Consider the following 57,671-nt stretch of genomic DNA (forward strand, 5'->3'; position numbering starts at 1 on the left):
AACACACTATCGAGTTCACAAACAACACCCACACGAAGCTGAACCCTCAATGCTTTGGAGGTTCTCGCTAAGGTGTCTTTCCGGATTTTTAACCGGACTTCCTAGTCTAATGTTTCTATCCGGTTTGTCAACTTAGTGACTTCGCCGCCGGAAACTATCTAGGTTGTGTTCCTCCGCTTTCGCGGGGCAACGAATAGAAACTCTACACACGTGGATTTGCAGGGTCAAATCTATTCGCGGTGACTCCCACCACACCCATTTTTCCGCACGGTTACGAGGTATTAACTCCACCCCGCGTGCAGTAGAATAAGAAGGCGGTGATCCCCTAAGCGGCGCACACCAGCCGCACTACGAGAGGTAGTTTATGCACCGGCCAATTGGGTTTGACCGCAAACGATACATCGAACTTCAGTCGAAGCACATTAACGAACGTCGAAACCAGATCGGCGGAAAGCTCTACCTTGAAATGGGTGGAAAGCTCTTCGACGATTTCCACGCCTCTCGAGTACTTCCGGGCTTCACCCCGGACAACAAGATCGCGATGCTTGAGACCTTTAAAGATCGCATCGAGATCCTCGTTACGATCAACGCCAAGAATCTTGAGCACACCAAAGTTCGCGCAGACACCGGGATCCCCTATGAAGAGGACGCGCTTCGCCTCATAGACGTATTTCGCGAGCGTGGCTTTCTAGTTGAGAACGTCGTCCTCACCCAAATGGATGAGGGAAACAAGGAAGCGAAAGCGTTTCGCACCCGCGTAGAAAAGCTCGGATTGAAAGTCGCGCGGCATCGCACCATCAAGGGGTATCCGGCGGACATTGAGCACATCGTGTCGCCCAAGGGATTTGGCCGCAATGACTTTGTCGAAACCTCGAGGGACGTAGTACTTGTAACGGCTCCCGGACCCGGATCAGGCAAGCTTGCCACATGCCTGTCGCAGATTTACCACGAATTCCAGCGGGGTAACCAGGCCGGCTACGCCAAGTTTGAGACCTTCCCCATCTGGGATCTGCCGCTCGACCATCCCGTGAACATGGCATATGAGGCTGCCACTGCCGACCTCGACGACGTAAATATGATCGACCACTTCCACCTCGCCGCATATGGTACGAGGGCGGTCAACTACAACCGCGACCTAGAAGTGTTCCCCCTGCTCTCGGCACTGCTTGAAAAGCTCACCGGGTCATGTCCCTACAAGTCGCCCACCGACATGGGTGTGAATATGGTTGGGAGCTGCATCAGCAACGATGATGTATGTCGTGAGGCCGCTAAGCAGGAAGTGATTCGTCGATACTTCAAGGCGCTCGTTGAAGAAAAGCGTGCTGGCACAGACAGTCACGAATCTGACCACATTGCCATCATCATGGGCAAGCTGGGCATAGACCGCAACTATCGGCCAGTTGTACGCCCCGCCCTCGAAATTGAGCGCAAAACTAAGAATCCAGGTTCAGCCATTGAACTGCAGGACGGAACCATCGTTACCGGTAAAACATCAGCCCTGCTGGGCCCGTCGGCTGCGATGCTCCTAAATGCGCTCAAACTACTCGCTGGGATCCCTCCGAAGATGCATCTGCTTGCGCCCGAATCCATTGAGCCCATTCAGAAGCTCAAAACGGAGCACCTCGGGTCTCGCAACCCGCGGCTGCACACCGATGAAGTACTCATCGCGCTATCGGTTTCAGCAAACACCAACGAGTATGCGCGCCGCGCCCTCGAACAACTGCAAGCGCTCCAAGGTTGCGACGTACACACCACCACGATCCTAGGCTCCGTTGATGAGGGGATCTTCAGAAACCTGGGGATTAATGTGACTTGCGAACCGAAATATTGGCGCAAGGGCGTCTACCAAAAGCGGTGAAAGACCAGAGGCCGGGCGCGCGGCGCCGAAAACTGTGCAGCCACATTAACTGAGGGGGACATGCTTAGGCAGTGTCCCCCTCAACGCTCCCATATTAGATCTCGTACCAGCGGATCTCGTTAGCCTGCATATCGATACCAAATGAGGATCCATCATCCAGGTATATCGTGGTGGATTGGGGTTTGTACGTGTTATTCACTGCGCAATACTTACCATTTTGCGGGTAAGCGTGTACCTCTACATTCACATTGGAAGAGAACCACTTATGCAATTCTGACTCGCTACTCGCCGCCCATAGAATCGCGCGGTACAGCAGGCGGGAGTTCTCAGCCGAATACGGCAAACCAGAAATGTACACAGCTCTGCCGTTGCCGTAACTATTCGTCGCCAGCTGCACTTCCTTATCACGCTGCACTAAAACCTGGGCACCATCCAGTGCGAACACCGACTTCTTGCCTTCCCCAAAGTCAACCTCGCCCTCGACGTCCTCCAAAATGAAGTGATCGCGACACTCATTCCAGTTGTACTTGTCGTAGTTCAGCGTGAAACCGGTTTCTTTCTCAACGCCCAGCGCGGCCGCAAGCTGGAAGAAACGGCCCTGATATTGGTGTGCTGAAGGCTCACCTACGCCAATAAAACCGCCGCCATTCATAATGAACTTGCGGATCGTCGTTGAAATCTGTGGATCCTCCCAGCGGAATCCGCCCGTGTGAGCTGTATCAGCATCGCCCACATTAATAATCACGTCAATGTCGTCAAGCACTGACGCATCCGCCTTCACATCATCAAAAGAAATGAAACGAACATCGAATGGGGCACCCGACAGCGCCTCAATCAAACCTGCGTACGAGTAGTTCTGTTTCTGGTACAGCGCATGGTGAACCATGTGGTTGCCCCAAGCACGCATCTTGCCCCAGGAGTTAAGAACCGCAACCGTCTTGATCGTGAACGGCGTGGTACCCGCAACGTTCGCGTATAGTTCACGGAACTCGTTCGCAACCGACTCCACGTACTCTACGAACTTCGGGAACTGGTATGCGAGCTTCAAGTATCCGCCATAACCAATGCGATCAATCGGTTTACGCAAAATCGCGCGGCGCGCGGTAACCCAGTTTTCCTTAGCCTCGATAACCGGATCCGCGCCCTCGTAGAACGAATCTGGGAAGAAGTACGGCAGGAAGCGACCTTCCGTGTACTTACAGCCCTCAATATCAGAAATGAGGCGCAACGTAGAGCCGTTTCCGACCGAGCCCACAACCGCGTCAACACCAGCATTTTGGAACTCTGGCGTGAATGGCTCCATGCCAATCCAGTGGTCTCCAAGAAACATCATTGCCTCAACGCCGGCCTCGTGACAGATATCTGTCATCTCCCGAGCCAATGCCGTCACTTGGCGGCGCTGGAACGCCTGGAAATCCTGAAACTCTTTAGACGGAATACGGTACTGGTTGTTGTAGTAGCCCTGGTCGATGATGAACTCGGGACGGAACTTATAGCCAACCTCTTCTTCGAACTGCTCCAAAATATAAGGGCTTACCGAGGACGAATAGCCGTACCAATCCACATACTTCTCACGTTTCAACTCATCAAAAACCAGCGTGAACTGGTGGAAGAACGTGGTGAACCGGATCACGTCAACGTGCGGGTTCTGCTTAATAAACGTACGTAGGCGCTCCAACGACCAAGCGTGGGTTTTGGGCTGACGCACATCGAACGTGATCTGGTGTTCGAAATCCTTCCAATCGTTCACCACCGCGTTGTACATGTGTACCGGATCCCAAATCAAGTACGCCAGGAAACTCACCGTGTACTCGTGGTATGCGGTAGGCGCCGCAATGACTACCTCGCCCGACTCCCCATCGTAACGCCACTCGGCAGGATCAAGCGGTTGTCCGGTAGTGCGGTCAACGACCTCCCACCAGCGCTTAATGTCATCGCGCGTGTTCGGCCGCATAAGCTCCGGGCTGATTCCCTCCATCAGCCTGATTCGCAACTCTTGCTCACCAGCCGTATGAAAAGCAGTCATGATGTATGACTGTTGCACCTCGTCAGGGTTCGCTTTTGCCCACTCATTATCTTTACGAGTGGTGTAGTAAGTCTTATAAATCTTCGCGTCAATGTCTCGCAACTGCGCAGGGAACTCGGTCCCGTCCGCGTCGCGCACAGCATCCGCACCCCAACGTTCGATAAGTTCGAGCGTTTCTGGCACAACATCAAGATCGGTGGGAATAGTTAGACGGCCCTTCACGGTAGCTCCTTCACAAGCTTTAGATCAATGGTTTTGCCTTCGGGAGCGCGAACTTGGACACCCGATTCATCTTCTGAAAGTTCAAGTTGGCTAAGCGCCGCACGAATAATCACCCGTGCCTCATTGGCGGCCACACCCGTACCCGAGGGCTCGCCCACAACCGTCACCTGCCATTTTTGACAGTTGTATTCGTACAGCTCACGCTCCACCTCGCGAATCGTCTGATTCCAAGGCTTGCCGTCTTGCGCCGGCGGAATGTCTAGGAAAGTGTGCCGCGTTGCCGCAGCGGCCTCCACACCGCTCGGGTCCACATCATCTCTTAGTTCAAGCTCGGCGCCCTCTTCCATGACGACTCCGAGCATGCACCTACCAGATCTGAGCGACACGAACTTAGAGTCCATCACCCGTTGCATACGGTAATACCCGTCGGGTGTTGGCAGGAAGCGCCACGTCTCACCGATCCCCCTCAACGCGGGTATTTCCCAAACTCTATTCGATAAGAATGCAGGCAGTTCCGGTCGCTCCTGCACAACCACCTGGTCGATTACCTGCAACGCGTCACTCCACTGCGGCCATGGGTAGGTGTGGCTCCAACCGTTTTGCGCCACTAGGGCAAGACCGTGACGCACCTCCTCGATGACTTCATTCTCGGTTTGCATCCAAGCCCGATCTGGCCAGATAGATGCGCGTAGCCCGAGCACATTAGAGTGGTTTATCTGCTCTCCCGTCGCGAAAGAATCAACCGTACGCGTAACGTATTTTTCTTCCGTATCCATGCACATCATTTCAGAACGCGACCAGTACAAATGCTCAGAAACATTCAGTACTTCAAAACCTGCATCGAGTAGCTCGCTAACTCGGTACCCGCGATCTTGCCAGTACTCCACCACGATGTCCCGGGCAAGCGCCACCTTTGTCGGTTTCAAAGAGTCATTCCAAATGCGCAGGCGCTTGCCTCGCTGCGACAGTTGCTGCGCGACCTGGTTAATGAAATGCACGTATAGGTCTCGCGGCTGGGCGTCGGCTCCCAATAGTTCTTGTGCACGCTCACGAATCTGGGGGAAATCGTCGAAAGTCACGTCGGCGTGTTCGAACTCATCGGCCCCCATGTGCCACCACGATGACGTGAACACATCCGCATACTTATCCACCATTGCCATATAAAAATCGAGCGCCTCTGGCCTGGTGAAATCCAAGCGATCCAGATCTGGCTTGCCATCACGGACCAGCGCCATCTCGGGCGCGTGACGCAAATATGTTTCCATATGTGAGGGTGCATTTACCTGCGGAATAACCTCAATATGGTTAGTGCGGGCCTGCTCAACTATCCAACGTACTTCTTCTGCACGCCAGTACGGCCACTGCGATCCTTTCTCGGCAATATTCACTTCGAGCAACAGCTGATTCAACCTCAGCGAGCGCATCAGTTGGAGTAGTTCGGTCAGGAACGGCCTCGAATAAACAAGAGTGGACGCCGAAAGTGTCACTCCCCTCTCCCTATAAAAAGGCGTTGAAATAACACGCCCGCACTCTAGCGAGTTCTCTCCCGCTAGTTTTGTAACCCTTACCAGGTTTTCAAGTGCATCCTGGCCGTAGTCTGCTCCCTCCTGCGAAGCGGCAATAATCACCGCCTCGGAAGCTGAAACTATCAGTTCAAAACCTTCACGGCGCAGATCGTCCCTAGCCGGGTCCACGTGCACGCTACGCGTACCATCGATCGGCCAACGACCTCTGGCGTACTGCACGCCCTCAAAGCTAGGGACGACACTTGGCCACATAGTTTTTCCTTCTACTCCTTCACCGAACCAGCGGCGAGGCCGGCCTGCCAGAAGCGCTGCAAGCTGAGGAACAGGATCATCACGGGGATGATGCCAAAGAATGCAGCCATCATCAGCACGCCATTTTCGTTAAACAGCGCGTAAGAAATCATGCCGTAAAGGCCAAGTGTTACAGGCTTTAAAGAGTCCGATGAGATCATCATCAAAGGCAACAGGAAGTTGTTCCACGTGGCGACGAACATGAACAGGAAGATCGTAACCATTGCGGGCGCGAGTACGCGCAGAACAATCGTGAAGAAGATTCGCGCTTCACTTGCACCGTCGATGCGCGCCGCTTCGAGGAGCTCCTTGGGAACGGAGTTATCAGAGTAAACCCGGCCGAGGAAGAAGCCGAATGGGGAAACACACGCCGGGATGATCATTGACCACATGGTGTTATCCAATCCGACCGACTGGAAGATCGCATACTGCGGAATGGTCATTAGGGCGGCAGGCATCAGCAGCGCCGCCATAACTACACCAATCGTGAAGTTCTTGCCGCGGAACTCAAACTTAGACGTTGCGTAACCAGCCATCACTGACACGATCGTGCCAATCGTCGCCGCAACCGTCGAGTAGAGGATCGAGTTGCCTACCCAGCGCCAGAAGTATCCCCTGGTTAGGCCGATAAGCTTCTCATAGTTACGGGCGATCATCTCCGGTAGGTCCGAGAAGGGAACCGCGAACCACAGGCCATTAGAAGAAACAATCTGGCCCGGCGTCTTCGTCGCTGTGACGATCATCCAGTAGATCGGGAAAACGAAGTAGATGAACGCGAGTACCAAAATAGCGATGGTAAGGATTCTCACCCCTGTCGATGCGCGCATCGACTTGGGGGGCTCATATTTCGGTTCTTTCCTACGCTTGGGCTTAGTGGCCTTCTTAATTCCATTTGCTACTGCCGTGCTCATTTGCTCAACTTCCTTTCAGCCAAGAAGTAGCCCACTGCCAGAACACCAGCAATCAGAGCCATAACAATCGAAATAGCGGATGCAGGACCCGGACCTTGTGGGGTCAAACTGCCCTTCATAGTATTCAACGCCATCATCATCGGCGTGAACGCGTTGCTAATGCCAGGATCTGCCGTCTGCATAATCTGTGGTTCGTTGAACAGCTGGATCGTACCAACGATCGAGAGGAGCATAGCCAAGAGCGCGGCGCCGCGGACATTAGGAATTTTGATCTTCGTGGCGATCTGGAAACCGCTTGCACCATCGAGTCTTGCAGCCTCGTACAAGTCATGCGGGATCGCTTGCAAGGCTGCGAGGAAGATCAGCATGTTGTAGCCCGTGAATGTCCACGTCGTAATGTTCGCCATCGATAGAATGTTCCAACCATCGGCGAAGAAGTCCACGGGAACGCCTACACTGTGCAGGAATTTCACCAGAGGGGAAAGCGTGGGGTTGTAGAGATAAACCCAAATGATCGCGGCCGCTACACCGGGGATTGCGTAAGGCAAGAAGTAGCTGAGACGGAAACCTGAAATGTGCTTGAGGATGAATGAATCAACCAATAGTGCAAGAAGAAGCGCGAAGCCGATCATGAACGGAACCTGCAAGATGGTGTAGAGAATCACCCTGCCGATGCCATTCCAGAAGTCAGTTGAAGTGAGTACGTACGCGTAGTTCGAAAAGCCTGCAAAAACGGTTTCGCGCTCGCCGCCGCCGAATGCTCCCGAGCCAGTCACCCGTTGCGTGGTTAATGATGCGTAGATTGCGTAGAGAATAGGGAAAATGAAAACTAGACCGAAGAGAATCAGAAAAGGAGACATGAATATCCAGCCGGTGCGCGCCTCTTCACGCTCACGCTGACTGCGCTTATGTTCCTTTGGATTTGCGTGCTTTGTCGCCCCGATTGTTGAGGAAACCATCAATTACCCCTAGGCCAGAAGGTTCAAGAAAAGTGCGGGGTACCCCGAAGCAGGGTGCCCCCGAAAGGGAATAAATGCGGCGCCGACAAGTGCGGTGCACCTATCGGCGCCGCGACAGATGAGTATCGTGGAACGACTACTCGGTTAGCGGTAGCCCGAGGTCCTTCAGGGTCGAGATCGCGGTCTTTTGCGTGATATCGATTACCTGCTGGACGGTTCCCGTCCCATTAGCTGCAGCAGCTGCCGGCTCAGAAGTGGCTGCGGCAACTGCCGGCCAGCCCGGGATGTAGACGAGCTTGTCGCTCATGTGCTCGTTAGCCGCTGCGAAGACCTTCATCGGATCCTCACCACCGCCGAAGAAGCCCGCATAGTTCTCCGGAGTAGCCGGGGTAGCGGTAGTAGCAGCAAGAACGAGTCCCTGGGTAGCGAGGTCATCCACCTGCGTGTTGAACCAGTTGTTGAACTCCATCGCCTCAGCCGGGTGCTCACAGCCCTTAATAACGGCAACGCCAGAGCCGCCGTCCGGACCAGTCATACCCTTGTTACCGAACCAGTCCGGCATCTCAACAACAGCCCACTTACCAGCGTTCGGTGAGCCTTCGCCGGCCGGAGCAATGAGGGCGCCTTCCCAAGCAGCACCGATGGTGCCAATAAGGGTGCCGTCAGCAACCTTTGCGGACCACGCGTCATCCCAACGCGGGGTGGTCAGGACGGATCCGTCGTCGAGAAGCTTCTGCCAGGTGTCAACAACCGTCTTGGTGCCTTCACCACCCAGGTCCACCTTCCAGGAACCATCCTCGATCGTAAACCAGGAATCACCCGAAGCAGCGCCAAAAGCGGAGAACATATTGCCGAACTCATCCGGCTGGAAGGACAGGATGTACTTACCCTTCTCAGCAGCAGCCTTAGCCGTGGAGATCAGCTCGTCAGTAGTCTTGGGTACCTCAAGGCCAAGCTCCTCGAACGCGGCCGCATCGTAGTAGTAAACGAGCGGGCCAACATCCTGCGGCAGGCCGAAGGACTTGCCATCAGCGCTCATTAGCGACACCGGACCGTCCGCGAAGTTCGAAGCGTACTTCTCAGCTTCGGAGGTTACGTCCTCCAAAATGCCCTTCACGTACAGCTGGGTGATCTCACCGTAGCCAACCTGAGCAAGGCAAGGAGCATTGTTAGCGTTGACGTCCGTCTCGATCCTCTGGATCAGATCAGATGCCGCACCATCGAACTTGGTTGCAGTAACCTGAATGTCAGGGTGCTCCTCGTTCCACTTAGCTACAATGTCAGCTACCTTGGTCATGCCTTCATCGTCGGGAAGGCGGTGAATGTACTGAATCTCGATCGGCGCGCCGCCGTCGTTTGCCTCCGGGGCTTTGCCAGAGTCACCGCAAGCTGCGAGAGAGCCAGCTGCTAGGGCAAAACCGGCAGCTAGCAGGCTAGCGTTGCGTATTTTTCTCATATCGGACATAAGCTTCCTCCTTTGGAGCTCGTATTGTCACTTATTTCCAACTTGAATGACTTCAATGCCTTCCAAACGAAGCATCTTCAACACGGCTTCGTCAGCGCCTTGATCCGTAATCAACATGCTGACAGCCGACAATGGAGCAATACGTGCGAACGCGCGTTCCCCCACCTTTGTTGAATCCGCCACGACTATTACGCGACTAGCGGCAGCCACGAGAGCAGCATTTACCTTTGCCTCGCCCTCGTGATTGGCGTAGACGCCAGTTAGATCCATACCATCTATACCCAAGAAAAGGGTGTCGATATTGATCTGTTCCAGGACCGCATCTGCGAGCGGACCAATCAGTTCGTAAGAACGCGGCCTAACCGTGCCGCCAGTTGCAACCACGCGAATCCGCGGACGAATAACGAGATCATTAGCTATGTTGATCGCATTAGTGACCACAACGACTCCGCGATTGGCGAATTCGTCATCACCGCTAACCAACACGCCCAGCTCGTAAGCAGCGAGCGTGGTGGTCGTTCCACCGTTGAACCCAACGACGTCTCCTGGACGGATATGCTTCAAAACTTCAGCGGAAATATCCGCCTTCTCTTGAGGCATTGTTACCGCCCGGTAGCGCTTGGGCAATTCTCCAGCAGAGGCATTAATCTCCGCCCCGCCCCTCGTGCGAGAAATAAGTTGCTGTTCAGCGAGTGTCGAGAGGTCGCGCCTAACAGTTGCCGGAGAAACGCCTAGCTCTTCCACTGCGTCTTCTACAGTGATAGACCCACGTTCTAGAACCATATCCGCAAGCGCAGATAAACGTTCTTGACGGCTCATGTTAACCTCCTCGTCAAATTCGCCAAGCACAACTGTGCTGTAAAACCGCATCGTCTGAACAAATGTTACACCTAACAAAAAGCTGACGAAACGATTGAAGATGATTGTTATAGTATGGTTATAATCAGATTAAATCATAAACGTGCGGTTTTACCGTAATTTCCGTCACAAATACGGATATCGTCACGAAGGAGCAAATCTCAATGAGCAAAACTATTGCCGAAATCAACAGCCAACCAGAAGTCTGGGCAAAGGCGGTTGCACTTGCGCGCGAGATAGGTGAACTTATCCAAGATGGCGCGAAACTAGCCGTAGTCGGTTGTGGAACCTCTTGGTTCATCGCTCAGGCATACACGCGAATGCGAGAAACCATGGGCAAGGGTCTGTCGGATTCCTTTACCGCAACCGAGTTCCCCATCGAGCGTGACTACGACCGCGTTGTCTGCTTATCACGCTCGGGCACCACCTCGGAAATCATTGACATCATGAAGCGCCTCCAAGACGCGGGCCGCCCCGCAGTACTCATCACCGCCGTTGGTGAGGGGCCGGCTACCCCGTACGCAGACTTCGAGGTAGTACTAGATTTTGCCGATGAAGAATCCGTTGTGCAGACCCGCTTTGCCACCTCTGCGCTCGCTTTCTTCCGCGCCACGCTCGGCGACGACGTTGAAAGCGCGATCGCGGACGCCAAAACGGCAGTCGAGTTCGAAATCCCGAACTCCTGGGTCGAAGCTACGCAGATTTCGTTCCTCGGCACCGGCTGGACTATCGGACTCGCAAACGAAGCTGGACTGAAATTACGTGAGGCAAGCCAATCTTGGACCGAAGCCTACCCCGCAATGGAATACCGTCACGGTCCGATCTCGATTGCAGAACCCGGCCGCCTCGTCTGGGTATTTGGCAAGGCCCCACACGGCATGCCTGCACAGATCGCTGCAACCGGGGCTGAACTGCACGAAAGCGAACTCGACCCAATGGCCGACCTCATCATCGCACAGCGCGTTGCTGTTGCCAGGGCTGAAGCCAAGGGCCTAAATCCGGACACGCCGCGCCACCTCACTCGTTCCGTGATCCTCGACGAGGACAACTAAGGTAACTGGAGGCCATCGTGAGCGTGTGGACGCTAACCCCTAATCCGGCACTCGACTTTACCTATCGGATTTCGGAGCTGACCGTTGGCGTCCCGCACCGGATCACAAACACCACAGTACGTCCGGGCGGTAAGGGCGTGAACGTGAGTCGCGTCCTTGCCAGCCTCGGCATACCAACCACTGCAACCGGCTTCCTCGGCGGCGCAAACGGAGCTCGGTTTGAATCGCTCCTGCGGGCTGTCGACCGAGCTGACCTCATCAGTACCCAGTTCCAAAGGACCACGTTTGAAACGCGCATTAGCATTGCCGTCGTTGACGACAACTCCGACGCAACCGTGCTCAACGAAGCGGGTGAGACCCCAACCGATAACGATTGGGACGCGCTCCTTGAGCGCCTGCGAGAAGGTCTGAAACCCGGCGACGTCCTCGCCTGTTGCGGCTCATTCCCCGGCTCATCCGACCCAGAATGGATGACCAAAATCGTTGAAACAGCGCACTCTCGCAACGCACTAGTACTAGTTGATGCCACCGGACGGGTACTGAAAAACGCGTGCGAGGCCGGCGTCGACCTCGTCAAGCCCAACGACCTTGAACTGAGAGAAACCACTGGCAAGACCTCAGTGATTGAAGGAGCGCACGAACTCTTACGCCGAGGCGTTGGCATCGTCATCACGTCTGAAGGCGCGAAAGGCATGAGCATTCACGGGCCCGACGGCTCCTACCACGCGGCCCCTGCGCGTCACATCGAAGGCAACCCAACGGGAGCGGGCGACGCGTCCGTCGCCGCCTGGTGCGCATACATCACCGGCGCCCTCGACATTGAAGCTCCTGCAGTGCCGCTACAGGCCAGCGACTTGAAGGCCGGACTGCCCTATGCCGTTGCCCTATCGGGCGCCACCGTAGCGATGCCCGTTGCCGGTGAAGTTGACCTCACCATCTACAATCAAATGAAAACCGAAATCGAAGTGGAGACCCTCTAATGCCACTAGTAGATATCCGCAAGATGGCAGTCAAGGCTGCCGTTGAAAAAACCGGTCTGGGCGCCTTCAACGTGGTACTACTCGAGTTCGCACACGCTGAAGTTGAAGCTGCTGAAAGTTGCGGTCTACCCGTCATTCTTCAGCTGTCCGAAAACGCAATCAAATACCATGGCGGGCACATTGCCCCCATCGGGAAAGCCATGCTCGCAATCGCCGAACAGGCAAGCGTTCCAGTAGCCGTTCATCTAGATCATGCTGAGTCCGTGGACCTTTGCCGCGAGGCCGTGGACCTCGGCTTCAACTCTGTAATGTACGACGGGTCGAAACTCGAAGACCTAGAAAACCGCAAGAGCACCGCAGCAGTAGTTGAGTTCTGCCATGCTGCAGGCGTCGCCGTTGAGGCTGAACTTGGCGAGGTAGGTGGCAAGGACGGTGTGCACAGTCCCACTGCTCGCACCAACCCCGAAGATGCAGCCAAATTCGTAGCCGACACCGGAGTTGACCTCCTGGCGGTTGCTGTTGGCTCATCCCACGCGATGACGGAACGCTCCGCGGTGCTTGACACCGGCCTCATCAGCCGCATCCGCGACGCCGTGCCCGTACCCCTCGTACTGCACGGATCCTCGGGCGTATCCGACGAAGGTATGGTTGCGGCGATAGAAGCAGGCATGACCAAGATCAACGTGTCCACTCACCTCAATGTGGGATTCACGTCTGTTGTGCGCGAAGCGCTCGCCGCCAACGAAAAACTAGTTGACCCGCGCAAATACGTTGGCCCTGGCCGCGAGAATGTGCGAAACGAAGTAGCGCGCCTGCTTAACCTGTACGCTCGCAGGTAAAATAGTGGGGCAAGAGGTGGGTCACTCGATCTGGAGTGGCCCGCCAACCACATAGAAAGCAGATTCGTGAACATCATTACCTCTCACTCAGCACTAAGCATCCCGCTGTTGAAAGAGGTAGCAATCGATCCTACAGCGTTCAAAGAAGCTTCCCAGATCGATCGCCTTGGCAATCTAGCGCCGCGAAACATTACCGTCACTACCCTGTTTTCTTCCGTAGCCAACCACGCGCGTCAATCTGGTTCCAACGATGCAATCAGTATTGTCCTCGAAAATCTGCCGCGCCCCTTGCTTCGTGAAATGGCTGAGACCCTTCGGTCTATGATCGTCGGCCGCCAACAGGTGCTTATTGACCTTGTGCCCGAAAGTAGCCTCACCGCATTGCAGCAACTTCTTGGCGAGGACACGAGTGGCAAAGAGCCTAAACCGCTACTGCACCAGGTTGGGCCCAGCTTCACGTTTGCTGGCAATACGGAACTAACGCAGATGATCGACTCCATTGGATTCGACATAAGTCCCCTCGAAAAAGTTGTCCCCATCGCTGTTAACCCATCTGCGTGGTGTCAAACCTGGTGTGATAGCAAAGGAGCGCGCCTCGACTTTATTCACCGAGCGTTTGACTGGGTTGAGAGCGTTACGATCAGCTCCAAGAATTACCGGGCTCTCAAGGCCTCGGGAGCGAAAATAATTCCGTCCTCGAAGGCCTATCGAATGCTACGCAGCCCAAAGTTCTGGGCCTACGCGGTAGTGTTCATCTACTCTTCTCTTCGTGCCCTGCCCGTAACATTCGTTAAGCATTTCCACGGCAACCTGTGGATCCTGTGGGGTATGGATGTGATCACCGCAATTCCGTATACATGGGGTTTGCTGGCATTTGTTACCGCTCACAAATTGTGGGTTCGATACACCGGTCTGCTGGTCACCCTAGTTACGTTTATTTCTCCCTATGTGTACTTCTGGACGCACGGGCGCGGCTACCCTCCCAGTGTGAACGCAATAGTCATCGGCATGATCGCCTTCGCTTTCCTCTACGAACTGCGCAACTACCTGCGCGACCGCTACGTTGCGGACGGGCTACGCGGCCAGGGTGTGTGAGGGCTCGGAGATGTCCTCGAAAATAAGAGAGTGCGCGAGGACAATCTCGCGCACTCTTTACTAGAAATCTGAATGGAAGGTCTACCCTAAGCGGTAGTGCTTGCCTTGCGGCTGGCGCGATCCGGCCCGGTGAACATGCGGGCGATTCCCGTAAGCAGGAACCAACCTCCCGACACGTAGAACAAGACCAACATCCACACCGGCTGCGCCGGGTAAATAGCCACCAGGACGCCCGTAACACTAATCCACACCGCGATGGAGATCAGGTTCACAACCATGAACTTCTTAACTCGGAACGGGTGTGTCCAATAGCTCGGGACAACTGTAAGCACAATGCAGGCCACAACCGCGATAATGTTCACAACCTCGCTTGTCTGCAAAACATACAAGCAAAGAGCCACAATGTTCCACGCCGCAGGGAAACCGTAGAAATAGAAATCCGACGACTTCCAGTTCTCATTTGCATAACACAGCGTGGAAGTGGCAAGAATCAAAACCGTGAGTACCGCCGCCAAGTATGGTTGGCCCATTTCGATGTGACGATACATGAAAATCGCGGGGATGAACGTCCACGTCAAATAGTCAATGATGATGTCCAGAATGCCACCATCAAACCACGGGAGTACTTCGCGCACGCGGAACTTGCGAGCCATAGTGCCATCCACACCATCCACCACCAGCGCGATGAAAAGCCACAGCCACATCATGCCGATATCCTCATGAATGAGCGACAATGTAGCTAGGGCTGCAAGCGCCACGCCTGACATGGTGAACAGGTGTACCATCCACGCGCTAACTCGCTGCGACAAGGGCGCCAAGTTTTCTGGCGCGATTGTTTTTAGCTTTTTAGGCATTCGTTTGTACTTCGTTTTGAGGTCAAAATCCATGGGTTTGTTTCACATTCGTCAATGAGATTTTCGAGGAATCCTCGGCGATGATTCTACCTTACCCGCACATTATTGCGGCTATCCGAAATCCCGTGTTTCCGCACATTCTGTGCTTTTCCTGGGCAATGACTAAGCATCCCTGGTTCCTCAGAGTGTGCCGGGATACTTCTCCGGCGTGGGAGCGCAACAAGAACAAAAATCTCGGGACACCGTATGAACGATGTCCCGAGACATAACAATCGTGGAGCTAGGGGGATTCGAACCCCCGACCTTCTCATTGCGAACGAGACGCGCTACCAACTGCGCCATAGCCCCAAGTGCGAAAACCAGCCTAGCACCACATCGCCAAAACCGTTAATTCAGCGGCGTCGGGGGGCTCACACGTTGTAACGCACCATTACGCGTAGCCTTCACCGGACATTACTGCGCGCGGCGGAACTCGAGGATGTCCTCCAAATCGAACGCGGTCTCAGCCATCTCAGCGGCCTCTTCGGACGTCATAGCGTCAAGCGAACGCGGCTTCGCAACCACTGGGCGCAGCGGGCTGACAGTTTGGGTCTCGGACCTATTCTCCTCCGAGCTTTCAGCAGAAGCGACTCCCTCACCATTATTTTCGAGGACGCTCGGATCAACCACTACGCGCCTACGCGGGGCCTTAGCGGCGCGAGCGTAAGCAGGGGCGGGAAGCTCGCGAGGAGTCCACTCGGCGGGTTCAGCGGCGGCCACTACCTGCTCCTCATCAACCGATTCCTGGACGGAAGACGCTGAGGGGGCAACGCTCTCGCTGGCTGGCGCGGTAGCCGCAATACGCTGTTCAACGGATGAGCGCAAGCGGTTGTAACGAGATTGCTCGAGCCTGCGTTCCTCACGCAACTGTTTCAAAAGCTCGGTTTCAGCGCGAGCCTTCTCGATGGAACGGCGATATGCCAAACGCCCCTCCGCTAGCACTGCTCCAATAACGGCCGCCGGAATCAATAGGAACCACCAGGAGAACGTCGAAAAAGTAGCCGCAACCACGAACGCTACCAGCAGTGTCAACGCCACTGCGAAAACGGCGAAACGGCGCTTACCCGCAGCGTTCTCCTTCGCAACACGAGCTGCGCGGGACGCGCGAAGCTTCGCCATCTGCCGGGAAGTCGAAGAAACAAACTCACCCGAAATACGCTGCGAATCAGCCATTGAAAATCCCCCTATCGATTCTGCCTCCACGGCCTGAACCCTCCGTTCGGGTCCACAAACCGCCACGTGAGGCAAAATACGCGGCTGGTTCCTACCCACCTCGCCTCGAACAACAAGACCAGGCTGTTCCTTAGCCAAAGGAACAAGTTTGAGGTCCGTCGAAAACCTATCTTCAACAGGCGTTTCGATAACCTCATTGCGGTTCTTTATGAGCGCAGGCGTCCAATACGCGGCCACCAACACGGCCAACGCACCGATAATCCACCCAGAAAAGCTCACGTACCCATAATTACATCATTGTTATTCCATCTCGGGCAGAGCTTCGGCGTGTCTGTTTCGTGACATTCGACGCCCCACAGTTTCACGAGGGAGGACCGGGCGAACGCTTTACTGGCCGGCGCCCGGCGTAGCCGCTTTGGATGACTGGCAAGGCCGGTTGTATTTGGGTGATCCCCGCGGGAATAGGCGCTACTCCCCCAGCAGGTTCACGCCCCAGATTGCTTCCACTAGGCCGCCGTTTGGTAGCGACTCGCGGTCAATTGAAAAAGCCAAATGGTCTGCCCACTGGCCAGCAATGGCCATGTACCGCGGCCTGTAGCCTTCGTGAGTGAGCCCAAGTTTTCGCGCGATACCAAGAGAAGGCTCATTCTCGGGGCGAATGTTGATCTCCACGCGGTGAATTCCCAGCTTCAAAATGAGCAGGTCAATAAACGCCGCCACAGCCAAGCTCGCAATGCCCCGACCCGCATACTCGGACACAATCCAGTAACCAACCGTCGTGGAATACAGCGCGCCCCTCACAGTGTTTGCCGCTGTTACCACCCCGATCACGCGCCCATCCGCCTCAATCATCATGGGAAGAGTGATGCCCGCCTCTACCTCAGCATCGGTTTTATGCTGATACTGCGCGAGTGAAGGCAGACGCTCATCAACGCCCGGCGCGAGCGTGGCCTCCCACGGCTCCAGCCATTCTCGGTCCGCCCAGCGAACGCGCTCAACCTCGCGGTGAGCCTGCCCCAGAACCGGACGAATCGTAAGCTTCTTGATCTGTGGTGGGGTCGCCGTAGGGTAGCGTTGCGGTCCGAACGCGTTTTCCCCAGGGCGCGCAAAGACGTCCTCGTCCACATTGAAACGCGGCGTTGCATGAATGAGGCCTTGGCCGATGGGATCCTCAATAACAATACGAACCTGCGACTCGTTAAGTCCCCACACGCGAGGCGCGGGCAAGAATCGTCTGAAAAAACTCATCAACTAATCGAGCACCATGCAACGCAGAGCATCACCCGCGCGCACATCCGTCACATTCTCCGGCACAACCGCGAGCGCGTTCGACTCTGCAAATGCGGAAAGGAGGAGCGCATCCGTTGGGCCCATCACTGTGGCCGTGTAGCCCGACGACGGCTTACCCAGCAGTTTCACGCGCACAAACTCGCGCCTGCCCATCGGCGAACGCCACCCGCGGTCCACTCGCGCCTGCACGGTTGGGCGGTTCAGCGAACTCCAGCCTTGCATTGCGCGCACAGCGGGACGCACGTAGACCTCGTAACACACCTGGGCCGAGACTGGGTCACCCGGCAAACAGAAAATCGGGGTTCCCGACTCAACGTGTCCAACACCAAGGATGTGGCCTGGGAAAGCCGCCACCGAGTCAAAGCGGATCGTGCCGAGCGAGCCCAGCACCTCGCGAACTGTATCGCCCGAACCATAAGAGATACCTCCGGTCGTGATGATCAAATCCGCACGCACCAGCTGGTCCTCAATAGTTTGTCGCAGTGTTGCCCGCTCATCTGGAACGGCAGCCACGCGGAAAGTCTGCGCACCCGCATCTGTCAAAGCGGTAGCCAGAGCGTGACCATTCGCATCAAACACCGCGCCCGGGCGGGCCTGCTCACCAGGTTCGATCAGCTCATCACCAATCGAAATGATCACCACACGAGGGCGCGGGTGCACCTGAATACGGTTACGACCAACACCCGCGATCAGCGCGATCTGGCGCGACCCCACGCGCGTACCGCGGCTAATCAGCACGTCGCCCGCACGAACATCCTGCGCCTTAGGGCGAATGTTCTCACCGGGCATCGGGCTATGGGACACCTCCACCTGAGCCACCCCGTGATCCGTGTGCTCCAGAGCAACCACCGCATCAGCACCCGTCGGAATCGGCGCGCCAGAAGCAATCCGAACCGCCCCTCCCGCAATATTCGCCATCGGCTCAACATCGCCAGCGCGAAGCTCCGCCGTAACGTTAAGCTTCACCGGATGATCCGCAGAGGCCCCCTCCAAATCCTCCGACCTCACCGCATAACCATCAAGCGCCGCCAAATCCGCAACCGGAAGGTCGAAGGGCGCCATCACGTCCTCCGCAAGCACGCAACCCATCGAATCAGGCAACATCACATCCAACGGAGGCTGCGGGCCAACCGCATCCTGACAATCGCGATAAAAATTCGCAACCGACCTCATCACATCTCCCCTTCAAACGGGCAAAACCAGTGGCCTGCGCGCACCATCACGGCACGCGGCTAAACCCTACAGGTCAAGTCCTTTAACAAGTCCTTTAAGTAGCGTCCGGAACTCGCTACCAAGCTGGGGATCTTCAATCCCCATCTCCACCACGGCCTGCAGGTAACCCAACTTGTCACCCGTATCAAACCTACGCCCGCGAATCACCACGCCCGTCACGCCGCCGCCTCGATCTTCAGGCGTCTCAATCAGAGTCTGGAACGAGTCAGTCAGCTGAATCTCGCCTCCACGACCCGGTGGGAGCGTCTCCAAAATCTCAAACACCTTCGGGTCGAGCACGTAGCGTCCAACCGACGCGTACTCAGACAACACCTCGTCAATCGGAGGCTTCTCCACAATCTTATTGAGACGGAAGACATCCCCGTCATTCAGGCCCTCAATACCGTCCAACCCATTTGAAGCGAGCGGAATGGTAGTCACATCCGCCGAGCCATAAGCCGTTGCCTGCTGCGGCGTCACTTCAAGTAACGCCACCACGGAGCCGCCAATCTGCTCGCGCACTGCGATCATCTTCTCCAGCACCGGGTCCTCGGGATGCATCAAATCATCCGGCAACAGCACCGCAAACGGAGCATCACCCACATGGTGGCGGGCCTGATACACCGCGTGACCAAGCCCGCGCGGATGCCCCTGCCGTACCGAATGAATCCTCGCGAAATCCTGATAGCGCTCGATCGATGCAAGCAGATCCCACTTCTCGCCCTCGCGCAACGCTGTCTCAAGGTCGGGCACAGCATCAAAATGATCCTCGATCATCTGCTTCTGCGTAGCCGCAATCAGCAGCAAATCATCCAGACCCGCCTGAGTTGCCTCCTCAACCACCAGCTCAATCGCCGGACGGTCAACAATCGGCAACATCTCCTTCGGGATTGCCTTCGTCATCGGCAAGAAACGCGTGCCTCGCCCCGCCGCCGGGATCACACCATGACGCACCGAAGCGTTCTTCAACAAACTGCTCATAGTCCAAGCCTAACCGAGGAACCCCGCAAACGCGGGTATGCCACAAGCGGTGCGCGAACCGGCGAACCACTTTAAGCTCCTCCCCTCGGCACCTTGCCCCCTCGTCTTTCCCTTTGCCTTCTCTCACGATTCAGACCCGAGGTGCCGTGGCGCTGGCCCTCTCATCAACGAGTCCGACCCAAACTGGTGAAAAGGCGTCCAAAATGCCACTTCCCTTCTGAATACCGATTGGTCACGCCTGCTCAAACAGCATTCAGACCCAAAGCGGCAGGAAAGGGCCTCCAAAACGGCAGTTCCCGTCTGAATCGTGAATTCGCTCTGCGAGCGTTGGGAGCGCGCGGCCTGCTCGCGCCAGTTTCCGGCACTCGTCCCGAGGTGCGTGTGCGAAAATGGGCACATGGGGTCTGAATCAAGAAAGCGAGTGTCACCGTACCGCAACCAGTCCGCCGCTGCTCAGATTGCGCGCGACGAGATGCTACACGCACTGCGTAGAGTCAGCCACACCGTGCCAGCCCCAACACCCACCCAGGAATTCATTGACGAGGCCATACGCGTAAGTAAGGAATCCTCGCAAATCGAAATCCTGCGAACCCTCCTAGAACCAATCCGGACGGAAAAACACAAAGTAGCCAAGCGCGCCCTTCGAACCAGCCTTAGAGAACAACGCAAGGCGACGCATAAGCGGCTTGACGGATCGCATGCCGCCACCGAAATCTGGAATGCTCTCAATCCGGTGCTACAAAAGCAGGATCTGCCGCGCGGAATTGCGGCATATGAAGCACTCCCCGGGGAACTGTCGATCAGCAAATTCGTTGCATCCTCCAAAGCTTCTGGAACAGAAGTTTGGCTCCCTGTTGTCTCCAGCGCAAAAGGCATGCCACTTTCGGAACTTCCCATCGGATTCGTTGCCGGCGGCCAGCCAACACCAGCCGGAAGTGCGACACGGATCGATCCGCCAGTTAGCCTCGTGCTAGTACCCGCAATGGCCGTGGACGAGGATGGCGTAAGACTCGGACAGGGCGGCGGTTGGTATGACCGAGCCCTCGCCGCAATCAAACAAGCGCAACCCACGGCCCTCTTTTTCGCTGCAGTACCGCAAAACACCTACGTGAATCGCGGCCTGCTCCCCGCCGAACCGCACGACATCCACATGGACGGCGTCATAACAGAGGCAGGTTGGACGCTCCTCTAGCCTCTTGGGACCTCATCCTCAGAGCGGATACAAAGCTCTACACAGCCAAGGCCAATATCCACAGGCTCACCACGCTATCGCGCATCCACATCTTTTCTTACAGTCCTATCCCTGCCTCGACAATCTTGAAATCATCGAGCCCGTGAAAGAAAAACTCCGAACCGTAGCGCACTGGATCAGCGAGAAACAGGTGGTCATCGCAATCACAGTGGCGGCCATCGCAGTATTTCTAACACTCACCGCAGTCATACAACCGCTTGGAACCAACGCGGTTGTAGCAACAAAACGCATACCTGCAGGCGAAATCATTACAGCGGAGGACGTTCAGATGCGGTCCAACGTAACCGGAGCTCCTCCGGACGTGGCAATCGATTCCACCCTCGTAGTCGGCCTGCGAACAAGCGTCACCATCGAACCCGAAACACCAATAAGAACCGCGTACGTCGCAACCACCGAACAGAGCATGGAAGGGAGGGATACGGTAGCTCTTCCGGTACCCGTCGACGTCGCAACACTATTCACGCAAGGAGACACCCTAGACATCTACTCACCCGCAATATGCGAAGACGAGACGCACAACTGCCCCGCTAAATTGCTAACGCAAGGAGCAATTGTAACCAAAGTCGCAACACCCGCAGCAACCCAATGGAATGCGACACAAACAGCGACTCTGGTGCTAGCAATCACGCGCAAAGACACTCCCGTAGTTGCTGGAGTTACAGACTCCGCTACAATCACCCTGGTGAACACCAGCCAAAACTAGGTTCCACGCATGCTTCAAACAAGCCTGCCAAATCCTCGTTAACGCTGGCCACTAATCCCTATCGATTAGGATTCACCAGCACGGTTCTCGCCATCGGCGTACACACCGTTGCAACCGATACGTAGCATGCGCCTACAAGGTAGCAAGCCCACAACTACAAGGAGCAGTCTTGATTCAAGGCTTCAAGGATTTCATCTCACGAGGTAGCGCCGTTGACCTCGCAGTCGGCATGGTCATCGGTGCGGCATTCACGCAGATCGTCACCGCGCTAACGGACAACATCATCAATCCGCTTATCGGCGGCATTTTTGGCCAGCCGCGCTTTGACAACGTCGGACAGTTCACCATCGGTATCGGTGGAGACCCCGCCGTGGTCCAGCCCGGCATGCTTCTCAACGCGATCATCAACTTCCTGCTGGTCGCCATTGCGCTGTACTTCTTCATTGTTATGCCCATGAACAAGTGGGCCGAGCGCAAGCAGAAGGCTACCGACGAGGTAGCTGAAGAGCCGAAACCCGACGCGCAGCTCACCCTGCTCGAAGAAATCCGCGATGAGCTACGAGCATCCAACAAGTAGAAACGCCCGTCTTCCGGCGGCCAACGCACGTTAGCTGACCGAGGAAGACGAAGTCGGCGAGCCCTCCAGGGTTCGCCGACTTTCTTTTTTCTTCATCCTTCCACCCCATCTGTCTAACCGCCCCCTCATCCGCTCGCCCTTCACATATGCGACCAGCCTCATCTGCCTGCCCGCCACGCCTTTCCGGCCAGCCTCTCTTTCCCAGCCTCACTCCGCGCAACGATTCAGACCCAAACTGGCTAAAACACCTACCCGAATCGGTACTTCCCCTCACAATCGCGGATGGCAGCGCCCCCGCCCGCAGTATTCAGACCCAAACTGGCAAAATCGGCCTCCAAAATGGCAGTTTCACTCACGGATGCGGTTTTGGCGGCTGGGCCAACCAGTATTCAGAGCCAAACCGGCGAAAACAGGAGTAAAAACAGCACTTCTTCTCTGAATACTCGTCACTGGAAGCAGCCTGCAACGGCATTCCGACTCAAACTGGCAAAAACCGGGCGCAGAAACGGCAGTTCCCGTCTGAATACCGGGGGGAGAAGCAGACACGGGCAATTATGATGCGGTTTCCGACGCGAGGAAGCTGCTGAGCGACAGTTTGGGTCTCGCACGCGTATTTGGATGGTACTTTGGGTCTCGCACACAAAATGGAGGGACGGTAGTCAGTAGCGCAACCCACAGCAATCCGAGCAGGCTGGCTTCAGGTCCAGCACGCGCCTTACCAGTGAGGCGGTTTGTTCTCCCGAAACTCACGATCGCGAGCCGACTCCGCCACTGGCTCACCATGTTTGCCATCCCAAGCCGGCGGTTCAAGAGGGCGAATCTGCTCCCACGATGGGCTTCCGCCGTCCTCAATAATCTGGCGGTCAGCTCGTGAAATCCGCTCAGCTCGGCGCCGCCTGTGCACATGCGCAGGGCGAGCACTTACAGCCGGCGAGACTGGCAGCCCTTCCCTCGTTGCGTTCGCGGATTCAGTTGCCATCGCGAGCGATCCTGCGTGCAACATTTCGCAACACGGCATCAACTTGAGCGCCGCGACGGGTCAGGCCAAGCGCACTTTGGATCTCGTTCACGATCTGATCTTCACTGCGCTCCACACCATCCGACACAATCCACATCGCGATCTCATCCAGCTGGTCATCCGAATAAGCCGCGAGCGGCAAGCCTACCGCGACCTCCGGCCGACGTCCCCGCTCGGCGCCGCTTGGCCTCCAAACGGTCTCTTCTGCGCTACCGTGAATATCCCGATCAGCCTGCAACCTCACAAGTTTCTGAGCCGCCGTTTCCGTGCCAAGCATCTCTTCATTTGAGTCGGCAGGACCCTCGTCTGAATCGGCAGACTCGCCGGTGTCATTCGTGAGGTCGGGGCCGTTCTCACCCAGATCAATATCCCCATCAGTATTAGCAGGCTGTGCAGGAACTTCGTCAATCGCAGATACAGCCATTGCTTCAGCCTCAGCTTGGGCCCTCGCAGCCATGCGCTCATCCACGGCGTCAAGGACTAGGTCAATGATCGCATCGGCTTCCTTCTGCGGGTCAATGAAGACAGCCATTGCGAGCTCTGTTCGCGTCTTCCACCCGTTTGCTTCCAGTAGTTCTGGCCAGTAACGGTCACGGCGGCGCAAGGATCGCTCCGCAACGTACGTGTCGTCATCGGTCAAGATCGCAACCAGTAACTCGTCTGGAAACTCCGGGTGCCCGATGGCCAGTGGAACGCGGAGCGCCCCTTCAACCCCAAGGTTAGGGATGACCGTCAAACCAATCGAGTACAACCGATCCGCGAGGTCGATCAAAAGCTGATCCGGTTTCGCTTCAAACGTTGGCCACTGCGTGCCGTTTTGGGTCTGAATCGTAGAAGACGACGAGGCCGTTACTTCCTCATCGGAGGGGTCGGCAGTATCGTCTGCCGTAGCAGGCTCCAGGTTCGCCGCCCCGGTGTCGACAGGCTCTCCCGCCTGGGAGGCCGCCTGGTAGTCTGCGGTCGCGCCGCTTGATTGAGCGGTAGCATCGCGATCCTCGGAGGAAATACCGCTGGCTACTTCGGCACTGCTCATGAGGTCCAGTAGCAGTTTGGGCCCGTCGTTCGAGAACCTGTCTTTATCAAACAGCGCGGGATGCACAGCCGCGACGATATTCAGTTCGTCGCCGGCACAACCTAGCACACGGGCCAGAAGCTCCAAGCCGCCGGCCTGCGAGATCTCTCCAAAGTCGTGTAGCACTCGACCGTGCGGCGTTTTCGCGTACCCAATCGACAAGATCGCACGATCGCGCATGACATCCGTGTTCGAGTTCGGTGTGACAATCACGAATGGATCCGGTCGTTCTTGCTCAAAGAAAGATTCAAGGGCTGGCGAGGTGGCAACCATCGCATCCAAGTTCGCGCGCAACCGCTCAGCGTGCACATCATTGAGGGTGAGTACGGCGAGCGATTTCTCGGGGTACAGCAGTGCGTGCTCGATGATCATTTCCGTGACAGCCTCGACTTCAGCAGCGGAGGACTCAACGGCAGCTTTGTCGGGCGCGGGCATGCCCCGGCCGTCAACATAGGAGATAGTGAGCTTCGACCCCGCCCTCGGAACCGGCACGGGCACGCCCGTGTGTGCAACGCGGTAGCGGTTGAATAGACGCCCTACATACTCGTTAACGCGCACGGGTTCAGGATGAATCTGCGCGGTTACGGTCACCTGTTGGAGCGCATCCACAGTTGGCGTCGGGTCCGTCAAGTCCGCACTGATTACAACCTGGCGTGCGCGTGCAAGCAGAGGCACCAGCTCAGCCAGAGGCAGATGGTTCACGTCCTCAAGAACCAGAAGGTCAACCGTTTGCCCCAGTGGTAGCAACTGTGGAACCATCACGGGCACGGTCAGAAGAATCGGGAACATTGCGCGCACGAGCGGCGACGATGCATAAAGAGATGCCGCCGCGTCGGGCGCAAGCGTTCCATTGCCGAGGGCGGTGCGTAGCTGCGCTTCTTCTTCAAAGTAGCGAGCCATCTGGTCTACGCGCCTGCGGCGGATTTTGTCGGAGGCAACTGCGGCAAGCGACTGCACTTGCTGGCGGTCAAGCTGCTGCAACTCGCCGATCAGGTTTTGCAGGTTCGCGGGGTCAAAGCCGCCCAGGCTTGGCACGCGGGTTAGCATGACGCCCAGCGCGGACGCCCACCATGCGAGGTCTAGCTCTTTGTCGATCAAGGAGTCTGGCACATTGCGCTCGCGCAGATCTTTGACGAGGGCATCGAGGCCAAACTTGTGGAGCGTCTTCATGATTTCGAGACGTTCCGGTAGCTCGCGCGCCCCGTTCGGGTCGGCGTGGAGGCGGTCGATCAACAGGGAAAGCTCACCAATGTCGATGCGTTGCAGGGGCCCGTGCGCGGTGGCGAGGTGCGTGTCGAGGAGTTTCAAGTCTTCGCGTACGCCGGCGGCCTGTTGTTTAAGCTCGTCGAGGTTGGTGGGAACTTTTGGCCACCCGTCAACGGCTTGGTGTTTGCGCCACACGTCGCGTTGGCGCTGCACTTTGCGCAATTCGTCGTTGAGGTCCTCAACATAACGGCCGGGACGTAGCATGTCTTTCGCGGATTTAACCAAGTACTTGCGCTGCCTGCGCTTCATTGGATAACCATGGTCTCGCCTCCATTGTTTGGAGGCGGTTGCGATCACCATGTCGGCAATGGGGCGCTCAAAGATGGCGGGTTGGAATACATCCAGAGCCTCGCGTACGCCCTCCAGCATGACTAGCTGGTCTTCCCATTCCTTGAATGTTGTTGCGGGATGTAGCCCGGTTTGTCCGGCAGTTGTTGACATGGCCACGCGTAGTTTTGGTAGCGATTCCGTGGAGAGTCGTGCAACGATTTCGAGGACGGGGCCTACCTGCTCGGGCGAGGAGATGACGGCACCAAACCACGCGTCATGGGCGTCGCTCTTGGTGAACATGCCCTGGGTAGAGGCTGTCCGCAAGGCGTCTTTAGCTTGGTCGTCGGTGTCTTGCGCGAGGGCGGTGAGAGTGTCGGCGGAGAGACGCACTTTGGTGCGCGGACCGGGCCGCGTGGAAGTGAGGTCAGTGAGCACTTGAAGCGCGTCGTATGCGGATACGCCCCATTCGGCCACGGGCCGGTGCAACTCTTCGGTATGCTCCGCTAGCGATTCGCGTATGCGTCGCAATTGCGTGCGCATGAGCTCAATGGATTCGCGGTCCACGAAGGGAGATTCGTCGCGGAAGATCCGCTCGAGTTCCATGACGAGGTTGGATTTCGTGTCCTTACTGCTATCGACTCGCGCCACGGCGTGCGATAAGCCGGACTCGTCCATGTACCGCCAGAAGGCTTCACCGCTGTGCTTGCTTGCACCGACAACGAGGACTTTACGTCCGTTTGCGGCGGCATCCGCGGCGATCGAGGCGAGCACTGGCGTGGGGTTTGCTCCACCGCGAGTGTCGAACATGACGTTGGAACCGGAAACCACCGTTTCAACCAGGTCCAGCGTCTCTGGTAACTGGTCTCCAATACCGCGTTCCTTCCACGGATCGCGGTCGTACGGGTTGGGCTCAGAGAGTTCTTTCTTGATCGCGCTAACGGCCCGTTTGTTGCCTGCGAGCGCGAGCACGAAGTTGGATTGCAGTAGCGCGTCAGCGTTTTGAAGTTCTGCTTGCAGGCCTGATGCGGGGTGCAGGAATAGTGATAGTTCCATGCGTTCATCGGACTTGAATCCGGGTAGGAGGCCAGATAGGGCGCTGCGTAGCCGCGTGATTGCGGGGGCGGCGGTGAAACCGTGAGATTGCCGGGCCGTGTTCTCGATGGAAGTGGTGTCTAGTTCGACGCCGCAGGCGGCAGCGGCTTCGATGAGGCCCGGAGCAACGGTAAGCATGTTGGAGATGCGCACGGTAGGTTCGCCCGCGTCATCGAGTTTAAGTTCGGCGGGGCACAGCAGCATGGGGCTGGTGCGCGGGCCGGTTTCAGACTGCCAGGCGGCATGCCCGAAGGCCATGTGGATGGGGGCCATGCCGTGCGCGGCGGCAACGTCGCGAGATTGATTCATGAGGGAGCGCACGACTGCCCGGGCCCGTTCGGCCTCGCTGGGTTCGCGTATGAGTAGAGATAGTGGCGTTGTACGAAGTGCGAAGAGTTGCGCCATGCCACCGGGGTGCGCATAGGTGAGGTCGAGTGTTGACCTCTTCGGGTTCTGCAGGAACTCCCGGGTGACTTCGTCTAGCTCGCGCGCCCATTTAGCAACCGCATGCCGCATGTCTACTTCGCGGGCGCTGGGTGTTACCTCTTCAACGTCCACCCAGCGCGTGTCAGCTCCGCTGGCTGCGTCATGCGCACGGTCTTCCCTATTTTGGAGTCCGTTGTTCGACTTCTCATTTGGGGTCGTTTCGTCGGACCGGGTCTTCTTGGACCGGTCCGGGTCTTGCGATTTTGGGCGAGAGAAAAAACTAGATACCACGGTGTCAACACTATCGAAGAGGACGGACAAGAAGATGTAGGCGCGGCGGCACCGTTTCATTTCTGCGCTTCTCGCTTTTCTGTAACGTGACTACCACCACCAACATTTCTTGACATCGAGAGACTTAAGAGTGAGATACTTATTTTGAATGCGCAAAATACCGTGGTTTTGTTCGTTATTCTCGTGATGAACCCAATGGAGAGGAAACCCTGATGGCTACCATCATTTACACTCACACTGATGAAGCCCCCATGCTTGCAACACACTCACTTCTTCCTATTATTGAGGCGTTTGCGCGGGCCGCTGGAGTCGATGTTGAGACTCGCGATATTTCTCTTGCGGGCCGCATCCTCGCCGCATTTTCGGATCGTTTACCACCGGAGCAACAGGTTGAAGACGCACTTGCAGAGCTCGGCGCTTTGGCGAAGAAGCCAGAAGCTAACATCATCAAGCTTCCTAACATTTCGGCGTCCATCCCCCAGTTGAAGGCGGCGGTGAAGGAGCTTCAAGGGCTTGGTTTCGCCCTCCCGGATTATCCGGATTCTCCCGCGAACAGCGATGAGCAGGATGTGAAAGCTCGTTACGACTCCGTGAAGGGTTCAGCGGTGAATCCGGTGTTGCGTGAGGGTAACTCGGATCGTCGTGCTCCTATCGCAGTGAAGAATTACGCGCGCAAAAACCCACACCGCATGGGCGAGTGGAGCACCAGCTCGGCCACCGAGGTCGCCACGATGGGTGCGAATGACTTCAAATCCAACGAGAAGTCGATTGTGCTGGACAAGGCTGACACTCTTCAGATTCGTTTGCGTGGCCGCGATGGACAAACCACTGTGTTGAAGGATTCTCTACCGGTTCTAGAGGGCGAGGTTGTTGACGGCACTTTCATGTCGGTTGCAGCGCTTGAGGAGTTCATCGCAAAGGAGATTGCGCGCGCCAAGGACAAGGACGTCCTCTTCTCGGTGCATCTGAAGGCAACGATGATGAAGGTGTCTGATCCGATCATCTTCGGCCACGTGGTCCGCGTTTTCTTCAAGGATGTGTTCGATAAGTTTGGGGCGCAGTTGCAGGCAGCTGGCTTGTCTCCCAACGATGGCCTCGGAACGATTTTCACTGCGCTTGACGAGGGCAAGGTGGAGGACGCCGCCGAGATCCGCAAGGCGTTTGCGGACGCGATTACAGCTGGTCCTCGCCTGTCAATGGTTGATTCTGATCGAGGAATCACGAATCTGCACGTGCCCTCCGATGTGATCATTGATGCGTCGATGCCCGCGATGATCCGCAATGGCGGAAAGCTGTGGGGCCCAAGCGGCGAGGAAGACGACACGATTGCCGTGATCCCCGATTCGTCTTACGCGGGCGTCTACCAGGCCGTGATCGAGGATTGCCAGGCCAACGGAGCGCTAGATCCGCGCACGATGGGAACGGTTCCGAATGTGGGACTAATGGCGCAAAAGGCTGAAGAGTACGGCTCGCACGATAAGACGTTCGAGATTCCTGCCGATGGCACCGTGGAGGTTGTCAATTCAGCCGGCGAGGTACTGATGTCGCACGAGGTGCAGGCCGGCGATATTTGGCGCGCATGCCAGACAAAGGACGAACCGATCCGTGACTGGGTGAAGCTTGCGGTAACCCGCGCTCGCCTCTCCTCCACCCCGGCTGTTTTCTGGCTGGATCCTGAGCGCGCACACGACGCCGCTCTCATTGAGAAGGTTGAGAAATACCTGCCGGAGCACGACACGGAAGGCCTATCGATTTCGATCCTCGACCCGATTGAGGCAGCGAAGCTATCGGTTGCGCGCATGCGCGATGGTTTGGACACGATTGGCGTGACGGGCAACGTGCTTCGCGATTACAACACGGACCTGTTCCCCATCCTTGAGCTTGGCACGTCCGCGAAAATGCTTTCGGTGGTGCCGCTTATGAATGGTGGCGGACTGTTTGAAACGGGGGCGGGCGGTTCTGCTCCCAAGCACGTGCAGCAGTTGCTCAAGGAGAACTACCTGCGTTGGGATTCGCTGGGCGAGTTCCTTGCCTTGGCCGAGTCGCTACGCCACCTGTCGCGGTTTGATGACAACCCGCGAGCGCAGATCCTCGCTTCTGCGCTAGATGAGGCAACGGAGCTGGTACTTAGTGAGGGCAAGTCTCCGGCCCGCAAGCTCGGTCAGATTGATAACCGCGGTTCACACATGTGGCTGGCGGTGTACTGGGCGGAGGCTCTGGCCAACCAGACTGAGGACGTGGACCTCGCCCGCACTTTCGCGCCGGTTGCGATTGCGCTGCGTGAGAATGCGGACAAGATTAACGACGAGCTTATCGCCGCGCAGGGACACCCCGCGGATATTGGAGGCTACTACCGTCCGAACACGGAAGAGACTTCCGCCGTAATGCGTCCGTCGCAGACGCTGAATCAGATTATTGATCAGCTACGCAAATAGCCGGCTCCAGTCTCGCACTAGCGTTAGTGCCACGAGGCTGTAGTTAACCGACTAAGGGGGGTGGGGAACCCTAAACCTGGTTCCCCACCCCCTTCGTCATATGCGCGCTTGCGCTCCACGGCCGGCACGCACCCTTCGGGATTAACTTTCCCGCCACAGCCTTAAGTTCAACTGCACATAAGCCCGAAGTTGACCTAATGTTTCTACCGGGTTGGAACTTCCACTACCGGGCATTTGGAGAGCACATCGATCATGGCTTGTCGCTCTTTTTCTTTCACGCTAAGCCCCCACACGTATTTGACGTGTACTTGCCTGGCCACATACGCACAGTGGTAGTCGGAGTTTTCGGGTAGCCACTTATCGGCCGTCAGATTCGCTTTATCTTCGTTGGCTGGCCCATCCACGGCTAGGAGGTTTTGCGGGTCGTTCGCAAACTGTTCCCGTTTGGCCACATCCCACTGCCAGGCGCCTGCAAACCACGCGTTAGAAAGCGGCACAACGTGGTCTATTTGAACCAGTGGGGACGTTTTATCTCCGCGCTCAAAATACAGCTCTCTTCCCGTGTACGGGTCATTCAAGATCCCAGCTGCCACCACGCATCTGGAGTTGGGTCGAAAAACCACGCGTTCCATGTCCCGCGCCAAAATATCGTTTCGAGTGTCGCACCCGTTCATGTCCACGTCAGCCCACGGCTCCCCGAATTCCGCGCGTTCGTAGGGCGGAGCATCCACCCACCCACTAACTTCAAGCGCCATGAGTTCGTCGCGCACTTTCGACATGGGAACGTCCTCAGCTTGCGCCCCATCAAAGCGCAGTAAGCCAGCCCAAATGGCTACGGTTACGCCAATTGCAAGCACGACAAACAGCACGAGGGCATCGCCAGGTTTTACTTTCTTCACATAGATCACCATGCCTGGCTTTGCCTTGAAAAACCACTTAGGCTTGCGGGGGTGTGCACGAACCCTGTTACAGGTACGGTGTGGACGGACCCTAACAGGGCCTAATCCTCATGCAGAACCAAGCCGTTAATTGCTGGTTGCGGATCAGAAGCGAGCCGCCCATACGTGTCAACGTCAATCCGTCGCCCGTCGATGAGGAATTTCTGGCGCTCCGTTCCCTCTTTAATAAAACCCGCGCTACGAGCCACCGCGCCTGATGCCGGGTTATTTACCCGGTGGCCCAACTCGAGACGCTCCAGGCCGCGCGTTGTCAGAGCCCAGTTGGCAACCGTCGCGGCGGCCCGGCTCATCCACCCGCGACCACGGGCATCATCTGCCATCCAGTACCAAAACCAGCCACTCAGGTTTTCCTCATCGACGGATACGCACACGAGGCCAACAAGCGTGTCTTCCTCGACCACGGCCCATGGCTCATGAGGTGATTGCGTAGCTATCAGCGCATTGACATAAGCCTGCGCCTGGGCGAGAGTCGAGACATCTCCCTGCCGCGTCATATCAGCATTAGACGCAAAAGCTTGGTAGACCTGTGGAGCGTCGGATGAGCGGAGTCGGCGTAGCCCCACGGCCAGAACTTCGCAGTTTTCTTCCATCAAAACCTCGCCGTTTTCATTGGAGCAAAGCCGCTTTAGTGCCCTCGAGACGATTCGAACGTCCGACACCCGCTTTAGGAGAGCGGTGCTCTATCCCCTGAGCTACGAGGGCTTAACCTGAAAAAGCCTACCATGAGCAAGCGCCGGCGCGTGAATGCGCAAACACCTGGCATTTACAGCTCAGTGTCAGCGCCGCTCCCACGGCGTGCTGACGCTATCAGACTCGGAGCCCCGCGAGGATGGCACGGTCATAACTGGGCACGTGGAGTGAGTTAGTACGATTTGCGAAGTCGATCCAAGCAACAGGCCGGCAAATCCACCTCGTCCTCTTGTACCTACAACCACGAGGTCAACAGCGGTTGAGAACTCTGTCAAAAGCTCCGCCGGCGATCCGTCAATAATGTGCCGTTTAACCGTCACATCACGGTCCCCCACAACTTTGGCGCATGCCGCGGCGAGTTCCTCTTCCATTTCTTTATAAAGGCGCTCGCGGTCAATGGTTGTGGGCACCCAAGAGAGCATGCCCGCACCCGTAGCAATTGGAACAGCGGCGATCGCATCAACTTGCGCGCCCCATAGCGCAGCCTCGTCAACTGCTTTTTCGAGAGCGGTGTGAGCGGTACGCGAGCCGTCAACGCCAGCGACGATGCGCTTAATCGGCCAGAAGGGAGAACCGGACGTGTGACGCGGAACCACAACTACGGGGCATTTCGCATGGGCAGGAAGTGCCGAGGAGACGGTGCCAAGAAGCCTGTCTGCTATGCCTCCACCCCCGCGCGATCCAACAACAATCAGGTCTACTTCTTCCGATAGTTGCACGAGGACGCTGGTGGCATCGCCCGGCTCAGTGGTGCCGGTAACTTCGGTGAGGCCGTGGCTACGAAGCCTTTCCAACCCGTGATCAACTGCTTTTTGTGCGCCCTGTTGCAGGGCGTCATCGTCAAGGGCGGCGTACCCTCCGTCAAGGGCGGCTGCCGAATATGAGGCGAGGGCGTAGGTGCATACCACGTGAACGAGAGAGCCGTCCTCTTTTGCTCGGGCTGCTGCCCAATCGAGTGCCATGTTGGCCTCTGCAGACCCGTCTACCCCAACGAGGATTACTTTCTGCCCAGCCATTGTTGCCTCCCTTATAGCTTTCACCTCTATTTTGCACACAGTTGACAAAAAATGTGAGCTGTACTGAATGGGGTTTACACTTTGGGTACAAAAAAGTCCCAGCGAGAAGCTGGGACTTTTTCGTTAAACCTTAGAGGCGAACGTAGCTCGGAGCGCCGTAAACCGGAGCGTATTCAACGCCGCGGCCGGGAGCCGGCGAGTGAATCATCATGCCGTTGCCCGCGTAGATGCCAACGTGGCCGCCGTAGTAGACAATGTCTCCGGGAGCTGCTTCAGATGCCGGAACGTAGGTGCCGGAAGCACCAATTCCATAAGAGGAGTGCGGGAGGCTGTAGCCCAGCTGCCCGTACACGTAGGACACGAGACCGGAGCAGTCAAAACCGCTCGGGGAAGCACCTGCCCAAACGTAAGGAACACCAATGTACTGCGCGGCAACGCCAACCGCTGAAGAAGCGCTCGCTGACGGGATCGAGACCGGAGATGCCTGGCCCTGCTGGAGCGATTCGCGTTCGTAACCACGGTCCGCAGCTTCGCCACGACCGGCAAGATCGCCGTCTGCAACCTCTTCTTCGACAATCTCAACGCTTACCGATAGGTCGTCACCAGATGCCCATGCGACGTCTGCCGGAGCGGTGAGGACGGGGTTTGCTTGCGCAATACGACCTTCCTGAATGGTAGGAGGCGCTTTGGGGGCGAGGTCGAGCGCCGAGTCAGGGGCTGCAGTTGCGATGCCGCTACCAAGAACGGTTAGTGCAAGTCCGGTTGCGGAAACCGTTGCAACGCCGCGGACGGGGCTGATGGATTCAGTAATGTCCGTCAGAGGCGTCACGGGACGGCATGCTCGGCGGTGCCGTGCCTCGATCTTCTTAGCCAAAATATTCTCCCTTAGAAGGTGCCTTATTTAGGTTCCTTGAATAACAAGTTCACTCTAGCCAACATGCACACGAAATGTCACGTAACGATAACGAAGTTGTGAACAGTTCCACTCATAAAGTGGTCATTAAAATGAATATATGCGGCTCGGCCCAGTCTGGAATCGCCACAGATCCCTCACTTTTCGCGGATTTGCCACTTTGGGATAGCATCAGCTCCCCATCGCGCAGGGTGATTGAGATCTCATCTCCTGGTCTCATTTTGATATCGTCGAGGGCGCTCAGAGCATTCACTTCAGACTGAACGGGCTCGCCAAGGCGGGCAAGTTCCGCGATCAAATACTCGCCTTCCGCGAGGCTGGCATGAACGTCTAAGAGGGATATGAGACCTTCAGGCAGTTCCCATTCCCCCGGTACCGGATTGCCGTAGGGGTCTTTCTTAGTGCAGTCCAGTATCTCTTTGAGCTTATGCTCAACTCTGTCCGACATTACGTGCTCCCACCGACACGCCTCTTCGTGCGCAAGCGTCCAATCAAAACCGATGACATCAACCAGCAGGCGTTCAGCCAGGCGATGCTTGCGCATAACCTCGATTGCCAGCCCCTTTCCTTCATCGGTCAAAGTTAAGGTGCGGTCCTCTTCGACTATAACGAGGCCGTCACGCTCCATTCGCGCAATGGTTTGCGACACGGTGGGCCCGGAATGCCCGAGGCGCTCAACGATGCGCGCCCGCAAAGGAGTGATGCCATCTTCTTCAAGCTCGTAGATGGTTTTCAGGTACATCTCGGTCGTGTCGATCAAGTCACGCATTGTTTCCCGTCTTTTCGTATCCGCGCCAAAACGCGGGCACGCGTCGTGCCCCTTTTTATTTTCGGTCCATTTATTGACCTGTTGCCATAAATGAACCATATTCGACTAGATTCTTCAGTATGGCGACCAAAATACAGATTCCATTTGATCTTTTACCGAAAGACGGGCGTTTCGGCTCCGGCCCTTCGCTTGTACGCAGGGAACAAATTGACCGTTTAGCTGATGGGAATACGCCAAGGTCCCCTCACCTAATTATGGGTACGAGCCATCGCAAGCCGCCGGTGCGCAACGTTGTTGGCGAGGTGCGTGAGATGATTGCGCGCCTGTTCAACATTCCTGATGGTTATGAAGTCGTGTTAGGAAATGGTGGTTCCACGGCTTTTTGGGCAGTGGCTACCACCTCGCTAATTAGAAAGCGTTCCGCGCACGCAACGTTTGGCGAGTTCGGTTCGAAGTTTTTCGAGGAGGCCGCCCGCGCCCCGTTTTTGGAAGAGCCTGTGCGTTTTGATGCTCCTGCCGGGCAGCTTGCAACGGTTGAGGAGGTTGCGAACGCAGACGTCTACGCGTGGCCGCACCACGAGACATCAACTGGCGTTATCTCTCCCGTGAAGCGTATGCCGGGTGGCCTGTGCTTGGTGGATGCAACTTCGGTTGCCGGCGGGGCCAGCGTAGATATTTCCCAAACTGACGCCTACTATTTTGCGCCGCAAAAGTGTTTTGGCTCCGACGGCGGCATTTGGTTTGCGATCCTCTCCCCCGCGGCTATTGAGCGCGCCCAGCAGTTGCATGCAGATTCTGGCAGGTGGATGCCACAGTTCTTGGACCTTTCGATCGCGATTGATAACTCGCGCAAGGACCAAACGCTGAACACGCCCGCTCTGGCAACGCTACTTATGATGCATGCGCAGCTTGAGTGGATGCTGGCCCTTGGTGGTTTGGATGCAACGGCGAAGCGTTCGAAAGCATCAACGGATTTGATTTACATGTGGGCCGAGCACAGCAAGTTCGCCGCGCCCTTCGTGGTTGACCCGGCGCTACGTTCTCCGGTTGTGGCAACCATTGATTTTGAGGGCGTGGATGCATCCGCAGTTTCGCAAGTATTGCGCGATAACGGAGTGGTTGATGTGGACCCGTACCGCAAGCTGGGCCGCAATCAGTTACGTATTGGCGCGTTCCCATCGGTGGATCCGCAAGATGTTTCGGCCCTGTTGCGTTGCATCGACTTTGTGGCCAGCCGCCTATAGCACTCTGCCAAGCACTTGACGTTTGATTTATGAGGCCGAGCCGGCTTCGCTAACAGCGTCCAATCAGGTGGCCTCGACATTTATTTGTCGAGGCCACCTGATTGTTGTAAAGAGCGTTCTAATCCGTGGGCTGGTCGCCGCCAGCTTCGAGGTCACGAGCACGCTCACGCGGACCGTAGGTGGTGATGGGCCTACGAGACCAGCTAGCTTTGATGCGCACGTCCCAAGACTTGATAGCCCAGATGGCGGCGGCAACAGAGACGATAATCGCCGAAATGCCTCCGACGGCCAGCGACCAGGGACCTCCCCAGGTGTCGGCAACCCAGCCGATAATGGGAGCACCAATGGGCGTAGACCCCATGTAAACCATGAGGTAGAGCGACATGACGCGCCCTCGCATGGCAGGATCGGTGGAGATCTGGATGGCGGCGTTAGCAGACGTGATCATCGTGAGCATGGCCAGGCCGGTGGGGATGGCAATGAGGGCAAACAACTCGTAGGTGGGCGCTAACGCGAGCGCAATATCGCACAGTCCGAAGAGGAACGCGGAAACAACCACGAGGCGCACGCGCGGGAACTTGCGGCGCGCGGCAAGAAGCGCACCCGTGAGCGACCCAATGGCCATGAATGATCCGAGGATGCCGTATTCGCCAGCGCCCTTCCCATAAACCTCGGTGGCCATGACCGCGGAGGTGAGCTGGAAGTTCATTGCGAATGCAGACACGGTTCCGGCCACGATCATGATGACCACAATGTCGGTGCGACCCATAACGTAGCGCACGCCTTCGCGAATCTGCCCGCTTTCACGCTTCACCCGGCTGGCGGGGGCGAGCAGGCTCTTATTCATCAAAGCTACCGCGGTTACGGGCGCGGCAAATAGAAGCAGGTTGACGATGAATACCCATCCTGGCCCTACCCATTCGATGACGAGGCCGGCAAGGGCAGGCCCAATTAGGCGCGCAACGTTGAATGCTGCCGAGTTGAGGCCCACTGCGTTAGGTAGGGATCCAAGTGGAACGAGTTCGGATACAAAGGTTTGGCGGGCGGGCGCATCAATGGTGGAGAGTATCCCTGCGAGGAATGCAAGGACGTACACGTGCCACAGTTGTGCCGTGTTGGTCAGAATAAGGACACCCAAAATGAGTGACATGAGGCCGATCATGCCCTGCGTGAACTGGATCAGGTTTCTGCGGTTCACGCGGTCTACGATCACACCAGCCCACGGGCTGAACAAGAGAATGGGCAGGAATTGGAGGGCGGTGGTAATACCGATTGCGGTGCCGGAACCTTGAGTGAGGACGGTGAGCACCACCCAGTCTTGCGCGATGCGCTGCATCCACATGCCGGTGGAGGAGATGATGTTGGCGCCGAACCATAGTCTGTAGTTGAAGTACTTTAATGATTCGAACGTTTTTGACACCTCGTATACCTCCTTTTTCAATAATGCCAGCATCGTTTACGCGCCGCCACGTCAGACCAGGCGCTTAGGGATCCATCTTGATCTGTGAACATCTGGACCTCTGCCGCCATGCAAGAGGAGTCTTATTTCTCCCTTGCCCCGCGGGTTTTGCACGACAATTCTAATGCGGCTCGCGAAGAGGTTATCTTCGCGAGCCGCGCCGAATATTGGGTTGTAGCTACGGGCTTAGCTCAGGATCAGTCTGGCAAAGTTGCCCGTGGCGGGAGCTTAGGCTCCCAGTGCAGCCTGGATTGGGCCGAGCACGAAGTAAACCGCAAACAGGACGGAAACGATCCACATGAGCGGCTTAACCTGCTTTGCCTTGCCAACTGCTACCGCGGCGATCACGTAGGTGATGAAGCCGGTGCCGATACCTACCGAAATGGAGTAGGCGAACGGCATAAACGCGATGGTAAGGAATGCCGGGATTGCTATCTCTGGCCTCTTCCATTCGATATCCAAGACCTGCGTCATCATGAGGAAGCCAACGAACACAAGGGCGGTAGATGCAGCCTCGGTTGGTACTAGCTCTACGACGGGCGCGAGGAAAATGGACAGTAGGAACAGGATGCCTGTCACAACCGAAGCTAGGCCGGTGCGCGCACCTTCACCAACACCCGCTGAAGATTCAACGTAGGAAGTGTTGGAGGAAGTGCCTGCCAGGCCGCCGGCAATAGCCGCAAGAGAGTCAATGACGAGGATCTGTCGTGAACGCGGCGGAGTGCCGTTCTCGTCCAGCAGATCACCTTCAGCACCGATCGCAACCATGGTGCCCATGGTGTCGAAGAAGTCGGCAAGCATGAGCGAGAAAATCAGCAGTACAACGGCTAGCGGACCGAGCTTACCGAACGCGCCGAACAGGTCGAATGCACCTAGCGACGAGAAATCGGGAAGCGAGACCGGAGAGCCGGAAAGCTCTGGAACGGTAACGCCCCAGCCGGTCGGGTTCTCATCACTCTTCGGCCCAATCGCTACGATGGCCTGAATGATGACGGCAAGCACGGTGGAAGAAATGATGCCTATTAGGATCGCACCGCGAACCTTACGCACGTAAAGCACGATGGTTAGCAGAAGGCCAACGACAAACACGAGGGCTGGCCAGCCGGCAAGCGATCCGTCAATGCCCAGCTGAACGGGGGTGCCGCCGGGACGGATAATGCCCGCGTTGATAAGGCCAACGAACGCAATGAACAGGCCGATACCAACCGAAATAGCCACCTTGAGCTGGTTAGGCACCGCATTGAAGACGGCCTCACGGAATCCGGTTAGAACCAGGATTGTGATGAGGATGCCTTCCCAGACGATCAGACCCATTGCCTCTTGGAAGGTGAGGCCCGAACCGAGGACGAGGGTGAACGCAACCATGGCGTTCAAACCCATGCCGGCCGCGAGCGCCATCGGGTAGTTGGCAACTAGGCCCATGAGGATTGTCATGACGCCTGCTACGAGTGCCGTTGCCGCCGCGATGGTTGGGATCGTTAGGGATCCATCTTCGGGGAATGCTGCGGATAGGATGATGGGATTAAGAACGAGGATGTAGGCCATTGCGAAGAAGGTGACAAAGCCACCTCGTACTTCGCGACCAATTGTGGAACCGCGTTCAGTAATGTGAAAGAAACTATCTAGCTTTGAGCGCTGTGCAGTATTGGTATTCACAGGTAAATGGTCTCACTGCACGCGTTTTTGTGATTGTGCTACCACCATGTGGACATCGGGTAGCGGGCGTCACATTTCCTGCGTGTTTTAGGGTTTTAGAGGTCACTGATGATCTCTAGGTCCAGTTCGTTCACGCGCGGAGGCACCACGTTCCATTGGCTACCGGTTTCTTGCACGTCGGTTTCAGAGTGGGCACCGCACGCGTAGGTGAGGGGAACGAGGCGGCCGTCGTGGCCAGACCACTCGTTGGAGCACACGCCAAAGCTCTGCCCCAGTTCGGAGCGAAGGGCAACGAGGAAGCCGCAGGATGCGCACGTGGACTTCGAGTCGGTTTTGTTCACTTTGGCGCGCGAGCGCCTGTGCCACCTGGTGCGTGCGCTTTCAATGCCTTCTTGTGAGAGGGTACGCACGCGCGAAAGGGGCGGCTCGTCTGATCCGTACTTGGAGTCGCGAATCAGCGTGAGGCGAGAATCTTCCTGACGGTACGGAAGTACATCTGAGGGGGACACGTCCGATGGACGCAGGCGCTCTTCCCAGGGCACCCATTCGGGTGCAAGCAGGGCGCCTTTGCCAGGTAGAAGGTCGATTTCGGATACGGTTACTCTCCGCGCCCGTGGAACTCTGGACACGGTTACGGCCCAGTGCCAGCCTTGGTAGCCCTCTTTGTTCGCGGCAAAAAAGTGCGTGAGCAGGCGCTCACCTTCAACGCGGTAGCCCAGGTGCTCACCGATTTCGTTTGGTTCGACAACCTCAAGGACGATTTCAAGGGTCTCTTTTACCGCGTCTTTGAGGATCTTGTCGGCAGCCACAGCGGGTTCAGTCTTTTCGTTTTCAGGCATCAAAATCATCCGCTACAGCGCGGAGTAGGTCCGCGATCTTGTCTGAGTTATTCGGGTATTTTCCGTGGCGAAGCGATCCGGATGCGGAGTCAAGTACCTTAATTAGGTCTTCAACTAACCCAACCATTTGTTGGGGTTTCCGACGGTTTAGCTTGCTTATGGAGGGCGAGGCCTGCAGGATCTCTACGAACATTGCCTGCGCACCTTTGCGGCCGTCAACTACAGAGTATTCAACGCGAGTGCCACCCTTCGGCGCGCGAACGCCTTCGGGCAGTGCGGATGCATGGAGGAAGACGGATTCGCCGTCGTCTCCTTCGATAAATCCGAATCCCCGATCCGCGTCGAAGAATTTCACCTTGCCGGTGGGCACTGGGGCCTCCTAAGTCTGTTTTTCTCGCTTTGATTGTTACGTCTAACCCCTATGATAGTGCGAGAGACAATGTCATCGCCAAGGGTGGCGCATTTGCGCTGGGAGTTGGTTGGTGTGGCGCATCGCAAAATTGGTGAGGGAGGCCGCGTGAGCACGGTAGTTTGGTTGTTTGGCGCGGGCGCGGCGCTGGTGGTTGTCGCGGTTGCTGTTGCTATTATTGCGCGGCGTTCCCAGGCTCGAAAGAACGGCGAGGACGGCCTAGATTCGCAAAGAGTGGATGCGGCTGCGCCAGCTGAACCCGCAGATGAAGACCAGGGCGCCCCCACAGACGAAGCCGCGAGCGTCACTGCGAATCATGAGGCGAGTGAGGACGCAGGTAACGACTCGGAGGAATTACCGGCCGAGGCTAACGAGGTGTTGTCTCCGGCCGCAGATCCGCTTAACGCGTTCGACTTGGATGGCGCGATTCGCGAGATGCGCCGTGAGTACTGGGCTTCGCGCTGGATGTTTGGAGAGGATGCCTGCGCGGATTTACGGTTTGAGCTGGGCAGGGCTCGCGCACTGGCAGCTTCCTGTCTGGCTGATGCAACCGTGGTGGAAGGAAAAGCCAAGCTCCCCGCCGGTTGCACTCGAATGAACGCCGCAGTATCTGCTCTTAGAGAACCGGCCGAGCCTCTGCGTAGCCTGCGCGCAAACAAGTACGCGCATGCCTTAGCCGCATACAGGGCGGAAGATCCCGCTTCGGTCAATACGCATCGTGCCGCGGTTCGCGCGGGCCGCTACGTAAGCCCAGATCCAACGTTTGGATTGACCCGACTCGCCAGCGAAATCGAGGAGGGACTTGCCACGGCACGCCTGGAGGTGGCAAGGGTGTCCCCCACCGCAGGCTCGGAGGTTTCCGCACGCATGCGTGCTGGCCTGGCGCAGGCACAAAAGATCGTGTCTAAATCCGTGAAAACGTTGGCCTTACTACAAGAACCAACTGCTACGGACTTGTTTCAGATTGAGGCTGACTTACTTCGGACAGTGTGGATTCGCCGCGCGATTGACCTGACGAGCAAATACTTGCCAGCCAAAGAGTGGGCGCGCGTATCGGGCAGCGAGGTGGAGTGGACGCGCCTAGCGGTCCTATCTACTCGCCTTGCCGAAATCCTGATCGATCTACGCCAAAACGTAGAAGCTGAAGACCTAGCAAAGCTCGCGGGCTGCCTCGTGCTACTCGATCCCGGTCCACAAGATGAACGGCCCAACTTGCCGGTTCGCACATGCGAGCAGATCACTAGAACATGTGAGCAGATCGCGCTTACCGTGAGCGAAGTTTGAGCTTTGACCTGACACAGGCCGGCTTTTACGCGAAACTAAGGGTATGAAGAAGCGCTCTGTACTGGTAGCTCTAGCCACTGCCCTACTGATGTTTTTGCCGTCAATGGCAAGCGCAGCGGTGCGCATCGATGATTCTCACGTGATTGACGAGGTTGGGGTTCTCGATGCTGACACCAAGGCGCAGCTCGAAACGATGACCACAACCGCGGTGGATTTCCCGTTCTACATGGTTATTACACAGGATTGGGAAGGTACTTCCCCATCGTCGTGGTGTTCCAGGCTGGGTGATGACAACCCCTCATTGCCGGCATCCGCGGTGGTGTACGCGATTGCAACCGAGCTTGGCGAGTACAACATCTGCCTGGGCCCTGCCGCGCCTGTTAGTTCGTCACAGGCGAACTCTGCGGCGGCCGCGGGCTCTTCAAACTTGCGCGGGGGAATAACGCCCGAGCATCTGGTAGAGGCGCTGTCGGATACCTCCAGGCTCTTGTCCGATAGCGAGAACGGTTCAAGCGGCGCCTCGGATGACGGTTACGACAGCGATTTAGCGGACGGAATCTTCCTCATCATAGTTTTCTTAGGTGTTATCGGCTTCGTTCTCATCGTTGTAGCAGCTCAACGAAGCAAGAAGAAGCACCTGCGTCAGGCCAGTAAGCACCGCACGGAACAACTTGAAAATCGCATTAAGAAGCTGAATGTTTCAATGATGCAAACTGATGACGCGGTTCGTGCGGCCAGGGAAGACTTGGCATTCGCACAGGCTCAGTTTGGCGAGCTGGAAACCACCGAGTTTGCGCAGGCATTGGATGAAGCCACGGCAATCATGACGCAGGCCTTCAAGAAGCAGCCCGAGATGGAGTCGGAAACCAACCCCGATACGCAGACCAAGCTGGTTGACGAGCTAGAAGACGATGTAACTCGCGTTAGCGCGATTTTGGACGCGCAGGCCAAGCGTTTTAGCGAGCTTCGAGACGTCGAATCTAATATCGATTCGAATATTTCCAGCATCGACCAGCGCATAAGCGAGGCGCGCGAGCGGGTGGAGCACGCGAAGTTGGAGATCAAGTCGCTTCGTCTCACCTACTCCGATCAGGTTTTGCAATCCATTTTGGATAATCCAGACGAGGCCAACCGCCTGCTCGACGCGGCAAGCCAGGCGCTCGCGGAAGCAAAGGCGAAGAAGGATTCGGATCGTAAGACGGGTGTTTTCCACGTGAATCTTGCAATGCGCGCGCTCACGCAGGCGCTTGCTCAGATCAAGGAGGTCATGAGCGCTGAGGCGAACTTGCAAGATGCAAAGAATAAGCTGGCCCAAGCTATCGGTTCGATCTCTTCAGATCTTGAGGACGTTTCGCGTCTAGCCCACAACCAGGCGTCGTTCAATCCGCTGGTTGAGGATGCTCACCGCGCGATCGAGCACGGTAACGCGGCCCGGCGTGGCGGCGCGGATCCACTGAGTGCTCTGACCGAACTTCATGAAGCCGAGGACGCCCTCGACAACGCATTGTTACCGCTACGTAACGCAGAAGAGAAGCAGCTTCGTACCAATGCTCGCCTGGATCGCAGGTTCGCAGAGGTAGATGCCGCGATCGTCCGGGCCGATTCACACGTGTCAGCCCACCCGTTCAGCGCTAGTTCGCAGGCGCGAACTCTCATCGCGCGGGCGAAGGCGAAGCGGGCAGAGGCCGCGAAGGTTGCGCCGTCTTCCCCCATGGAAGCCCTCGATTTGCTCGCTGACGCGCTTGTGCTTGCCAACCGTGCCGTCGATTTGTCGTCCGGCCCCACGCCACCGCGCGGTTCGGGAGGTTCGAGTAGCGGAATTGACCTCACCTCACTGATCTTGGGCGGACTTTTGTTTGGCGGCGGTGGCTCTAGCGGCAGCTCTAGGGGCGGCTTTGGCTCCGGCGGATCGGGCGATTTCGGCGGCGGCTTCGACTTCGGCGGATCGGGTGGTTTTAGCGGCGGATTCAGCTCCGGCGGCTCCGGAGGTTTTGGCGGCGGATTCAGCTCGGGAGGATCCGGAAAGTTCTGATTTAACGCGCCGTGAGTGTCGCGTCACATATATAATGAAAACGCACGTCTGTGCGCGTCTTGGGCGCCTTCGCCCTGGCGTTTTCCTTGAAAGGAGATCACATGGCAGAGAAGCAGTCGATCCTAGGCCGCATTTCCCAACTTGCTAAGGCGAACATCAACGCACTCTTGGACCGCGCTGAGGATCCAAAGAAGATGCTTGATCAGCTTGTTCGCGACTACACGAACTCGATCGCGGAGGCCGAGGAGGCCGTCGCACAGACCATTGGAAACCTCCGTCTTGCACAAGCCGATTACGGCTCCGATGTCGCGGCCGCCAAGGAATGGGGCGAGAAGGCTGTAGCTGCATCTGCTCGCGCTGACTCCGCTACCGATCCGGCAGAGGTTGACAAGTGGAATAACCTGGCAAAGGTTGCTCTTGGCAAACAGCTTAGCTACGAGAAGTCGGCTGAGAATGCAAAGCCGATGATTGCAAGCCAGACCGAGGTTGTTGACAAACTCAAGCTTGGTCTTGCTCAGTCGAAGGAAAAGCTCGAGGATTTGAAGCGCCGCCGCGATGAGCTTGTGGCCCGTCAGAAGACGGCAGCCGCTCAGGCGAAGTTGCAGGATACGGTTAGCTCGATCAACGTGCTTGACCCCACTTCGGAGCTTTCCCGCTTTGAGGATCAGATTCGCCGTGAAGAAGCGATGGCTCAAGGCCGCGCAGAACTCGCAGCTGATTCTTTCGCGTCCCAGTTCGACGAACTGGATAACTTGGACGAGCAGTCTGAAATTGAGGCTCGCTTGGCCGCTCTAAAGAAGAAGCCTTAAATCGCTTAGGCGCAAGGCTTCAACTACAAATTTCAACTACATGGGTGGGGCTTTTTGCCCCACCCATTGAAAGTATCAAAATGGATCCGCTTACTTATTTAATTATTGATGGCGAAAATATTGACACCACGCTTGGTGTCTCGGTGCTGGATCGAAAGCCAGCGTCGGAAGAGCGTCCCCGGTGGGACCGCGTTCTAACTTCCACTGAGGAGCTTTGGGACCAGCCGGTGAAGGGCCTGTTCTTCCTAAATGCTTCGTCGGGCTACATGCCGATGAACTTCGTGCAGGCACTGCTTGCAATGCGTTACCGCCCAATTCCGCTTTCGGGCGTACCGGATGACCAGGTGGTGGATCAGGGCATTAAGAAGACGCTGGACGCGATTGGCGAACGCGGGTCTGGTGACGTGATTTTGGCCAGCCATGATGGCGATTACGAGCCAGAAATCAAGCGCCTCCTTGAGGCCGGCCGCCGCGTTGGCATTCTCGGTTTCCCCGAGTTCATCTCGTCGGGCCTGCATGATCTAACAGACGAGGGCTTGGAGATCATCGACATTGAGCACGGCATTGACGCGTTCCAGGTGCGTCTGCCTCGCTTGCGCATCATCGATCTGGAGGATTTCGACCCGTACGAGTTCATCTAGGTTTACGCGGCGAATAACATCTAGCGAGAGCGGCTTTCAACCGTGGTTGAGGGCCGCTTTTGCTTTGCGTCTCCGGCGCGGGGCGACCGCAGGTAGTGCAGTTTCCTAAAGGTGCAAGATCATGCGGGTGTTGCCCAGGGTGTTGGGTTTGACGGAGGCCAGTTCAAGAAATTCGCGCACGCCGTCATCGTGGGTGCGCAGCATTTTTTGGTACACGTCTACGCCCACGGCCATGCCTTCAAAAGCTTCGAAACCGTGCCGGGCAAAGAAATCAACTGCGAACGTTAGGCAAAAGACGCGCTTTAGTTGCAGGTCACGCGCCCGCTCGACAAGGGCATTCAAGATGAGTGAGCCCACGCCACTTCCACGCACAGCGGGGGAAGCGGCAAGGGTGCGCACTTCCGCAATGTCATCCCAGAGGACGTGGAGGGCACCGCAGGCCAAAACTTCACCATCTCTTTCAGCGACGATGAACTCTTGAATGTCCTCAAAGTAGGCGATGAGGGGTTTGTCCACGAGTATCTTTTGCTGAACGTAGGGTTTGGTGAGGTTCCAGATCGCGCGAGCATCAGCCGGGCGGGCAAAGCGCAACTGCACTTGCCCCGCAGCGGTCTGAATGGTTTGGTTAAGCATCCCCTCCAGTATGGCTAACGCAGGCCGGTGGTGCGTGCACGTTCCAACACTCGGCGGGCGGTGCGGTCATCAACCACCAGGTCGGTGACAACGCCGGCGCGTAGCGCGCCAATGAGGGGGATTGCTTTGGCCTCTCCTGCTACCACGCACAGGCGCGTGGGAATAGTTTTCAATAGCTTCGGGGTGGGGCCGGACGCGCGCCGGTTAATGGCCATGTCTTCATAAGAGCCATCTTCGCGAATGAGGACGGTGCAAATGTCTCCCACCACTCCCTCGTTACGTGCTTCCGCCATTTCAGCTGGGTCGAGGAATCCCGCGGAGTACACGTGCGAGGGCACGTCTCCCCCAAAGGCACCTACGCCGAACATCGCCACATCAACCTTCGAGATGAGGTCTACTACGCTCTTCACCGAGCGTTCCCGCCACATCGCTTCTTTTGTTTCTTCATAGTCGAAGAATGCGGGCACCGGGAAATGCACCATGGATGCCCCAAGAGCGTCGGCCGCTCGCGAGATAGTGGTGTCGATGTAGTTCACGCCCGTGCCTGATGCGCTTGCCGCACCATTCATTTGCACAACCGTTGTGTTGTCGATGTTCACCGGCGTGAGGTTGCGGGCAACCTCGGCGGTGGTATTACCCCATGCGATACCGATCTTACTGCCGGGGTGGATGAAGTCGAGCAGGCGTTCGGCCGCAACTTTAGCTACCGAGTCGAGGCGGTTTACGCCGGTGTCGTGGTCGCGCACACGCACCACGGTTGAGCGGATGCCGAAAATCTGGTTGAGCTCGCCAGCTAGGGTGCCGCGCTCGCCGGGCGCCGGCGCTACGGTAATGCGGACCAGGCCGGATTCGCGGGCATATGCCAGCAGTCGCGAAACAGAGGACCGCGAAACCCCGAGGTGACGCGCAATCATCTCCATGGTTTCGCCCTGTAGGTAGTACATTGATGCGGCCTCGTGCGCATCGTTATCACGTATGCTCATTCTTCATAGTTTGCCATGCACGGCTGTTCAATTCAGGAGGTTAGGGGTTCATACCTGCAATCTAGACCACAGTATTGGGATACAACTAGCTATCGATGTCGCTTACTGATGACCAGACAGCGCATTCAAGGAGCCTAACTGCAAACCGGTGACCTGATCGGTTTGTAGTGCAAGTCTCAACGATGAGCGATAGACTTCGTGATGCATGGCACAAAGGTGCAGCGACGCAGGTCAACGCTTGTTGATTCGCCCATTCATTCAACTGTTTGCACAAGGAAGTGAAGGTAAACATGAGCGAAAAGAAGTACGTACTTGCCATTGACCAGGGCACTACGTCATCTCGCGCAATCGTCTTCGACCACGACGGTGAGATTGTTTCGGTAGGACAGCTCGAGCACGAGCAGATTTTCCCGAAGGCCGGCTGGGTAGAGCACAATCCGATTGAGATTCGCGACAACATCCATCAGGCCATTGGCTCCGCATTGGCAGGTGCGGCTATCAACCGCCACAGCCTAGCCGCTGTCGGCATCACCAACCAGCGTGAGACCACGATCGTTTGGGATAAGAACACTGGTGAGCCGGTTTACAACGCAATCGTTTGGCAGGACACGCGTACGGCTGAGATCGTTCGCGAGCTCGCCGGTGATGAGGGCAACGATCGTTTCCGCGATCGTTGTGGCCTCCCGCTTTCCACCTACTTCTCCGGCCCGAAGATCAAGTGGATTCTTGACAACGTAGAGGGCGCTCGCGAGCGCGCCGAGGCTGGAGACCTACTGTTTGGCAACACGGACACCTGGACGTTGTGGAACCTCACTGGCGGTCCGGATGGCGGTGTTCACGTCACTGACGTGACGAACGCTTCTCGTACGATGCTCATGGACATCGAGACCCTGAAGTGGCGCGAGGACACCTGCGCTGACATGGGCATCCCGATGTCGATGCTTCCGGAGATCCGCTCCTCTGCGGAGGTCTACGGCTATGGTTCGAAGAACTCGCTGATCATCGACACCCCGATCGCGGGTATCCTCGGTGACCAGCAGGCTGCAACGTTCGGCCAGGCTTGCTTCGAAAAGGGCATGGCTAAGAACACCTACGGCACCGGTTGCTTCATGCTTATCAACACCGGCGAAGAGCCCGTTCAGTCCGAGAATGGCCTTCTGACCACCGTTTGCTACAAGATTGGCGAGCAGCCAACCAAGTACGCACTCGAGGGTTCGATTGCTGTTACCGGCTCGCTCGTACAGTGGATCCGCGACAACCTGCACATGATCCACACCGCTCCGGAAATCGAGCCGCTTGCTAAGTCTGTTAAGGACAACGGTGGCGTCTACTTTGTTCCGGCATTCTCCGGCCTCTTCGCCCCGTATTGGAAGGACGAGGCACGTGGCGCCATCGTTGGCCTCACGCGCTACAACACCGCTGGCCACATCGCCCGCGCTGTGCTTGAGGCTACTGCGTTCCAGACCCGCGAGGTTCTTGACGCTATGAACGCTGACTCGGGCGTTGACCTGACCGAACTTCGCGTTGACGGCGGCATGGTTGCTAACGAGCTGCTCATGCAGTTCCAGGCTGACGTGCTTGGCGTAGACGTTGTTGCTCCGAAGGTTACGGAGACCACCGCTCTTGGCGCTGCATACGCAGCTGGTATTGCGGTTGGCTTCTGGCAGGGCGAGCAGGACGTTATCGACAACTGGTCTGAGGGCAAGCGCTGGACGCCGAAGATGGATGCGGAAGAGCGCGAGCGCACTTACCGCCTCTGGAAGAAGGCAGTGACCCGCACCTTCGACTGGGTTGACGAGGACGTTCGCAACGCGTAACTCCTAGTTCCCAAAAAGCTGTGGCCCCGATTTTTCGGGGCCACAGCTTTTTGCACATTCGTTCGAGCAGGTTTTATTTTGCCCCCTCAAGAGACAGCCGTCACGATTTATCTAAGTCATTCGTTTCATAAATAGCCGCTCTTGGCCGTTCACAAACGTGCACGACGAGACACGAAAACCTCGCCCACGCGCGCACAGCCGGGTTTCACAAAGTTCAAAATCCCCGTAAATACAGGGAAAACACAAGAACTAACTTGCACATATTTTCAGTGACAGCAGTAAGCATTGAGAATCCGAAAATCGGCAATTAGCGAATGCTTTTCGTCCTAGCCTTGAGGTGAGATGAGTGGCCGCGGGTGCGGCCGCTCCCTGATGACCAGGAGTGATCAATGAAGAAACTCGACACAGAAGTTGTTGTTATCGGTGGTGGAGCAACCGGTGTCGGCGTGCTGAGGGACCTCGTAATGCGTGGTTTCAAAGCAGTTTTGGTAGAACGCGCCGATATTGGCCAAGGCACCACGGGCCGTTACCACGGACTCCTCCACTCCGGTGGCCGATACGTCGTATCAGACCCGATTTCGGCAGCCGAGTGCGCTGAAGAAAACGAGATTATTGCTAACCTGCACCCGGATGCAGTGGAGGACACGGGCGGCCTCTTCGTTGTAACGCCGGAGGATGATCCCGAGTTTGGCGACAAGTTCCTTGCCGGCGCTCAGTCTACCGGCGTGTGGACCGAAGAAATCGAACCGTCCGAGGCGCTTGCGCAAGAACCCCGCCTAAACCCGGGTTTGCTTCGCGCTTTCAAGGTGAAGGACAAGACGGTTGATGGTTGGGCGATGCTGTGGGGCGCAATCCGCTCCGCAAAGCAGTACGGCGCCGAGGTCCTCACCTACCACCGCGTGGAGAAGATCGAGACCGCATACAACCAGGTGATCGCGGTTCACGCCCACGGCATGAAGACCGGTGAGGACGTTCGCATCAACTGTAAGTTTGTGATCAACGCTGGTGGCCCCTGGTCTGGTCAGATTGCGGCGATGGCTGGCGCGCACGGCGTGGACGTGGTTCCGGGCCGCGGCATCATGATCGCTATGAACCACCGCTTGGTAAACCAGGTTGTGAACCGCTGTATCTACCCCTCAGACGGCGACATCATCGTTCCGGTCCACACGGTTTCGATTATTGGCACCACGGATGTCAAGGTGGAAGACCCGGATCACCTGGAGATTCCACGCAACGAAGTTCAGCAGATGCTGGACGCTGGTGAAGCTCTTATTCCAGGATTCCGCGAGGCACGTGCGGTGCACGCATGGGCGGGCGCTCGTCCGCTCGTTAGGGATAGCCGCGTGGATGCTTCGGACACTCGTCACATGTCGCGCACCATGTCGATCATCGACCACTCCACTCGCGACGGCATCGGCGGCCTGCTTACGATTGCTGGCGGCAAGCTCACCACGTACCGCTTGATGGCTAAGAACGTTGTTGACGTGATGTGCCGCCAGATGGACGACTGGCGTCCTTGCCGCACGGCGGAAGAGATCATGCCGGGCACGGAACGCGGTGACAACTACGAGGTCACTCACCGCCTCGAAGAGCGTGAGGGTGACCGCTTTGACGCGCAGATTGTTTGTGAGTGTGAGCTCATGAACCGCAAGATGTTTGAAACCTTGCTTGAGTCGCAGCCGGATGCAACGTTTGACGATTTGCGTCGCCAGCTTCGCCTAGGCATGGGCCCATGTCAGGGCGGTTTCTGCTCTATGCGCGCAGCGGGCATCACCCAGCAGATGGGGCGCGGCGATGCCGCTCATGTTACGGAGCTTATGCGCTTGTTCTTGAAGAATAGGTGGATTGGTTTGTGGCCGATCCTGTACGGGCGTCAGGCTCGACAGACGGCGCTTGATGACTGGATTTTCCAGGGCATTTACGACATTGAGCACCTTCCCACGGCGGACGATTCGAACAACAGTAAGGCAGTGCGATGACAACGGTAGTTATTGGCGCGGGTATCGCGGGACTTACCGCAGCAATCCGGCTTCGCGAGGCCGGCGAACCCGTCATTTTGGCCTCGAAAGGTATCGGCGGCCTGCAGCTTTCACAGGGCACGATTGACGTTCTCGGATACGCTCCGGATCGTCTTGAAAAGCCGCTTGAAACAATCGCGGAGAATAAGTTCGAAAAGGGCGCCCCGGAAGGCGATCACCCGTACTCCATTATTGGCGCAGATGCGGTTCGCGAGGGCGTTAAGTTCGTGATGGACGAGGTTGGCGAAGGCCTACTGGTTGGTGACGTTGAAAAGAACGTGTTACTGCCCTCGGCTATTGGCGCAATGCGTCCCACCTGCATCGTGCAGCCTTCAATGATGGAGGGAGCGATCGAGCCGGGCAAACGTTACCTGGTGGTTGGCTTCCGACAGATGAAGGATTTCTTCCCCGAGTTTGTGGCGGGCAACCTGGAGCGCCAAGAGATTGGCGGCCAGCAGATCAAGGCACGCACGCTAATGCTGGACTTCGAGGTCCGCGAAGGTGAAATCGATTCAACGGCGCTCACGTTTGCACGTGCGCTGGAAGACCCGGTTTTGCTCCGCAAGCTTGCCGACACAATCCGCCCGCACGTTGAAGATGGTGAGGTCGTAGCGCTTCCAGCAATCCTCGGCGTAAACGGCGAGGGCGTGTGGAAGCAGTTCCGCGAACTCCTGGGACACCCGGTGTTTGAGATCGCTCTACAGCCCCCGTCGGTTCCTGGAATGAGGCTGAACCAGAAGCTCACGCAGCGGGTCAAGGATCTGCGTATTCGCCTGATGCTCGGCGCTGAAGTTACCGGCGTTAAGACGGATGGCAAGCGTGTCACCCACGTGATCACCGACAGCGCTGGTGGCGGCCGTGAGATTGCTTGCGACAACGTGGTCCTGGCTGGCGGCGGGTTCGAGTCCGGTGCAATCACGCTGGATTCTTACGGCAAGATTTTTGAGCGCGCGCTGGGTCTGCCCGTGACAGGTGGTGAACTGCCAGACCTCGTACATGGTAACTACTGGGGCGAGGAGCAGAACCTGTTCAAGGTAGGCGTTGCGGTTGATAGCGATATGAGGCCGGTTGACCACGACGGCAAGGTTGTGTACGACAACGTACGCGTAATTGGTGGAACGATTGCTGGCGCTAAGCGTTGGCGAGAGAAGTCGGGCGAAGGCATTGCTCTTGGTTCGATGATTCGGGCAACCGATTCGATTCTCGGAGGTAAGTAATGAGTGACGCATTGAAGTTCGCACAGCAAAACTTTGCACGCGCAACCCTAGATAACTGCGTTAAGTGCACGATCTGTGAGACGCAGTGCCCGGTGGCCCGTGTAACTCCGCTGTTCCCCGGACCTAAGTTTGTGGGTCCGCAGGCCGAGCGTTTCCGCCACGGCCAGTCGGTGGACCACTCGCTGGACTACTGCTCGGGTTGCGGTATTTGCACCATGGTTTGCCCGCAGGGCGTGAAGATCGCAGAGATCAACGCGCAGGCCCGCGCGGTTATGAAGGCACAGAACGGCATGCCGATTCGCGACCGCCTAATCACGCAGACCGACCTTATGGGCAAGGTAATGACCCCGTTCGCCCCGATTGCGAATGCCGCGCTTGGCATCAAACCGCTGCGCAAGGTTGTTTCCGCTGTTGTTGGCGTTTCCGAGGGAGCGCCTATGCCTACCGCGCACAACCAGTCGCTTCGCGGATGGTTGAAGAAGCGCAAGGCTCCAACTGGCCCGGCGCCGCGCGGTCCGATCGTGTTCTTCCACGGCTGTGCGGGCGGCTACTTTGAGGTCCAGACTTCGAAGCACACCATCGAGCTGCTAGAACACCTCGGCTACGAGGTTCTGGTGCCAGAGCAGGGATGCTGCGGCTTGGCTGAGCAGTCCAACGGCATTTTCGGCGGCGCAACCAAGAAGGTCCTGCGCCTGTGTGACGCCCTCCTTTCGGAAGGTAAGGACCTCACCATCGTGTCTTCGTCCGGCTCGTGCGCGGGCATGCTGAAGCACGAGGCTAAGGAAATCATGGGTCTTGATGATCCTCGTCTTGAAGAAGTTGCGGTACGCACCGTGGAAACTTCTGAGTTCCTCCTTGACCTGTACTACAAGGGTGAGCTCCCCGTTGAGGACCTGCGCCGCCTGGATATGACGATTCCTTACCACCAGCCATGCCAGGTTAAGAGCCAGGCTATGGGTATGCCGGCCGTGGAGCTCATGGAGCTCGTCCCGGGCGTCAAGGTAGTAGAGTCCAACCAGCCTTGTTGCGGTATTGCGGGCACGTACGGCATGAAGTCGGAGAAGCGCGAGATTGCCGAGGCTGTTGGCAAGCCCGTGTTTGACTTCATTCGCCGCAACAACCCCGACCTTGCAGCTTGTGACACGGAAACGTGCCGCTGGCAGCTGGCAAAGGGATCCGGTGCGAAGATGATTCACCCGGTTTCTCTTCTGCACTGGGCTTACGGCCTCTCTGACGATTTGCTTGAAGGCGCAATCGACGCCTCCGCAGCGGCGCAGAAGTAGCCAGATTTTCCTCCCAATATGAGACGCGGCCCCGAGTAATTGAACTGTCCCCCGGAAGTTGGACTGATTTATTCAGTTTTTCTTCCGGGGGATTTGTATGCATCCGAGATCTACGTTGACTCGTGAGCAGCGCGCGGCGCTGGTGGGTTTGTTTGAGCAGGGTTTTGGTTACAAGAGTGCGGCTAGGCAGGTTGGTGTTGGTAAAAAGCCGGCCAGGAATTTGTATGATCGCTGGCAGATTCGTGGCAGTGTTGTACTTGTGAGAAAACCAAACACTAGTGTTTATCCTTTTGAAGTCAAGCGTGATGCAGTGTTGCGTTTCCTTGCTGGTGAATCTCGTGGGAGTATTGCTAAAGATCTTGGACTATCCAGGCCAGATTTAGTGAGGCTCTGGGCTCGGATTTATGAGTAGCAAGGTGAGGACGGGTTACGTCCTAAACCTAAAGGCAGGCCTACTAAGTCTGGGTCTAAACCGAGTAAGCCTTTGTCTGAGACTGAGCAGTTACGCCGTCAGGTGGAGTATTTACAGGCGGAGAATGCTTACCTAAAAGCATTAAGGGACTTGATGCGCAAAGAGCAATAACTCGCACCCGAGTGGTTGCAAGTCTCAAGTCCCAGTATCGTCTTGCGGATTTACTCCAAGCTGCTGGCCTTGCCAGGTCAACGTTTTACTATCACCAAGCCCGCCTTGATGCTCCTGATAAGCACGCTGGGCTCAAACGTGAGATCAAGACCGTGTTTGACCAGTCCCACGCACGCTATGGTCACCGCCGCGTCAGGCTAGCTTTGAAACGTCAAGGCATTTGCGTATCTAGAAAACTGGTAGCCAAACTAATGAAACAAGAACACCTAGTGTGCCAGGTACGTAAGAAAAAGCGTTACAACTCTTACAGATCCAACCAATCCAACGCGGCTGGCAACGTTCTTAATCGTGATTTCACAGCTACCAAGCCGAACCAGAAATGGGTCTCAGACGTCACTGAGTTCAGAGTAGGAAACCAAAAACTGTACCTGTCACCAATCATTGACCTGTACGACCACAGCGTCATCTCCTACTCGATTAGCGCCTCACCAAACCTAGAACTCACCAACTCTAGCCTGCGCAAAGCCTTACACCAGGCGCAGCCAGGACCGGGCATGATCATGCATACGGATCAAGGATTCCAATACCAACACCACAGTTGGAAAGCCCTACTAGCCAACTACAACGCTACTCAATCCATGTCCAGAAAAGGTAACTGCCATGACAACGCAATGGCAGAAAACTTCTTCGCTCACCTCAAAGCAGAACTGCTCTACCAACAAGCGTTCACCAACACCGAAGACCTAGCCAATCAAATACAGGACTACATCCACTGGTACAACAACCAACGCATCCAACAACGACTCGAGGGCATGACCCCGAACGAATACCGGAATCATGCCCTCGTAGCCTAAGAACCCCTACTATTAAACTGTCTAACTTTCAGGGGACAGTTCAAATCGGGGCCGCGTCCTATTTCAACTAGGCGTTAGGTTACACCTGAGTTTGCCGAGCTAGTCCTTGTCGCGCGCGGGCTGCTTGCCGTAGTCGGCCATGCCAACTCCCGCATCATGCATCTGCTTCTCAGAGAGCAGCGCCACGGGCAGACCCGTTGAGAGTGCGCGCAACTGAATCTCGCAAATGTACTCAAGTAGCGGCAGACCATTTACGGCCTTCTTCAAGCTAGGGCCAATGGTGATAGCGCCGTGGTTCTTCATGAGCGCTGCAGTGCGACCTTCAAGTGCCTTGGTTACGTTGATTGCCAAGTCATCAGAGCCGAAGCCCGCGTAGGGAGCCACACGGATCGGGCCGCCAAACATCGCACTGTAGTAGTGCGACGTGGGGATCTCATCAACCACCAAGCCGAGTGCAGTCGAAGCCGGAGCGTGGTTGTGCGTGACAGCCAGCGCATCCGTGGACTTGTAAATGTTGAGGTGAAGGGGCAGTTCCGAAGACGGCTTGAGCTTGCCATCTACGATATTACCCTCCATGTCCGTAACCACAACGTCCTCGGCGGTCATTTCTTCATAAGGAACGCCCGAGGGAGAGATGGCAACGAGGTCATCTACGCGCACAGACACATTGCCAGCGGTGCCGACAATGAGCTTCTCGGCCTGCATGAACAGGCATGTTTCAACGATTTCTTTGCGTACTTCTTCTAGAAGCATGATTTCCTACTTTCTGAGAACATCCGGGTTGGCAACGTGGGCGGGAGTTTCACCGCGAGCGAATGCGGCGATGTCTGCCGCGCCGATCTTGGCGGCAAGAATGGAAGCATTCTTGGAAGCGCCCGCTAGATGCGGGGTAAACGTGATGCCAGGCGTCTTGAGCAGCCTGTGGTCTGTAGGCATGGGCTCTTCTGGCAAGCAGTCGAGCGCCGCCGCAAACAGGTGACCAGAATCAAGCGCGTCCGCGAGGTCGTCGTAATCAACCAGCGTTCCGCGGGCAGCATTGATGAAGATTGAGCTTTCCGGCATGAGGGCAAACTTTTCTGCGTTCATCATGCGCGTATTTTCCTTTGATTCACGCACGTGAAGCGTGACGATATTGGAGGCCCTCAGCAGGTCCTCGAGATCGTCTACGAACTCAATGTTGTCCTCCCCGCTGCGATCCTTGGTCCACGGATCGTAAACCAGCACCTTGCCACCGAATGCGGCAATAATGTTGGCCACTCGCCTACCGACGTTGCCGTAACCAATGACACCAACGGTTGAAGATCCGATCTCGGGCCCCACGTTGTCGAAGATGTAGTAGTCCGACCTCCACTGGCCGCCCACAACCTCCATGTGGCGCTGCGCGATCTGACGGGCAGCGGCGAGGATCAGCGCAACCGTGTGCTCCGCGGTTGCTACCGCATTGCGGCCCGGCGCGTAACTGACGAGCACCCCGTGTTTGGTTGCGGCGTCAATGTTTACGTTTACTGGCCCGCCTCGGCAAATGGTGATCATCTTCAAGTCCGGGCAAGAAGAAATCACTTTTTCGGTAAACGGGAAGGTGTGCGAGAACGCCACGTCAACGCCTTGGAGCGCTTCGATTAGTTCGTCCTCGTCACCGAGGGCCTCGCGAACCTCACCCACGTTATGGAATGGGGGCACGGGCCAGGTGGAGGCAATCGAAGAAACTTCCGCGTCGGGAAGCTCTTTCAGTAGCGCCTCCTTCAAAATGTCGTCCCTTAAAAACTGGTCTGATGCGAGTAGAACTTTCACGCCTCGCTCCTTTCACCATTGTTACGACGCAATTCGCGCATTGCGGGCCACACCGGCTGCAGAGCCTGGCGCGTCTTCACGAATACTTCATGCGACTTCTTGTACGCCTCGTACTTTGCCGGGTCCGGCTCGAAGGTCTCTAGCGAGGTGCGCAGAGCCTCCGATGCCTCCTCCACAGTGTCAAAGCGGCCTGCGGAAACCAGCGCCAAAACTGCGGCTCCGCGAGCGCCAGCCTCGGGCGCGTCTTGGCGCACAACTGTCTGCCCGGTGGCGTCCGCCAGGATCTCGCAAATGAGGTCGGAGCGGAAGCCGCCGCCAGAGACCACCAGGTCAGAGTGGATCTGCAGTGTGTTAATGCACTCGACCAGAGAGAACGCCACACCCTCGTACACGGAACGCAAAATGTCTTCAGTACTGGACGTGAGCGACATTCCCGCCCACGAGGCCGACGCGTTGGTGTCGAGGAAGGGGGCGCGCTCGCCGCCGGGTGAAGCGTAGGGCAAGTACACCACGCCGGAAGCGCCCGGCTTCGACATGCGGGCAAGTTTTTCAAGTTCGGTCCAGCTATTTTCTTCCAGCCCCAAAACCTTGCGAATCCAGTCGAGGTTGGGCGTGCCCGTCATGGGAGCCATGAACTCGAGCACCTGCTTGCCGTTGCCAGTAGCAAGCACCATCGACAGGTCGGAGCGGCGCTCACTAACCGATGGCAACAGCGTTCCCACAAAAGCGGTGGTGCCAAGAATCAGCCACGAATCACCATTTTCGAGGGCGCCCAGGCCCATGCCGGTTACCGCAACGTCGATCATGCCCACGCCAACCGGAGTGCCCGCGGGAATACCGGTTTCACGCGCCGCCTCTTCACTGAGGGGCACCGCCTTGCCGTCCGCGCGGTGAATCTCGGGGAGCAGCCTTGCGTATTCCTCAAGACCTAGATCTTTAGCAAGTTCTGCGCTGAACCCGTCGGTTGTACGCACGTCCAAGAACGAGCGCGAGGCCTCCGTGTAGTCGGTTAAACGCTCACCGGTGAGCTTAAACCGGATCCAGTCCTTACAGTTCAAATGCGTAGTTGCGCGGGCCACCACATCGGGCTGCGTAGCCGCCAGCTCCTCGATCAGCACCGGGAACAGGCCGCCAAACGTAGTTGTACCCGTAACCTCTAGTACCTTTGCAGCGCGGCCGTCCTCGTCCCACTGCTTCACGCGCTCTGCGGCGCGTCCATCCAACCAGTTCGCGGCCGGACGCACCGGCTCGCCGGCCTCATCAATCAGCCATGCACCATCGCCCTGGCCGGTAAGACCGATACCAACGATCTTGGAGTCCCTAACCTCGCTTGCAACTTCGCGCAAGCACGTAGCCACGGCCTCCCAAATCTGATTCATGTCCTGCTCAGCTTCACCGTTGTCCCCGTACTGAACCGGAACAGCCTCGTGATGCGTTGCCAAAATCTTTCCGTGCAGATCAAATGCCACAGCCTTTACTGCTGTAGTGCCGCCATCCACGCCGATAACAACTTCTTGCACAGCTTTCCTCCCTAAACCGAGCAACCCCAATGTCGCTCACCACAGTCAGAGTAGAATGAAAGCCGTTTTTTATCAATACATTTGCGGTTTTTCTCAAAATAATGAGAAAACAATGCAAAGTCAGCTCAGGTTTTAGATATTCTTAAGTCAAGTCACATCATTTTTCGCAAGGATTGTCGCATGCCTTCAGATGCAAAACCTACTCTGGCCCCCACAAAA

Annotated in this window: 46 protein-coding genes, 2 tRNA genes and 1 pseudogene (1 of these 49 running past the window's edge); 20 read left to right on the forward strand and 29 right to left on the reverse strand. The window is 56.8% G+C overall.

The features are described from left to right. Nucleotides 1–364: 364 nt before the first annotated feature. A complete protein-coding gene (locus HMPREF2854_RS06470) occupies nucleotides 365–1,858 on the forward strand; it encodes a DUF1846 domain-containing protein (protein WP_034509756.1) in 1,494 nt (497 codons plus the stop codon). A 94-nt stretch (nucleotides 1,859–1,952) separates the two neighbouring features. On the opposite strand, the gene gnpA is transcribed toward HMPREF2854_RS06470, so the two are convergent. From gnpA to HMPREF2854_RS06500, 6 genes are all read right to left on the reverse strand, one after another. Next, the gene (gene gnpA, locus HMPREF2854_RS06475) at nucleotides 1,953–4,106 is read right to left on the reverse strand and encodes a 1,3-beta-galactosyl-N-acetylhexosamine phosphorylase (RefSeq protein WP_070620683.1); all 2,154 of its coding nucleotides are present in this window, start codon (nucleotides 4,104–4,106) and stop codon (nucleotides 1,953–1,955) included. Next, entirely contained in the window at nucleotides 4,103–5,884 is a 1,782-nt protein-coding gene (locus tag HMPREF2854_RS06480) for a family 20 glycosylhydrolase (protein ID WP_070620686.1), read from the reverse strand. The genes gnpA and HMPREF2854_RS06480 overlap by 4 nt, the downstream gene beginning before the upstream one ends. Before the next feature lie 11 nt (nucleotides 5,885–5,895). Beyond that, nucleotides 5,896–6,750 (reverse strand): carbohydrate ABC transporter permease, encoded by an 855-nt coding sequence (locus tag HMPREF2854_RS06485; RefSeq protein ID WP_261666678.1) that lies wholly within the window; start codon nucleotides 6,748–6,750, stop codon nucleotides 5,896–5,898. 80 nt (nucleotides 6,751–6,830) lie between these two features. After that, entirely contained in the window at nucleotides 6,831–7,793 is a 963-nt protein-coding gene (locus tag HMPREF2854_RS06490; RefSeq protein WP_070620693.1) for a carbohydrate ABC transporter permease, read from the reverse strand. Nucleotides 7,794–7,929: 136 nt separating this feature from the next. Beyond that, nucleotides 7,930–9,258 carry an ABC transporter substrate-binding protein gene (locus tag HMPREF2854_RS06495; RefSeq protein WP_070620695.1) on the reverse strand — a complete coding sequence of 443 codons (1,329 nt, stop codon included), beginning with the start codon at nucleotides 9,256–9,258 and terminating at the stop codon, nucleotides 7,930–7,932. Nucleotides 9,259–9,285: 27 nt separating this feature from the next. Continuing rightward, the gene (locus HMPREF2854_RS06500) at nucleotides 9,286–10,077 is read right to left on the reverse strand and encodes a DeoR/GlpR family DNA-binding transcription regulator (protein ID WP_070620844.1); all 792 of its coding nucleotides are present in this window, start codon (nucleotides 10,075–10,077) and stop codon (nucleotides 9,286–9,288) included. Between the two features lie 203 nt (nucleotides 10,078–10,280). On the opposite strand from HMPREF2854_RS06500, the gene HMPREF2854_RS06505 reads away from it, so the two are divergent. The 4 genes from HMPREF2854_RS06505 (at nucleotide 10,281) to HMPREF2854_RS06520 (ending at nucleotide 14,082) form a co-directional block, all read left to right on the forward strand. Next, nucleotides 10,281–11,168 (forward strand): SIS domain-containing protein, encoded by an 888-nt coding sequence (locus HMPREF2854_RS06505; protein WP_070620696.1) that lies wholly within the window; start codon nucleotides 10,281–10,283, stop codon nucleotides 11,166–11,168. 17 nt (nucleotides 11,169–11,185) lie between these two features. Further along, the gene (locus HMPREF2854_RS06510) at nucleotides 11,186–12,148 is read left to right on the forward strand and encodes a 1-phosphofructokinase family hexose kinase (protein ID WP_186822264.1); all 963 of its coding nucleotides are present in this window, start codon (nucleotides 11,186–11,188) and stop codon (nucleotides 12,146–12,148) included. Next, complete coding sequence (locus tag HMPREF2854_RS06515; RefSeq protein WP_070620699.1) at nucleotides 12,148–12,987, forward strand: class II fructose-bisphosphate aldolase; 840 nt, start codon at nucleotides 12,148–12,150, stop codon at nucleotides 12,985–12,987. Before HMPREF2854_RS06510 ends, HMPREF2854_RS06515 begins: the two co-directional genes overlap by 1 nt. Before the next feature lie 66 nt (nucleotides 12,988–13,053). Then, on the forward strand, nucleotides 13,054–14,082 hold the full coding sequence (locus HMPREF2854_RS06520; RefSeq protein ID WP_070620702.1) for a hypothetical protein: 1,029 nt from the start codon (nucleotides 13,054–13,056) through the stop codon (nucleotides 14,080–14,082). 86 nt (nucleotides 14,083–14,168) lie between these two features. Here HMPREF2854_RS06520 and HMPREF2854_RS06525 read toward each other — a convergent pair whose 3' ends face one another. The 6 genes from HMPREF2854_RS06525 to HMPREF2854_RS06550 form a co-directional block, all read right to left on the reverse strand. Next, complete coding sequence (locus HMPREF2854_RS06525; protein WP_070620848.1) at nucleotides 14,169–14,936, reverse strand: CDP-alcohol phosphatidyltransferase family protein; 768 nt, start codon at nucleotides 14,934–14,936, stop codon at nucleotides 14,169–14,171. A 275-nt stretch (nucleotides 14,937–15,211) separates the two neighbouring features. After that, nucleotides 15,212–15,284: transfer RNA gene (locus HMPREF2854_RS06530), tRNA-Ala, on the reverse strand. A gap of 105 nt (nucleotides 15,285–15,389) precedes the next feature. Further along, nucleotides 15,390–16,427, reverse strand: a complete 1,038-nt coding sequence (locus tag HMPREF2854_RS06535) for a hypothetical protein (protein ID WP_070620705.1) — start codon at nucleotides 16,425–16,427, stop codon at nucleotides 15,390–15,392. A 189-nt stretch (nucleotides 16,428–16,616) separates the two neighbouring features. Further along, entirely contained in the window at nucleotides 16,617–17,396 is a 780-nt protein-coding gene (locus HMPREF2854_RS06540; protein ID WP_070620708.1) for a GNAT family N-acetyltransferase, read from the reverse strand. Nucleotides 17,397–17,399: 3 nt separating this feature from the next. After that, on the reverse strand, nucleotides 17,400–18,611 hold the full coding sequence (gene glp / locus HMPREF2854_RS06545) for a molybdopterin molybdotransferase MoeA (protein WP_070620710.1): 1,212 nt from the start codon (nucleotides 18,609–18,611) through the stop codon (nucleotides 17,400–17,402). 66 nt (nucleotides 18,612–18,677) lie between these two features. Continuing rightward, entirely contained in the window at nucleotides 18,678–19,631 is a 954-nt protein-coding gene (locus tag HMPREF2854_RS06550) for a UTP--glucose-1-phosphate uridylyltransferase (RefSeq protein ID WP_070620713.1), read from the reverse strand. Between the two features lie 421 nt (nucleotides 19,632–20,052). Here HMPREF2854_RS06550 and HMPREF2854_RS06555 point away from each other — a divergent pair, with 421 nt between their 5' ends. The 3 genes from HMPREF2854_RS06555 (at nucleotide 20,053) to mscL (ending at nucleotide 22,163) form a co-directional block, all read left to right on the forward strand. Further along, the gene (locus tag HMPREF2854_RS06555; RefSeq protein WP_070620716.1) at nucleotides 20,053–20,823 is read left to right on the forward strand and encodes a 5-formyltetrahydrofolate cyclo-ligase; all 771 of its coding nucleotides are present in this window, start codon (nucleotides 20,053–20,055) and stop codon (nucleotides 20,821–20,823) included. A 142-nt stretch (nucleotides 20,824–20,965) separates the two neighbouring features. Then, complete coding sequence (locus HMPREF2854_RS06560) at nucleotides 20,966–21,586, forward strand: SAF domain-containing protein (protein ID WP_070620718.1); 621 nt, start codon at nucleotides 20,966–20,968, stop codon at nucleotides 21,584–21,586. 169 nt (nucleotides 21,587–21,755) lie between these two features. Then, a complete protein-coding gene (gene mscL / locus HMPREF2854_RS06565) occupies nucleotides 21,756–22,163 on the forward strand; it encodes a large conductance mechanosensitive channel protein MscL (protein WP_070620721.1) in 408 nt (135 codons plus the stop codon). Nucleotides 22,164–22,878: 715 nt separating this feature from the next. On the opposite strand, the gene HMPREF2854_RS08670 is transcribed toward mscL, so the two are convergent. Then, nucleotides 22,879–23,142 (reverse strand): hypothetical protein, encoded by a 264-nt coding sequence (locus tag HMPREF2854_RS08670; protein WP_148130920.1) that lies wholly within the window; start codon nucleotides 23,140–23,142, stop codon nucleotides 22,879–22,881. Beyond that, nucleotides 23,132–27,658 (reverse strand): hypothetical protein, encoded by a 4,527-nt coding sequence (locus HMPREF2854_RS06570; RefSeq protein WP_070620724.1) that lies wholly within the window; start codon nucleotides 27,656–27,658, stop codon nucleotides 23,132–23,134. Before HMPREF2854_RS06570 ends, HMPREF2854_RS08670 begins: the two co-directional genes overlap by 11 nt. Nucleotides 27,659–27,810: 152 nt before the next feature. On the opposite strand from HMPREF2854_RS06570, the gene HMPREF2854_RS06575 reads away from it, so the two are divergent. Beyond that, the gene (locus HMPREF2854_RS06575; RefSeq protein WP_070620728.1) at nucleotides 27,811–30,033 is read left to right on the forward strand and encodes an NADP-dependent isocitrate dehydrogenase; all 2,223 of its coding nucleotides are present in this window, start codon (nucleotides 27,811–27,813) and stop codon (nucleotides 30,031–30,033) included. A 203-nt stretch (nucleotides 30,034–30,236) separates the two neighbouring features. On the opposite strand, the gene HMPREF2854_RS06580 is transcribed toward HMPREF2854_RS06575, so the two are convergent. The 6 genes from HMPREF2854_RS06580 to HMPREF2854_RS06605 all read right to left on the reverse strand — a co-directional run bounded on the left by HMPREF2854_RS06580 (nucleotide 30,237) and on the right by HMPREF2854_RS06605 (nucleotide 34,380). Further along, a complete protein-coding gene (locus HMPREF2854_RS06580) occupies nucleotides 30,237–30,932 on the reverse strand; it encodes an HNH endonuclease family protein (protein ID WP_261666676.1) in 696 nt (231 codons plus the stop codon). Between the two features lie 101 nt (nucleotides 30,933–31,033). Beyond that, nucleotides 31,034–31,582 (reverse strand): GNAT family N-acetyltransferase, encoded by a 549-nt coding sequence (locus HMPREF2854_RS06585; protein WP_070620736.1) that lies wholly within the window; start codon nucleotides 31,580–31,582, stop codon nucleotides 31,034–31,036. 39 nt (nucleotides 31,583–31,621) lie between these two features. Then, a tRNA-Arg gene (locus tag HMPREF2854_RS06590) sits at nucleotides 31,622–31,694 on the reverse strand. Between the two features lie 74 nt (nucleotides 31,695–31,768). Further along, complete coding sequence (locus tag HMPREF2854_RS06595) at nucleotides 31,769–32,698, reverse strand: universal stress protein (RefSeq protein WP_070620739.1); 930 nt, start codon at nucleotides 32,696–32,698, stop codon at nucleotides 31,769–31,771. 130 nt (nucleotides 32,699–32,828) lie between these two features. Next, nucleotides 32,829–33,572, reverse strand: coding sequence for a C40 family peptidase (locus HMPREF2854_RS08870; protein WP_158237848.1), 744 nt, complete (start codon nucleotides 33,570–33,572; stop codon nucleotides 32,829–32,831). 112 nt (nucleotides 33,573–33,684) lie between these two features. Then, nucleotides 33,685–34,380, reverse strand: a complete 696-nt coding sequence (locus HMPREF2854_RS06605; RefSeq protein ID WP_070620742.1) for a metal-dependent transcriptional regulator — start codon at nucleotides 34,378–34,380, stop codon at nucleotides 33,685–33,687. 119 nt (nucleotides 34,381–34,499) lie between these two features. Between HMPREF2854_RS06605 and serC the strand changes: the two genes are divergently transcribed. Beyond that, nucleotides 34,500–35,624 carry a phosphoserine transaminase gene (serC, locus tag HMPREF2854_RS06610; protein ID WP_070620744.1) on the forward strand — a complete coding sequence of 375 codons (1,125 nt, stop codon included), beginning with the start codon at nucleotides 34,500–34,502 and terminating at the stop codon, nucleotides 35,622–35,624. Nucleotides 35,625–35,742: 118 nt separating this feature from the next. Here the strand turns inward: serC and HMPREF2854_RS06615 are convergent, their stop codons facing one another. The 4 genes from HMPREF2854_RS06615 to HMPREF2854_RS06630 all read right to left on the reverse strand — a co-directional run bounded on the left by HMPREF2854_RS06615 (nucleotide 35,743) and on the right by HMPREF2854_RS06630 (nucleotide 39,948). Next, nucleotides 35,743–37,044, reverse strand: a complete 1,302-nt coding sequence (locus tag HMPREF2854_RS06615; protein ID WP_070620852.1) for an MFS transporter — start codon at nucleotides 37,042–37,044, stop codon at nucleotides 35,743–35,745. A 267-nt stretch (nucleotides 37,045–37,311) separates the two neighbouring features. Then, nucleotides 37,312–38,739 carry an NCS2 family permease gene (locus HMPREF2854_RS06620; RefSeq protein WP_070620747.1) on the reverse strand — a complete coding sequence of 476 codons (1,428 nt, stop codon included), beginning with the start codon at nucleotides 38,737–38,739 and terminating at the stop codon, nucleotides 37,312–37,314. Between the two features lie 95 nt (nucleotides 38,740–38,834). Then, complete coding sequence (locus tag HMPREF2854_RS06625) at nucleotides 38,835–39,578, reverse strand: DUF3027 domain-containing protein (RefSeq protein ID WP_070620750.1); 744 nt, start codon at nucleotides 39,576–39,578, stop codon at nucleotides 38,835–38,837. After that, the gene (locus HMPREF2854_RS06630; protein ID WP_034509703.1) at nucleotides 39,571–39,948 is read right to left on the reverse strand and encodes a cold-shock protein; all 378 of its coding nucleotides are present in this window, start codon (nucleotides 39,946–39,948) and stop codon (nucleotides 39,571–39,573) included. The genes HMPREF2854_RS06625 and HMPREF2854_RS06630 overlap by 8 nt, the downstream gene beginning before the upstream one ends. Nucleotides 39,949–40,017: 69 nt before the next feature. Here HMPREF2854_RS06630 and HMPREF2854_RS06635 point away from each other — a divergent pair, with 69 nt between their 5' ends. The 4 genes from HMPREF2854_RS06635 to HMPREF2854_RS06650 all read left to right on the forward strand — a co-directional run bounded on the left by HMPREF2854_RS06635 (nucleotide 40,018) and on the right by HMPREF2854_RS06650 (nucleotide 44,753). Then, nucleotides 40,018–41,271, forward strand: a complete 1,254-nt coding sequence (locus tag HMPREF2854_RS06635) for a hypothetical protein (RefSeq protein WP_070620753.1) — start codon at nucleotides 40,018–40,020, stop codon at nucleotides 41,269–41,271. Nucleotides 41,272–41,314: 43 nt separating this feature from the next. After that, a complete protein-coding gene (locus HMPREF2854_RS06640; RefSeq protein ID WP_070620756.1) occupies nucleotides 41,315–43,303 on the forward strand; it encodes a coiled-coil domain-containing protein in 1,989 nt (662 codons plus the stop codon). Nucleotides 43,304–43,404: 101 nt separating this feature from the next. Then, nucleotides 43,405–44,112, forward strand: coding sequence for a PspA/IM30 family protein (locus tag HMPREF2854_RS06645; protein WP_070620853.1), 708 nt, complete (start codon nucleotides 43,405–43,407; stop codon nucleotides 44,110–44,112). Between the two features lie 80 nt (nucleotides 44,113–44,192). Beyond that, nucleotides 44,193–44,753, forward strand: a complete 561-nt coding sequence (locus HMPREF2854_RS06650) for an NYN domain-containing protein (RefSeq protein ID WP_034509690.1) — start codon at nucleotides 44,193–44,195, stop codon at nucleotides 44,751–44,753. 105 nt (nucleotides 44,754–44,858) lie between these two features. Here HMPREF2854_RS06650 and HMPREF2854_RS06655 read toward each other — a convergent pair whose 3' ends face one another. After that, nucleotides 44,859–45,386 carry an amino-acid N-acetyltransferase gene (locus HMPREF2854_RS06655; protein ID WP_070620759.1) on the reverse strand — a complete coding sequence of 176 codons (528 nt, stop codon included), beginning with the start codon at nucleotides 45,384–45,386 and terminating at the stop codon, nucleotides 44,859–44,861. 14 nt (nucleotides 45,387–45,400) lie between these two features. Next, a complete protein-coding gene (locus HMPREF2854_RS06660) occupies nucleotides 45,401–46,369 on the reverse strand; it encodes a sugar-binding transcriptional regulator (protein ID WP_070620764.1) in 969 nt (322 codons plus the stop codon). A 290-nt stretch (nucleotides 46,370–46,659) separates the two neighbouring features. Between HMPREF2854_RS06660 and glpK the strand changes: the two genes are divergently transcribed. The 5 genes and pseudogenes from glpK (at nucleotide 46,660) to HMPREF2854_RS08910 (ending at nucleotide 54,141) form a co-directional block, all read left to right on the forward strand. Next, a complete protein-coding gene (glpK, locus tag HMPREF2854_RS06665; protein WP_070620767.1) occupies nucleotides 46,660–48,186 on the forward strand; it encodes a glycerol kinase GlpK in 1,527 nt (508 codons plus the stop codon). 389 nt (nucleotides 48,187–48,575) lie between these two features. Next, nucleotides 48,576–50,165, forward strand: a complete 1,590-nt coding sequence (gene glpA, locus HMPREF2854_RS06670; RefSeq protein ID WP_070620770.1) for an anaerobic glycerol-3-phosphate dehydrogenase subunit GlpA — start codon at nucleotides 48,576–48,578, stop codon at nucleotides 50,163–50,165. Further along, nucleotides 50,162–51,421, forward strand: coding sequence for a glycerol-3-phosphate dehydrogenase subunit GlpB (glpB, locus tag HMPREF2854_RS06675; RefSeq protein WP_070620773.1), 1,260 nt, complete (start codon nucleotides 50,162–50,164; stop codon nucleotides 51,419–51,421). Before glpA ends, glpB begins: the two co-directional genes overlap by 4 nt. After that, nucleotides 51,421–52,704, forward strand: coding sequence for an anaerobic glycerol-3-phosphate dehydrogenase subunit C (locus HMPREF2854_RS06680; RefSeq protein WP_052038954.1), 1,284 nt, complete (start codon nucleotides 51,421–51,423; stop codon nucleotides 52,702–52,704). The genes glpB and HMPREF2854_RS06680 overlap by 1 nt, the downstream gene beginning before the upstream one ends. Before the next feature lie 122 nt (nucleotides 52,705–52,826). Beyond that, nucleotides 52,827–54,141: pseudogene (locus tag HMPREF2854_RS08910) on the forward strand (IS3 family transposase). Between the two features lie 99 nt (nucleotides 54,142–54,240). Here HMPREF2854_RS08910 and HMPREF2854_RS06695 read toward each other — a convergent pair. From HMPREF2854_RS06695 to HMPREF2854_RS06705, 3 genes are read right to left on the reverse strand one after another with little or no spacing between them, the layout of a single operon-like run. Further along, entirely contained in the window at nucleotides 54,241–54,894 is a 654-nt protein-coding gene (locus HMPREF2854_RS06695; protein WP_070620778.1) for a class II aldolase/adducin family protein, read from the reverse strand. Nucleotides 54,895–54,900: 6 nt separating this feature from the next. After that, nucleotides 54,901–55,932 (reverse strand): 2-hydroxyacid dehydrogenase, encoded by a 1,032-nt coding sequence (locus tag HMPREF2854_RS06700; RefSeq protein WP_070620780.1) that lies wholly within the window; start codon nucleotides 55,930–55,932, stop codon nucleotides 54,901–54,903. Beyond that, nucleotides 55,929–57,452 (reverse strand): FGGY-family carbohydrate kinase, encoded by a 1,524-nt coding sequence (locus tag HMPREF2854_RS06705; protein ID WP_070620783.1) that lies wholly within the window; start codon nucleotides 57,450–57,452, stop codon nucleotides 55,929–55,931. Before HMPREF2854_RS06705 ends, HMPREF2854_RS06700 begins: the two co-directional genes overlap by 4 nt. 180 nt (nucleotides 57,453–57,632) lie before the next feature. Here HMPREF2854_RS06705 and HMPREF2854_RS06710 point away from each other — a divergent pair, with 180 nt between their 5' ends. Beyond that, nucleotides 57,633–57,671, forward strand: the start of a protein-coding gene (locus HMPREF2854_RS06710; RefSeq protein WP_070620786.1) for a DeoR/GlpR family DNA-binding transcription regulator. Its footprint extends 768 nt past the window's final position; the window shows 39 of its 807 coding nt (coding positions 1–39); the start codon lies at nucleotides 57,633–57,635; its stop codon lies beyond the right edge, outside the window.

The sequence above is a fragment of the Actinomyces sp. HMSC075B09 genome, assembly GCF_001812395.1.
Taxonomy (GTDB): Bacteria; Actinomycetota; Actinomycetes; order Actinomycetales; family Actinomycetaceae; genus Gleimia; species Gleimia europaea.

Bases quoted from the DNA above. Each gene is read 5' to 3' on its own strand.
- HMPREF2854_RS06470 (WP_034509756.1), top strand. From the start codon at position 365: ATGCACCGGCCAATTGGGTTTGACCGCAAACGATACATCGAACTTCAG.
- HMPREF2854_RS06480 (WP_070620686.1), bottom strand. From the start codon at position 5,884: ATGTGGCCAAGTGTCGTCCCTAGCTTTGAGGGCGTGCAGTACGCCAGA.
- HMPREF2854_RS06485 (WP_261666678.1), bottom strand. From the start codon at position 6,750: ATGCGCGCATCGACAGGGGTGAGAATCCTTACCATCGCTATTTTGGTA.
- HMPREF2854_RS06490 (WP_070620693.1), bottom strand. From the start codon at position 7,793: ATGGTTTCCTCAACAATCGGGGCGACAAAGCACGCAAATCCAAAGGAA.
- HMPREF2854_RS06495 (WP_070620695.1), bottom strand. From the start codon at position 9,258: ATGTCCGATATGAGAAAAATACGCAACGCTAGCCTGCTAGCTGCCGGT.
- HMPREF2854_RS06500 (WP_070620844.1), bottom strand. From the start codon at position 10,077: ATGAGCCGTCAAGAACGTTTATCTGCGCTTGCGGATATGGTTCTAGAA.
- HMPREF2854_RS06505 (WP_070620696.1), top strand. From the start codon at position 10,281: ATGAGCAAAACTATTGCCGAAATCAACAGCCAACCAGAAGTCTGGGCA.
- HMPREF2854_RS06515 (WP_070620699.1), top strand. From the start codon at position 12,148: ATGCCACTAGTAGATATCCGCAAGATGGCAGTCAAGGCTGCCGTTGAA.
- HMPREF2854_RS06525 (WP_070620848.1), bottom strand. From the start codon at position 14,936: ATGCCTAAAAAGCTAAAAACAATCGCGCCAGAAAACTTGGCGCCCTTG.
- HMPREF2854_RS06540 (WP_070620708.1), bottom strand. From the start codon at position 17,396: ATGAGTTTTTTCAGACGATTCTTGCCCGCGCCTCGCGTGTGGGGACTT.
- glp (WP_070620710.1), bottom strand. From the start codon at position 18,611: ATGAGGTCGGTTGCGAATTTTTATCGCGATTGTCAGGATGCGGTTGGC.
- HMPREF2854_RS06550 (WP_070620713.1), bottom strand. From the start codon at position 19,631: ATGAGCAGTTTGTTGAAGAACGCTTCGGTGCGTCATGGTGTGATCCCG.
- HMPREF2854_RS08670 (WP_148130920.1), bottom strand. From the start codon at position 23,142: ATGGCAACTGAATCCGCGAACGCAACGAGGGAAGGGCTGCCAGTCTCG.
- HMPREF2854_RS06570 (WP_070620724.1), bottom strand. From the start codon at position 27,658: ATGAAACGGTGCCGCCGCGCCTACATCTTCTTGTCCGTCCTCTTCGAT.
- HMPREF2854_RS06575 (WP_070620728.1), top strand. From the start codon at position 27,811: ATGGCTACCATCATTTACACTCACACTGATGAAGCCCCCATGCTTGCA.
- HMPREF2854_RS06585 (WP_070620736.1), bottom strand. From the start codon at position 31,582: ATGGAAGAAAACTGCGAAGTTCTGGCCGTGGGGCTACGCCGACTCCGC.
- HMPREF2854_RS06595 (WP_070620739.1), bottom strand. From the start codon at position 32,698: ATGGCTGGGCAGAAAGTAATCCTCGTTGGGGTAGACGGGTCTGCAGAG.
- HMPREF2854_RS06605 (WP_070620742.1), bottom strand. From the start codon at position 34,380: ATGCGTGACTTGATCGACACGACCGAGATGTACCTGAAAACCATCTAC.
- serC (WP_070620744.1), top strand. From the start codon at position 34,500: ATGGCGACCAAAATACAGATTCCATTTGATCTTTTACCGAAAGACGGG.
- HMPREF2854_RS06625 (WP_070620750.1), bottom strand. From the start codon at position 39,578: ATGCCTGAAAACGAAAAGACTGAACCCGCTGTGGCTGCCGACAAGATC.
- HMPREF2854_RS06635 (WP_070620753.1), top strand. From the start codon at position 40,018: ATGTCATCGCCAAGGGTGGCGCATTTGCGCTGGGAGTTGGTTGGTGTG.
- HMPREF2854_RS06640 (WP_070620756.1), top strand. From the start codon at position 41,315: ATGAAGAAGCGCTCTGTACTGGTAGCTCTAGCCACTGCCCTACTGATG.
- HMPREF2854_RS06645 (WP_070620853.1), top strand. From the start codon at position 43,405: ATGGCAGAGAAGCAGTCGATCCTAGGCCGCATTTCCCAACTTGCTAAG.
- HMPREF2854_RS06650 (WP_034509690.1), top strand. From the start codon at position 44,193: ATGGATCCGCTTACTTATTTAATTATTGATGGCGAAAATATTGACACC.
- HMPREF2854_RS06655 (WP_070620759.1), bottom strand. From the start codon at position 45,386: ATGCTTAACCAAACCATTCAGACCGCTGCGGGGCAAGTGCAGTTGCGC.
- HMPREF2854_RS06660 (WP_070620764.1), bottom strand. From the start codon at position 46,369: ATGAGCATACGTGATAACGATGCGCACGAGGCCGCATCAATGTACTAC.
- glpK (WP_070620767.1), top strand. From the start codon at position 46,660: ATGAGCGAAAAGAAGTACGTACTTGCCATTGACCAGGGCACTACGTCA.
- glpA (WP_070620770.1), top strand. From the start codon at position 48,576: ATGAAGAAACTCGACACAGAAGTTGTTGTTATCGGTGGTGGAGCAACC.
- glpB (WP_070620773.1), top strand. From the start codon at position 50,162: ATGACAACGGTAGTTATTGGCGCGGGTATCGCGGGACTTACCGCAGCA.
- HMPREF2854_RS06680 (WP_052038954.1), top strand. From the start codon at position 51,421: ATGAGTGACGCATTGAAGTTCGCACAGCAAAACTTTGCACGCGCAACC.
- HMPREF2854_RS06695 (WP_070620778.1), bottom strand. From the start codon at position 54,894: ATGCTTCTAGAAGAAGTACGCAAAGAAATCGTTGAAACATGCCTGTTC.